The organism is Larkinella fluvii (assembly GCF_051857545.1).
Lineage (GTDB): Bacteria > Bacteroidota > Bacteroidia > Cytophagales > Spirosomataceae > Larkinella.
In genome coordinates, this window is sequence record NZ_JBPZHB010000002.1 from 747,565 (window position 1) to 805,235 (window position 57,671).

The 57,671-nt window shown below is 53.6% G+C and carries 37 protein-coding genes (2 of these 37 only partly in view); 25 read left to right on the forward strand and 12 right to left on the reverse strand.

The annotated features are described in order from the left end of the window. Positions 1 to 3,245, reverse strand: partial view of a hybrid sensor histidine kinase/response regulator transcription factor gene (locus ACS5NO_RS07050; protein ID WP_439414471.1) — the 5' portion only. 814 nt of this gene lie to the left of the window's left edge; the window shows 3,245 of its 4,059 coding nt (coding positions 1–3,245); it begins with the start codon at positions 3,243 to 3,245; the stop codon falls past the left edge of the window. A 188-nt stretch (positions 3,246 to 3,433) separates the two neighbouring features. Between ACS5NO_RS07050 and ACS5NO_RS07055 the strand changes: the two genes are divergently transcribed. From ACS5NO_RS07055 to ACS5NO_RS07065, 3 genes are all read left to right on the forward strand, one after another. Further along, complete coding sequence (locus ACS5NO_RS07055; RefSeq protein ID WP_439414472.1) at positions 3,434 to 5,215, forward strand: DUF885 domain-containing protein; 1,782 nt, start codon at positions 3,434 to 3,436, stop codon at positions 5,213 to 5,215. A gap of 24 nt (positions 5,216 to 5,239) precedes the next feature. Then, positions 5,240 to 6,070, forward strand: a complete 831-nt coding sequence (locus tag ACS5NO_RS07060) for a CvfB family protein (RefSeq protein ID WP_439414473.1) — start codon at positions 5,240 to 5,242, stop codon at positions 6,068 to 6,070. Positions 6,071 to 6,186: 116 nt separating this feature from the next. Beyond that, positions 6,187 to 6,657 carry a hypothetical protein gene (locus ACS5NO_RS07065; RefSeq protein ID WP_439414474.1) on the forward strand — a complete coding sequence of 157 codons (471 nt, stop codon included), beginning with the start codon at positions 6,187 to 6,189 and terminating at the stop codon, positions 6,655 to 6,657. Between the two features lie 62 nt (positions 6,658 to 6,719). On the opposite strand, the gene ACS5NO_RS07070 is transcribed toward ACS5NO_RS07065, so the two are convergent. Together ACS5NO_RS07070 and ACS5NO_RS07075 are read right to left on the reverse strand one after the other, a co-directional pair. Next, entirely contained in the window at positions 6,720 to 7,682 is a 963-nt protein-coding gene (locus ACS5NO_RS07070; RefSeq protein ID WP_439414475.1) for a hypothetical protein, read from the reverse strand. 119 nt (positions 7,683 to 7,801) lie between these two features. After that, complete coding sequence (locus ACS5NO_RS07075) at positions 7,802 to 9,922, reverse strand: M3 family metallopeptidase (protein ID WP_439414476.1); 2,121 nt, start codon at positions 9,920 to 9,922, stop codon at positions 7,802 to 7,804. Between the two features lie 252 nt (positions 9,923 to 10,174). On the opposite strand from ACS5NO_RS07075, the gene ACS5NO_RS07080 reads away from it, so the two are divergent. Continuing rightward, complete coding sequence (locus ACS5NO_RS07080) at positions 10,175 to 10,561, forward strand: DUF3244 domain-containing protein (RefSeq protein ID WP_439414477.1); 387 nt, start codon at positions 10,175 to 10,177, stop codon at positions 10,559 to 10,561. A gap of 57 nt (positions 10,562 to 10,618) precedes the next feature. Here the strand turns inward: ACS5NO_RS07080 and ACS5NO_RS07085 are convergent, their stop codons facing one another. Next, positions 10,619 to 11,779, reverse strand: coding sequence for a hypothetical protein (locus ACS5NO_RS07085; RefSeq protein WP_439414478.1), 1,161 nt, complete (start codon positions 11,777 to 11,779; stop codon positions 10,619 to 10,621). A 133-nt stretch (positions 11,780 to 11,912) separates the two neighbouring features. Here ACS5NO_RS07085 and ACS5NO_RS07090 point away from each other — a divergent pair, with 133 nt between their 5' ends. After that, the gene (locus ACS5NO_RS07090; protein WP_439414479.1) at positions 11,913 to 13,151 is read left to right on the forward strand and encodes a DEAD/DEAH box helicase; all 1,239 of its coding nucleotides are present in this window, start codon (positions 11,913 to 11,915) and stop codon (positions 13,149 to 13,151) included. Between the two features lie 17 nt (positions 13,152 to 13,168). On the opposite strand, the gene denD is transcribed toward ACS5NO_RS07090, so the two are convergent. Continuing rightward, positions 13,169 to 14,110 (reverse strand): D-erythronate dehydrogenase, encoded by a 942-nt coding sequence (denD, locus tag ACS5NO_RS07095; RefSeq protein ID WP_439414480.1) that lies wholly within the window; start codon positions 14,108 to 14,110, stop codon positions 13,169 to 13,171. 102 nt (positions 14,111 to 14,212) lie between these two features. Here denD and ACS5NO_RS07100 point away from each other — a divergent pair, with 102 nt between their 5' ends. Continuing rightward, complete coding sequence (locus ACS5NO_RS07100) at positions 14,213 to 14,959, forward strand: DUF5958 family protein (protein WP_439414481.1); 747 nt, start codon at positions 14,213 to 14,215, stop codon at positions 14,957 to 14,959. A 10-nt stretch (positions 14,960 to 14,969) separates the two neighbouring features. On the opposite strand, the gene ACS5NO_RS07105 is transcribed toward ACS5NO_RS07100, so the two are convergent. From ACS5NO_RS07105 to ACS5NO_RS07120, 4 genes are all read right to left on the reverse strand, one after another. Further along, positions 14,970 to 15,278 (reverse strand): hypothetical protein, encoded by a 309-nt coding sequence (locus tag ACS5NO_RS07105; RefSeq protein WP_439414482.1) that lies wholly within the window; start codon positions 15,276 to 15,278, stop codon positions 14,970 to 14,972. Between the two features lie 351 nt (positions 15,279 to 15,629). Next, positions 15,630 to 19,223 (reverse strand): glycoside hydrolase family 9 protein, encoded by a 3,594-nt coding sequence (locus ACS5NO_RS07110; protein WP_439414483.1) that lies wholly within the window; start codon positions 19,221 to 19,223, stop codon positions 15,630 to 15,632. Positions 19,224 to 19,500: 277 nt separating this feature from the next. Further along, positions 19,501 to 23,130: an ABC transporter permease/M1 family aminopeptidase gene (locus tag ACS5NO_RS07115; RefSeq protein WP_439414484.1), complete on the reverse strand. Its 3,630-nt coding sequence runs from the start codon at positions 23,128 to 23,130 to the stop codon at positions 19,501 to 19,503. Positions 23,131 to 23,255: 125 nt separating this feature from the next. Continuing rightward, entirely contained in the window at positions 23,256 to 24,158 is a 903-nt protein-coding gene (locus ACS5NO_RS07120) for an ABC transporter ATP-binding protein (RefSeq protein ID WP_150881129.1), read from the reverse strand. A gap of 404 nt (positions 24,159 to 24,562) precedes the next feature. Between ACS5NO_RS07120 and ACS5NO_RS07125 the strand changes: the two genes are divergently transcribed. The 3 genes from ACS5NO_RS07125 to ACS5NO_RS07135 all read left to right on the forward strand — a co-directional run bounded on the left by ACS5NO_RS07125 (position 24,563) and on the right by ACS5NO_RS07135 (position 28,598). Beyond that, a complete protein-coding gene (locus ACS5NO_RS07125) occupies positions 24,563 to 25,750 on the forward strand; it encodes a pyridoxal phosphate-dependent aminotransferase (protein WP_439414485.1) in 1,188 nt (395 codons plus the stop codon). A 125-nt stretch (positions 25,751 to 25,875) separates the two neighbouring features. Beyond that, positions 25,876 to 27,438: a flavin monoamine oxidase family protein gene (locus ACS5NO_RS07130; RefSeq protein ID WP_439414486.1), complete on the forward strand. Its 1,563-nt coding sequence runs from the start codon at positions 25,876 to 25,878 to the stop codon at positions 27,436 to 27,438. Positions 27,439 to 27,602: 164 nt separating this feature from the next. Then, on the forward strand, positions 27,603 to 28,598 hold the full coding sequence (locus ACS5NO_RS07135; protein WP_439414487.1) for a Hint domain-containing protein: 996 nt from the start codon (positions 27,603 to 27,605) through the stop codon (positions 28,596 to 28,598). Positions 28,599 to 28,635: 37 nt separating this feature from the next. On the opposite strand, the gene ACS5NO_RS07140 is transcribed toward ACS5NO_RS07135, so the two are convergent. The 3 genes from ACS5NO_RS07140 to ACS5NO_RS07150 all read right to left on the reverse strand — a co-directional run bounded on the left by ACS5NO_RS07140 (position 28,636) and on the right by ACS5NO_RS07150 (position 31,160). Then, the gene (locus ACS5NO_RS07140; RefSeq protein ID WP_439414488.1) at positions 28,636 to 29,637 is read right to left on the reverse strand and encodes an NADP-dependent oxidoreductase; all 1,002 of its coding nucleotides are present in this window, start codon (positions 29,635 to 29,637) and stop codon (positions 28,636 to 28,638) included. Positions 29,638 to 29,734: 97 nt separating this feature from the next. Next, the gene (locus ACS5NO_RS07145; protein WP_439414489.1) at positions 29,735 to 30,325 is read right to left on the reverse strand and encodes a TetR/AcrR family transcriptional regulator; all 591 of its coding nucleotides are present in this window, start codon (positions 30,323 to 30,325) and stop codon (positions 29,735 to 29,737) included. 67 nt (positions 30,326 to 30,392) lie between these two features. After that, the gene (locus tag ACS5NO_RS07150; protein WP_439414490.1) at positions 30,393 to 31,160 is read right to left on the reverse strand and encodes an SDR family oxidoreductase; all 768 of its coding nucleotides are present in this window, start codon (positions 31,158 to 31,160) and stop codon (positions 30,393 to 30,395) included. A gap of 222 nt (positions 31,161 to 31,382) precedes the next feature. Here ACS5NO_RS07150 and ACS5NO_RS07155 point away from each other — a divergent pair, with 222 nt between their 5' ends. The 16 genes from ACS5NO_RS07155 to ACS5NO_RS07230 all read left to right on the forward strand — a co-directional run. Then, the gene (locus tag ACS5NO_RS07155) at positions 31,383 to 33,032 is read left to right on the forward strand and encodes a sulfatase family protein (protein ID WP_439414491.1); all 1,650 of its coding nucleotides are present in this window, start codon (positions 31,383 to 31,385) and stop codon (positions 33,030 to 33,032) included. 293 nt (positions 33,033 to 33,325) lie between these two features. After that, positions 33,326 to 33,961 (forward strand): RNA polymerase sigma factor, encoded by a 636-nt coding sequence (locus ACS5NO_RS07160; protein ID WP_150881137.1) that lies wholly within the window; start codon positions 33,326 to 33,328, stop codon positions 33,959 to 33,961. A gap of 69 nt (positions 33,962 to 34,030) precedes the next feature. Beyond that, positions 34,031 to 35,149, forward strand: coding sequence for a FecR family protein (locus ACS5NO_RS07165; protein WP_439414492.1), 1,119 nt, complete (start codon positions 34,031 to 34,033; stop codon positions 35,147 to 35,149). 130 nt (positions 35,150 to 35,279) lie between these two features. Further along, a complete protein-coding gene (locus ACS5NO_RS07170; RefSeq protein WP_439414493.1) occupies positions 35,280 to 38,615 on the forward strand; it encodes a TonB-dependent receptor in 3,336 nt (1,111 codons plus the stop codon). 100 nt (positions 38,616 to 38,715) lie between these two features. After that, positions 38,716 to 40,158, forward strand: a complete 1,443-nt coding sequence (locus ACS5NO_RS07175) for a RagB/SusD family nutrient uptake outer membrane protein (protein WP_439414494.1) — start codon at positions 38,716 to 38,718, stop codon at positions 40,156 to 40,158. Positions 40,159 to 40,287: 129 nt separating this feature from the next. Next, complete coding sequence (locus ACS5NO_RS07180) at positions 40,288 to 41,754, forward strand: FAD-dependent oxidoreductase (RefSeq protein ID WP_439414495.1); 1,467 nt, start codon at positions 40,288 to 40,290, stop codon at positions 41,752 to 41,754. Further along, on the forward strand, positions 41,754 to 43,157 hold the full coding sequence (locus ACS5NO_RS07185; RefSeq protein ID WP_439414496.1) for a sialate O-acetylesterase: 1,404 nt from the start codon (positions 41,754 to 41,756) through the stop codon (positions 43,155 to 43,157). The genes ACS5NO_RS07180 and ACS5NO_RS07185 overlap by 1 nt, the downstream gene beginning before the upstream one ends. A gap of 225 nt (positions 43,158 to 43,382) precedes the next feature. After that, a complete protein-coding gene (locus ACS5NO_RS07190; RefSeq protein WP_439414497.1) occupies positions 43,383 to 44,075 on the forward strand; it encodes an RNA polymerase sigma-70 factor in 693 nt (230 codons plus the stop codon). A gap of 99 nt (positions 44,076 to 44,174) precedes the next feature. Further along, positions 44,175 to 45,182: a FecR family protein gene (locus tag ACS5NO_RS07195; protein WP_439414498.1), complete on the forward strand. Its 1,008-nt coding sequence runs from the start codon at positions 44,175 to 44,177 to the stop codon at positions 45,180 to 45,182. A gap of 24 nt (positions 45,183 to 45,206) precedes the next feature. Further along, positions 45,207 to 48,650: a SusC/RagA family TonB-linked outer membrane protein gene (locus ACS5NO_RS07200; RefSeq protein WP_439414499.1), complete on the forward strand. Its 3,444-nt coding sequence runs from the start codon at positions 45,207 to 45,209 to the stop codon at positions 48,648 to 48,650. A gap of 19 nt (positions 48,651 to 48,669) precedes the next feature. Then, positions 48,670 to 50,166: a RagB/SusD family nutrient uptake outer membrane protein gene (locus ACS5NO_RS07205; RefSeq protein WP_439414500.1), complete on the forward strand. Its 1,497-nt coding sequence runs from the start codon at positions 48,670 to 48,672 to the stop codon at positions 50,164 to 50,166. Next, on the forward strand, positions 50,163 to 51,488 hold the full coding sequence (locus ACS5NO_RS07210) for a hypothetical protein (protein WP_439414501.1): 1,326 nt from the start codon (positions 50,163 to 50,165) through the stop codon (positions 51,486 to 51,488). Before ACS5NO_RS07205 ends, ACS5NO_RS07210 begins: the two co-directional genes overlap by 4 nt. A gap of 10 nt (positions 51,489 to 51,498) precedes the next feature. Beyond that, positions 51,499 to 52,854 carry a hypothetical protein gene (locus ACS5NO_RS07215; protein ID WP_439414502.1) on the forward strand — a complete coding sequence of 452 codons (1,356 nt, stop codon included), beginning with the start codon at positions 51,499 to 51,501 and terminating at the stop codon, positions 52,852 to 52,854. 123 nt (positions 52,855 to 52,977) lie between these two features. Then, the gene (locus ACS5NO_RS07220) at positions 52,978 to 53,556 is read left to right on the forward strand and encodes an RNA polymerase sigma-70 factor (protein ID WP_439414503.1); all 579 of its coding nucleotides are present in this window, start codon (positions 52,978 to 52,980) and stop codon (positions 53,554 to 53,556) included. Between the two features lie 715 nt (positions 53,557 to 54,271). Further along, positions 54,272 to 55,300, forward strand: a complete 1,029-nt coding sequence (locus tag ACS5NO_RS07225) for a FecR family protein (protein WP_439414504.1) — start codon at positions 54,272 to 54,274, stop codon at positions 55,298 to 55,300. A 288-nt stretch (positions 55,301 to 55,588) separates the two neighbouring features. Beyond that, positions 55,589 to 57,671: the 5' portion of a TonB-dependent receptor gene (locus ACS5NO_RS07230; protein WP_439414505.1), read on the forward strand. Its footprint extends 1,223 nt past the window's final position; 2,083 of the gene's 3,306 nt are visible here — the first part of the coding sequence; it begins with the start codon at positions 55,589 to 55,591; its stop codon lies beyond the right edge, outside the window.

The window sequence follows — 57,671 nt, forward strand, 5'->3', positions numbered from 1 at the left end:
TCCTGCAACGCTGGCACGGGCTCATTCGTCGGTATTTTCCGGTATGGCAGCCAAACCGTAAACGCGGTGCCCTGACCCTCTGTGCTGTCCACCCGAATCCGCCCGTCCTGCCGTTCCACCAGTTCTTTCACCAGCGACAGGCCAATACCGGTTCCTTCCTGGTGCGGATTCAGTGGAATGCCGGTTTCTGATTGGGTTTCAATCTGGTAAAAGCGGTCGAAGATGCGGGGCAGATGGCTGGCCGAAATGCCAGGGCCGGTATCGTAAACTGTCAGGGTCACCCCCGGTTTTTCAGCGAACACATCGGGTTGCAGGTCAACAGTTATGGTTCCGTCTGCCGGGGTAAACTTCGTCGCATTGGCCACCAGATTATTCACCACCCGCTCCAATTTGTCGGCATCGAACCAGTAGTCGTGGTCAAGCTGACTGGTGAAAATTAATCGAATTCTTTTGGCTTTGATCTGATCTTCAAAGGGTTGAAGGACTTCCTGGACAAAAAACGTGAGATCGCCCCGCGTTTCGTGAATCGTCATTACGTTGGCTTCCAGTTTCGACAGATCCATGAGCTGGTTGATCAACCGGAGTAACTGGTTGGCGTTTTTCTCAATGGACGACAACCGGCGCTGGTTTTTCGGGTCCGGCAATTCCCGTTTCATTTGTTCGGTGGGCGACAGAATCAGGGTCAGCGGTGTTCGGAATTCGTGGGTAATGTTGGTGACAAACCGGGTCTTCATTTCGTCGACCTCCCGGAGTTGTTCGGCCTCCCGTTGTTGCAACAGGATCGACTGCCGCAGCCGCAGCCGGTTCAAATAAACCTGAATCAAGCCGAAGGCCATCCCAAAAACCGCCAGGGTATACAGCCCATAGGCCCACCAGGTGGCCCAAAACGGCGGACGAATCGTTAGGCCCAGCGAGCGGATGTGCGGACTCCAGACCCCGGACGTGTTGGCTGTGTTGAGTTCCAGGGTATACTGACCCGGTTGCAGGTCGGTGTAAATGGCTTCGGGACGAGCGGTTTCCACCCAGCCGGGGTCAATGCCAACGAGCCGGTAACGGTAGCGGTTTTTGCCCAGCCGGTTGAATTGCAGGGCGGCAAATTCGATGGTTAGAAAATTCCGGTCATGCGGAAGGGTGAGTTCCGTAACAGCTTGCGCCGGCAACGCGCCGGTGGGGGAGTCGGGCCCCGGTTGAACCGGCTGGTTATTGATTTGAAGACCGGTGATCTCAACCTTCGGTTTGAAAATATCCAGGCGCAGTTGGTCGGGATAAAAGCTCGTCATTCCTTCCAGGCCGCCCATCAGTATCCGCCCGTCGGCACCTTGCAGGAAGTGAAAGCGGTTGAATTCGTTGGACACTAAACCGTCGTCGCGGGTAAAGGTATACGTTTGGAACGTCCGGCGGTTCAGGCGACACAAGCCCTTGTTCGTTCCAATCCACAAATAACCGTGTCGATCCGGCATGGCCGAATAAATGGTGTTGTTGGGTAAACCGTCGGCCACCGTCAATCGGCGACTTTGGCCGGTTCGTTTGTCGAACATGCACAAACCGCTGCCGAAGGTACCGACCCACAGGCGGTCGGGATCGTCGGGGTCCTGAAAAAGACAGAATAACGAATTGCTGCTCAGCGAGGTCGAGTCGTTGGGCTGATGCCGGTAGTGCGTACTGCGCCCCGTTTCCCGGTCGAGCCGAACCAATCCCTGTAATTCGGTAGCCAGCCACAGTGCTTTTCGATCAACGACAACCTGCAATACCTGACCCGATACGGTAGATGGAATTTGCCAGGGGAAACGGTGCCACTGTTCGCGGTTTTTGTTATACCAGCCCGCGAGCGAGTCCTGTGTAAACCAGACGTTTCCATCGGGATCGCTGGCCAGCGGAATGGCAACGGCCTCGTCCCCGTTATCCGGATGCGGTTTTAAAACCGCCGTCAGCTTCTGGTTTTGGCGCTCGATCCGATAAAACGGCCAGCTTCCGGCATTGATCCAGAGGTCACCCTGGCCGTCGTACGTATATCGAAATTTATACGGATCAGGTTTGGCGAGAGTAGCGGGTACCTGAGCCACCGGTAGCTTTAAGCCTTCGGTTACTATATCCTGAACAAAGTTTGCCCGGTAGGGCTGCGCCCGGAATGGCAAGGCCCGGAGGTCATACTTGTGGACACTCGACCCGTTGGTACCCATCCACAACACATCGGAACGATCCATGAACAGGCTGATGCATTCCTGGTTGTGCGGAAAATGAGCGACTGCCCGGGGACCATCCTGTTCATTAAACCGGAACAGCACACTGAACTGATCGAAATACTGATTGCCCCGGCTGTCGGTGACGATCTGCATTTTTCGCCATTTGTTGCTGTTGGGCGATTGCCCCTGTTCGGGGAGCCGATACGAACGGAATTGACCCGTCGCCGGTGAAAAAACCGTTATATGCCAGAGCGAAGCCAGCAGCAGATCGCCGTTGGGTTGAGCAACCACATTGGCAATATACGGTTCGGGAATCGACTTTGCGTTCGGGCCGGGTTGTTCCAAATTTGGTCGATAGTGTCGAAACTGATTGGTTTTCAGGTCAAGCCTGCTGAGTCCGCTGGCCGTGGCAATCCAGATCATCCCTTGCCGATCCTCCGTTACGGCATTGACCCCGTTGCTTGGCAGGGAAGCCGAATCGGCCGGATTGTGTTTATAGCGGGTGATTTGCTTTTTCTTGAGGGAAACCCGGACTAGCCCGGAGTTTTCGTACCAGAGCCAGAAGTTATCCTGCCGGTCCCGAAAAAACTTTAGATACTCCAGCCGATGGAAGGTGTTATCGGGAAAATCCGAACTGTCCAGCACGGTTTGAAATGCAGGCTGGTTCGTAAAACTGGTGAATGCTTCTTTGAGTGGATCGAAGACATCAATGCCACCGCGAATGGTGCCGATCCAGATGCGGTTCTGGTGGTCGATGGTAAGGGCAGCCACTCCGTTGAAGGACAGGGAAGGACGCCCGCTGGTTTCGTGCTGGAAGATTTTGAACCGATTGCCATCGTAGCGGCAGAGACCGTCGCGGGTGGCCATCCAGATAAAGCCCTGGCGGTCCTGAACAATAGCCGAAACGAAGGCCTGCGGTAAGCCCTGGCGATCCGAAATGACCTCGGGTTGCGGAAATTCAATCGGCTGAGCTGCGGCTGCGATGAAAAAATAGAGACCAATTGCCAGTGTCCAGCATCCTGTTTGCAAAACACCTTTCCTGTTGGGCAAGAGCCTCCGCATTCAACTGTCGTTTGTAGGTGGTGAGAAAACAGCCAAATTAACAAGACTTTGTTCATGTTACCATTTGTGCGGGCAATTTTTACTAAAAGGAAAGTGGTTCCCGACGTCCGGTGGCCCGGTGCTGTCAGGGTTTTCGGCGGTTTATGGCTACCTTTCCGCACTGAACTTTTGCCGAATGCGATTCGATCATGAAACTACTCCTTGTATCCGCTCTGCTTATGGCTTCGATGATGGCCTGTAACTCCAAAACCGGGCAGGAAAACACGGCTGCCAATGCCGATTTCGCCCAAACCGTCGATACCTACTACGAAGAACGTCTGAAGCTGTTCCCGATTGAAGCGACGTATCAGGGCGATAACCGCTACAACGATTTGCTGCCCAACAGCATTTCGCAGGCATTTCTTGGCCAGACGCAGGCATTTTACACCGATTATCTCGAAAAGATAAAAGCCTTTGATCGCGAAAAACTGTCGGATCAGGACAAAATTTCGTATGATATTCTGAAACGCGAGCTGGAACTGCAGTTGGATCAATTTAAGTTTCACCTCGAATACGTGCCATTTTCGCAGTTCGAAGGACTGACGCTGTCGTTTGGCCAATTGGGCAGCGGGGCGGGGGCGCAGCCATTCAAAACCGTCAAGGATTACGACGACTGGCTGAAGCGGGTATCGGCCTTTCAGGTCTGGGGTGATACCGCCGTGGTCAATTTCCGGAAAGGCATGGCGACCGGCATGATCTGGCCGAAAAGCCTGGTGGTGAAGATGATTCCGCAGATGACCGATCTGGTGGTGACCGACCCGACCAAAAGTCTGTTTTACGGCCCGATTCAGAACCTGCCGAAAGGCTTTAGTGAAGCGGATAAAAACCGCCTGACAGCCGCGTATAAAAAAGCCATTCTGGAACAGATCGTGCCGACGTACAAAAAACTGGGCGATTTTCTACAGCAGGAATACCTGCCCAAAGCGCGTACGACCTCGGGCATTGATGTTGTTCCGCAAGGGCCGGAATTGTATAAAGAACTGGTCAAAACCTGGACGACCACCGACAAAACGCCGGAGGAAATCTACCAGACCGGCCTGAAAGAAGTGGCCCGGATTCGGGGTGAAATGGAAAAGGTGAAAACGCAGGTGGGTTTTCCCGGTTCGCTGAATGATTTTTTCACTCACCTCAAAACCGACCCGAAATTTTATCCCTACAAACAGCCGAAAGACGTGCTGGCGGCTTTCAACACGATTCTGGCGCGCATCGAACCGAACCTGGCGAAGATGTTCACCCAAACGCCGAAGTCGAAATTTGAAATCCGGCAAACGGAGAAGTTCCGCGAAGCCTCGGCGAGTGCGGAATACAACCCGGCGTCGGCGGATGGCAGTCGCCCCGGTATTTTCTACGTTCCGATTCCGGATGCGGCCCAATTCAACGTTACGTCCGGCATGGAGTCCTTATTTTTGCACGAAGCCATTCCGGGTCACCACTACCAGGTTTCGTTGCAACAGGAAAACACGGATTTGCCGAAATTCCGGCGGTTTGCGTGGTATGGTGCCTACGGTGAAGGCTGGGCGTTGTACTGCGAGTCGCTGGGCAAGGAACTGGGTATTTACACCGATCCGTACCAGTACATGGGCGCGCTGAGCGACGAAATTCACCGGGCGATCCGGCTGGTGGTCGATGTGGCGATTCATACCAAACAGATGACCCGCGAAGAAGCCATCAAGTATATGATGGACAACGAACCGATTGCGGAACAGGGCGCGGTGGCCGAAATTGAGCGGTACATGGCGATTCCGGCGCAGGCGTTGTCTTACAAGATCGGGGCATTGAAAATACGGGAATTGCGGGCCAAATACGAAAAACAACTGGGCGAGCAGTTCAATCTGGCGGCTTTCCACGACGAATTCCTGAAAGACGGTTGTATGCCGCTGGATGTGCTGGAACACAAGATGGATGCCTGGGCCGACCGGCAGAAGAAATAAGAAGGGCTTGAAAAACCGTTTCGAATGATACAAATTGGAAAAATAAATACCCTGATTGCCCTCCGCGAAACCAGCGTCGGGGTTTTTCTGGGCGACGATGAGGACAATGACATCCTGCTTCCCAACAAATACGTGCCGGAATCGCTGCGGGTCGATGATCCGATCGATGTGTTCGTTTATACCGACTCGGAAGACCGGATTATTGCCACCACGCTGACCCCTAAAATTCAGCGCAATCAGTTTGCGCGTTTGCAGGTGATCTCGGTCACGAGCGTGGGCGCTTTTCTGGACTGGGGGCTGGAAAAGGACCTGCTGGTGCCCTACCGCGAGCAAAGCCGCCCGATGGAAGTGGGCCGCTGGTACGTCGTGTATCTGTACCTCGATCACGAAACCGACCGGCTGGTGGCGTCGAGTCGGCTCAACCGGTTTCTGGATTCGGAAGTGCCGAACCTGACGGAAGGGCAGGAAGTGTCGCTGCTAGCCTGGGAACCGACCGATCTGGGCATCAACGTCATCATCAACAACCGCTACCGGGGCCTGGTCTACGCAAACGAGGTATTCCGCCAGGTGTATCCCGGCGACCGGCTGACGGGGTACATCAAGACCATTCGTGACGATAACCGGATCGATGTGAGTCTGCAAAAACCGGGGTATGAAAACGTGGAGCCGAATGCGCAGCGGATTTTAGCGACCTTGAAAGAGCAGAACGGTTTTCTACCCCTCAACGATTACAGCGAACCGGATGCCATTTACCAGACGCTGGAGATGAGCAAGAAGACTTTCAAGAAAGCCATCGGGGCGCTGTTTCGGGAACGGAAGATTGCCATTAAGGAAGACGGTATTTACCTGGTTTGAGTAAGCGTTTTCACGAAAAAATAGCTACTTTTTTTCTGTTAAAAGAGATGTTTTTGAAGGAAACAAAATTGAATCACAATCTGTTGGGTTGGTAAAATCGTAAACTTTGTACTACCATGGCACGACCAAATCCTGAACTGATCGATGCGCTGCGCCGGACCGCCCGGAAACTACAGGAAGGCGCTCCGTATGAATGGGGCCACATGGGCGGTTGCAACTGCGGCAACCTCGCTCAGGAATTGACCAAACTGACCAAAGCCCAGATTCACGCCTACGCCATGCAGCGCTACGGCGACTGGAATGAGCAGGTGGCCGACTATTGCCCCACGAGCTACATGCCGATCGATCTGGTAATCAGTGAAATGTTGCAGGCGGGTCTGGCGATCGAAGACCTGAAGAACCTCGAAAAACTGACCGACCGGCGGGTGCTGGCCCGTTTCCCCATCGAAAAGCGTTACCTCCGCCACAACCACCGCGACGACGTTGTAGCTTATCTGACCGAATGGGCGGCTTTGCTGGAAGACGAACTGCTGGCGAAAATCGAGCTACCGAAGTTCGACGACGCGGCATGGCAGCCCGTTAGCTAATCAGAAAGGCATCAGGATTACCTGATGCCTTTCTGCAGAATCGTGGCTGAATCGACTATTCCTTACTGCCCTGTTGTATAAAATTCGTACGAAATCTTCCACGTAAACGCCTGTCCCGGTGCCACATTGATCGCGATGAAGGGTTCGGGCGAGAGGTTTTTCGGATTGGACCAGAACGCCAGTTTCGACAGGGGCCGGTCGCTCCGAATCCGGACGCCCGCACCGGATTTGGTGTTTTCAACCCGGATGTCGTAATCGCTGGCACTGGCTCCGTAGCCTTCCACGAGCGTGTAAATGCTCTCCCGGTTCTGGAGTGGCCTCAAAAAGGTAAGCTCCTGATTTTTACTGGCCAGAATGTCTTTCAAATCGCCGGTTGGTTTGGCCGGAAACCCAAATTGAACCCGGAAATCCGGCCCCGACGGCTGCTGGTCGATCACCAGAAAATTGTGGTTGTAAACGGCGGTTTCGATGCGCTGTTTTCCGGTATTTTTCAGGCGGTGTTCCAGCACCAGTTCGGGCTTGCCTTTGGTGAGCTTCACGGTCTTTTCGTATTCGTAGGAATAACCGGCTGCATCCTTCAACACATGGGTAAACCGCACCTGATCGGTTTTTTTCTGAACCGACCACTTGCCGCCATCGATCAGTTTATAAGGAGCCACAAACTTGTATGGCTCCTCATCCAGTTTCCGCAGGCTTCCCACGCCAATCTTCACAAATAAGTCACCGATTTTGGCCTGATCGTAACCAATCGGGTCAAACGCTTCGACCGGGCCACTGATGGCGTCGTGCAGATACGGGTCGTATTTGTCAAACCACTTCCCAAAATAGCTGTGGCCTTTGTATTCCAGATTGGCAATAACGCCCGACCAGTCGAAGCGCGTGCCGCGGTAGTAGCCTGCGGATGCGTCTGGCAAATACAGCGTTGCCTTGATGGCGTCGTTGGTAATCACCGCCTGGGGAACTTCGTCGATCGTCCAGGAAATCAGGGAGAAAGCCAGCAGGAGAGCGGGTAGGTATTTTTTCATTTCTGGGTTTACGGTTTATCATTTACGGTTTACGGTTTTCAGTTTACGGTAGCTGACGCACGCTCAACGCGTCACATAGAATGCGTCAGCTACCGTAAACTGAAAACCGTAAACCAACTTTATAACACCTTCAGCAAGCCCCGGCGTCGGAGCAGCGGTTTGATGTCGGGTTCAGAACCCCGGAAATTTTTATAGAGCGTCATCGGCTCGTCGGTACCGCCCTTTTCGAGGACGTTTTTGCGGAACGACTGGGCGGATTTCTGATCGAATAATCCTTTTTGCTTGAACACTTCGAAAGCATCGGCATCCAAAACCGCCGACCAGATGTAGCTGTAATAACCCGCCGAATAACCGCCCGCGAAAATGTGCTGGAAATACGTGCTCCGGTAGCGCGGAGGAATCTGGTCGATCAAACCGATTTTATCCATCGACTGTTTTTCGAAAGCCAGCACATCCGTCGGCACCTCGCCGGGTTTCAGCGTATGGTAATCCATGTCGAGCAACGACGCGGCCAGGTATTCAGTCGTTTCAAAACCCTGGTTGAACAGACTGCTTTTGTTAATTTTCTCGATCAGCGCATCCGGAATCACCGCGCCGGTTTTGTAATGTTTGGCGTAGAGTTTCAGCATTTGCGCTTCCTCCGACCAGTTTTCCATGATTTGCGAGGGCAGTTCCACAAAGTCGCGCGGCACCGACGTTCCCGACAAACTGGCGTAGGTGACGTTGGAAAGCAAACCGTGCAGGGCGTGGCCGAATTCGTGGAAAAACGTCCGGGTTTCCTCCAGACTGAGCAAGGCCGGGGCGTCGCCCGACGGGCGCGAGAAGTTGCAGACGATGGAAATCACAGGCGTGATTTTCTGGCCTTTTTCCACTTCCTGCCGCCGAAAACTGGTCATCCAGGCACCCCCGCGTTTGCTGGCGCGCGGGTGAAAATCCATATACAGAATCCCGATGTGCCGTCCGTCGGCTTCTTTCACTTCGTAGCTCTGAACTTCCTCCTGATAGATTGGTAAATCCGTCCGCCGTTCGAAACGCAAACCGTAGAGCCGTCCGGTGAGCATGAAAATGCCTTCGCGGACGTTTTCGAGCGAGAAATACGGTTTGAGCTGTTCGCCATCGAGGGCGTATTTTTGCTTGCGGAGTTTTTCGGCATAATACCGCCAGTCCCAACTCGCCAGTTTTTCGTTCTTATTCTCCTTGTCCATCAGTGCCTGCAACTCGGCGGCTTCCTGTTTCGTCACGGGTACCGTTGCGGCCCAGAGTTGATTGAGCAGTTCGCTCACCTTGGCTGGCGTTGAAGCCATGCTTTCTTCCAGCACAAAAGCCGCGTGGTTTTCGTAGCCCAGCAACTGCGCTTTTTCGGCCCGAAGCGTTACCATCCTGGCCATCAGGGCTTTGTTGTCGCGCTCGTCGTTGTGATTGCCGCGTTCGAGATACGCCCGAAAAATCTGTTCGCGGAGCGCGCGGTTGTCGGCATACTGCAAAAACGGCATGATGCTCGGGTTTTGCAGGGTGAAAATCCACTTGCCGTTTTGATTCCGCTTTTTGGCTTCGTTGGCAGCCGCTTCAACGAGCGAAGCGGGCAAACCGCTGAGGTCTTCCTTTTTGTCGATTACCAGTGTGTAGGCGTTGTTTTCGGCCAGCAGGTTCTGCCCAAATTTCAGGGTCAGGACCGAAAGCTCTTCATTGATTTTCCGCAGCCGTTCCTGTTTGTCGGCGGTCAAAGCGGCTCCGCCCCGCACGAAATTCTTGTACGTTTTTTCGAGCAACCGTTGTTGTTCGCCGGTGAGTTTAAGCTGGTTTCGCTGGTCGTAGACGGTTTTTACCCGCTTGAACAGGGCCGGATTCAGCGCAATATCGTCGCCGTTTTTTGCCAGTTTGGGCGCGATGGTCTGAGCAATTTTCTGAAGAGCCTCGCTGGTGTTGGCGTTGTTGAGGTTGAAAAATACCGTGCTCACCCGACTGAGCAGATCACCACCCGCTTCCAGGGCTTCGATGGTGTTGGCAAAGGTGGGCGCCTGGGTCTGGCTGGTGATTTTCGCAATGTCAGCCGCCTGCTGTTTGATGCCTTCCTCAAAAGCCGGTTCGTAGTGTTCCGGTTTGATTTTGTCGAAGGCCGGTACGCCAAAAGGCGTGGTGTAGGCGGTGAAAAAAGGATTTTCCGTAGTGGATTGGCCGTTCACCGGCGCGAGATCCGTCAGAAGCATGGTCGTTATCAGAAGTGTAAGCGTTGATTTCATCGAAGAACGCATTGGTTGGGGTCACTCAAAACTACAGAATCGCCGTGCGAAAGCCAAACGGACATCTTTGTCCGGCAGCGAACAGCACCTGTCCGGCTTCGTACAGTTTGATTTCTGAAAAATATTTTTTGTTTATTGATTATCAACTCATTATGATATTGGCACGGCGTTTGGAATACAGTAACCGAACACGTAAGCAACAACTTTTGAATCATACCCAACAACAACAAATACATAAACGTAAACAACACCATGTTCAATCTCCTGAGTAATCTGATCTGTACCGCGCTGTTGAGCGCCCCGGTTTTGAGTGACCCCGCTACGCCCAGCGCACTGCCCTTTGGCGCCAGCGCCTATGTGACTTCCGAAAACAAGATTCGGGTATCCGTCGTAAAATCAGCCGCGGAGCCGGTGACGGTTCTGCTGCGCAACGACAAAAAAGAAATCATTTTTCAGGAAACGATTTCGAAAAAAGAATTGAAATACGCGGCCAAGCTGGACATGAAAAATCTGGCCGATGGTGCTTACGAACTGGAATTTAAGTCGGCTCAGGGTGCCATTCGCAAACAGGTGAACGTGGCCACTCCGCCGGTTTCCACACCCGCCCGGTCGGTGGTTTTGAACACCCCCGCCGAGTAATACAGTAGAATTAGACAAACTGGAAAACCACCGCTGCTGTGTAGCGGTGGTTTTTTGTTACTGTTTTACCGAAACGGCAATCATTCGGTTGAGCGTCAGAAAGCTGCCATCACCGGTTTCCATTTCGGTGCGCTGGTTGCCGATCCAGAAACAGGCGTGGTATTTTCCGCCCAGTTCATACGTCCCGCTGTAATAGGGCGTATCCTTGCTTAAAGCCAGGTTTTGACAAAAAGCCCGCGTCGCTCCGTTGGGAACGGGCAGCAGGGTTTCGGTCACGTCGCCGGTTGGACTCACCCGCCAGGCGACGGGCAAAAACCGGCGGTAATCGAGAATATTGAGGTGGAGGTGGCCTTGGCGGTCGGTTTGCATTTCGTGCAGCCGCTGTGATGCCGGGTCGACGGGCTGGCTCAGTTGAAACCGGGTGCCGTTTTTCCAGATGGTCGGGATGGGTGCCGAGCGATCCCGGACGTCGTTCCGTTCACCGGCTATAAAAACACCCTGATCCGACGGCAGAATGAAAAATGAGAGTGATTTGACCGGTCGGTTGTCAATTTCCTGAAACCGGACCGAATCACGCCGATCGATCGTCCAGTAGCCCGGATGAACGACAAACGCGCCATTCTGTTCCAGCACCTGAACCCCGCCAACAAAGAGCTGGTCATTGTGCAGAGCGAGGTTTCCCGTTCCGAGTTCTCCGCCTTCAACAGCTGTAGGAAATCCTTTGAGAACGATCATCTCAGGTGTCGAATTGCCTTTTATTTTCCAGATAACCGGCTGTAAATCAATGCTTCCCAGTAGATACAGTGCGCCCTGAAAAAACTGGAGATCACGAAGCCCGGCTTTGTCAAAGACCAGATGGGCGGGGAGAGGCAGGTCGATTTTGCGGCCGTTCTTCCAGTAGCACGGTTTTACCCGCTCGTCCGCCGGATCGACGTAATACCCGGCAATATACAGGTCATTGCCCTGCTTTTGCAGGCCGTAGCAGCCGGTTTCCCGCGCCGATCCGAGTTCCAGGCGGTGCATGTTGCTCTGTTCCCAATAAACCGCTACGTAGCGACGGGCCTGCAGGTCGAGCAGTTGGCCGGTGGTGTAAAGAACGACTGAATCTTTTTCGGTAAGGGGCGTGACGCGGTCGGTGGTCTGGCAACTGGCCATCAACAGGCCCGCCAGCCAGACCACCGTTCCAGCCAGGATTCCGTAGTGAGGAAACTTATTCATCCAGTATCTGTTGTTTTTGGAAGATGACTCGCGGATAGTCAAAAGGGTTGGAACGGTTTTTCAGGAATATTCTCTTTACTTCGCACTCGCATTGGACGTGACCAACCACCACCGGAGTCCAGCGTACACCACCATGAAATTCGACGATTATTATATTGCCCCCGAAATCAAGCGGAATCTGGAAGGGTTGGGTTTCAAAAAACCGACCGACATTCAGTTTAAATCGATACCGCCGATTCTGAAGGGCGAAGATGTGCTGGCGATTGCCCAAACCGGCACCGGAAAAACGGCAGCTTTCGCCATTCCGGTCGTCAGTATGTTGCATGAACGGAAAAAGCAGAAACGGGCGGAGGGTATCAAGTGTCTGGTGATGGTGCCAACCCGCGAGCTGGCGTTGCAGATCGCCGGGGTGTTCGAGCAGATTTCCCGGCACATGAACCTGAAAGTGTTTTGTGTTTTTGGTGGGGTGGAGCAGGGCCCGCAGATTGCGCAACTGGAAGCGGGCATCGACATTCTGATTGCGACACCGGGCCGGATGTTCGATCTGGTGAGTCAGGGCTACATCCGCTTGCAGCGGGTCGAAATCCTGATTCTGGACGAAGCCGATCACATGCTCGATCTGGGCTTTATCAAAGACATCCAGGATCTGATGAAATTCCTGCCCCGCAAGCGGCAAACGCTGTTTTTTTCGGCGACGATCAACGAGAAAATCAAGAAGTTAGCGTATTCGCTGGTGCACAATGCCATCCGGATCCAGATTTCGCCCAAAGATCCGGTGGCCAAAAACATCGACCATTCCGTGGCTTTTGTCGGGATGGACGACAAGCGGTTTTTTCTGGAACGACTGATTCAGGAGCATCCTGATAGCAAAATCCTGGTATTTGTCCGGACCAAAGTGCGCGCCGAGCGGGTGTTGAAAGCCCTGGAACGCGTTGGAATCAAGAGCGAAACCATTCACGGTGACAAGGAACAGAAAGACCGCCTGCAGGTGATGAATCAGTTCCGGAGTGGAGTGGTTAAGGTGCTGATTGCCACTGACATCAGCGCGCGCGGTATCGACATCGCCAACGTGGATTACGTCGTCAATTACGATTTGCCCGAGCAGCCCGAAAACTACGTTCACCGCGTGGGCCGGACGGGTCGGGGAACCCAGAAAGGCCAGGCGTTCTCGTTTTGCAGCCCCGAAGAAAAACCGATTCTCGACGAAATCGAAACGTTTCTGGACAAACCCATCCGCGTCGCCCAGATCGACCAGATCGACTACCAGGAAACCGTCGATGCCAGCAAAGGCGCGCAGTTTGACCTGAAAGCCTTAATGAAGGAAGCGGAGGAACTGCAGTTGGGTCGGAAGAAACGGAAAAAGAAGAAATAGGGAAGGGGGCCACTTCTTTATTTGTCCGCCAGAAACTGCCGGATAAACCCGTCAAAATCCTGATCTACGGAAAAGCCAAGCTGAAGCGCCCGGCGGTTGTCGACGGCGGTTGGCCAACTGCTGACAATGGCGTGAATGGCGGAATCGGGCCGGAACTCGACCCGGTTTACGGTTTCCCGATCCGTGTGCCGCTCCAGGGAGTTGAGCATTTCCCCAATGGTAACCGAAATACCGGGCAGGTTGACCGTCCGCCAGTCGCCGAAGGCCGTGCTTTCCAAAGTAGCCGCATGCAGCATGTTGCGAATGCTGGTGTCCGGGCTGGACACCAGCACAGTCAGATCCGGCGAAACCGGGCAAATGGCGGTTTCGCCGTGAATGGGTTCCCGAATGATGCTGCTGACAAACGAAGAAGCCGCCTGATTGGGTCGGCCGGGCCGGACACAAATGGTGGGCAACCGCAGAACCCTTCCATCGACAAAATTTTTCCGGCTGTAGTCATTGACCAGCAACTCCACGATGGCTTTCTGAATGCCGTACGAGGAACGGGGTGTAATGACGGTCCGTTCATCGACCACCGCCGGGAGTTCTCCACCGTAGACGGCAAAACCGCTGGCAAACACAAACCGGATGCCCGGATGCTGGTGACGGCAAGCTTCCAGCAGGTGCCGGGAACTGTCGAGATTCACGCTCCAGCCCAGATCAAACTCCTTTTCGGCCTGACTGCTCACCACCGCTGCGAGGTGAAACAGAAGCCCGGTTCTGGACGACACGATGCTTTTGGCCGCGCCTTCTGCCGACAGATCAATCTGCTGGCAACGAACCCGATCGTCGTTTCCCGGATTCGTTGGTAGAATCAGATCGACCAGAAGCAATTCCTCAAAAGCCAGCGAACTGTTCAGGAGTGCTTTGGCCAGCCGCTGACCCAGAAAACCGGCACCGCCGGTAATGATGATTTGCATGGGTTGAAAAAATTGGACAGGCGTAAATAAGCAAACAAGTTCGCATAAAAAAACTATATTTATCCTTGAAGAAAACATAAAAGAGTATAAAGATTCGTCACCATGACATTGGAAGAGGAGATAGCGCTTGTCCGGTTCGGGCAGGGAGTTCTTTCGCATGACGAACTGCTGGCGCATTTCAGTCAACTGGAGCAGGGCCTGAAAATGAAGCGGATCTTTGAGCTTTATCATCTGATTGACCCAACAAAACTGGTTGATGCTGATATTGAGCAAGCCCTCGTTGCCAGTGCTTTGGGGGCAGACTACCAATCTTGCGTTGTGTTGCGTGGCAATCGGTTATCACGTGTGCGATTAAATATCCCCGGAAGTGCTATCGAAAAAGACTATATTTTACTCTTAAACCTATTCAAAATAGTGTATCAACGTCGCCTGGTGTCGATGAAGGAGGGAAAATCAAAGGAGTGGCGGTATCGGGATTTATCAGATGATGAGACCGTAATGGCTCTGTTGTCGGGACATCGTAAGCTCGTAGATGAGGTCTATAACAACTCCAGCTTTCGGAGTGAATTTGCCAGCCTTGCCAAATTGTGGAAAGCCCATAACGCCGTCAGTAAAGCCCGAGACCAGGAGTCCGCGCCAGCAAGAAAAAGCCAGATGGGTTTTCTAAGTTATGATGAGGTAATGACAGAAAGCGTAGAATCTATAAAGTTTTTGGAAGAAATGAACAAATATTCGCGCATAATGGCCATTCTGAATCACGCTCTGAAAAAAGCACTTTCGATTCAGTATGGTTTAGGTTCTTCCCAAGCCGATCGGTTAATCAAAGACGTCATGGAACGGCATTCGTAAAACCGCCTTTTCAAAACCGTTTTCCGTCGCTGTGTAGTTTGTTGCGGACAATCAGCGGTAGTTCGGTAATGGATTCGATCTCTTCAAGCGGAATGTGGCGGCTGTAATGCGTGACCGCTCCCGTGAAATCATACGGGATAATCGAGAAAAAGCGTCGTTTGCCTTCTAAATAGCTGTAAAAAAGGATCGGACGGGCCTCCGTAGGCAGTGGATCATAGAGTTTGGCGGGCTTAACAGGTGGCTGATCGCCTTTAAGCTGAATGGCAACGTAATGGCTGGAGGAATCCAGATGAAGCGCCCGAAATTCGTCAAGTGTCATGGTTGGATGGAGAATTTAAACTCAAAATAGTAAAATGAATATTAAATGTAAAATGATGAATGCTGAATGTAAAAGTGCGGGCACTGCATAGTTTTACAGTCAGCATTCATCATTTAATATTCAAGAGAAATTAATTCCCCTCCGTCAGCCGGTTATACTTTTTCAAAACCGCTTTCAACCGGTCGTGGGGCAGGCCGTAGTTCCGGTGCCAGTTCTATTCAGGTCTTCATTTTATGGAAACCATTAAAACCGTTCTGTCGGTCAGGAATCATCTCTTGTACGGAATGTGTTGGCGCAAAAAGCGGGAGCAAACCGTCGCTTGCTCCCGTTCCGCAGGCAGTAGTCCGGTTCTTACTCGACCACAACCTTTTTGGTGATTAGCGTCGTTTCGCCCTGCACCGAAATCAGGTAGTTGCCCGGCGCCAGTTGCCCCACCGGGAACGCATACGCCGTCGTCGAAACCGTCACCGGTCGTTGCCGAAGGATGCGCCCCTGCAAATCGGTCAGCTTCAACTCGACAGCCTCATTCGTCCGAAAACCGCTCAACGACACCATCAGGGTTGTTTGTTGCCGGTCGACCGGATTTGGATACACCTGCACCACCGGTTTGCCATCGGGTTCCGCCGTGGCCAGCCGGGCCGACGAAGCCGCTGAAAGCTGAAGATTGTCCACGTAGAAAACCGAGTTGGTCGCTCCACCCGTGTCCTGAAAATAGAGGTCTTTCAGGGTGGCCGGACTGCCCAGATTCGTGAGGGGAATGGTCACCAGCGTCCAGGCGTTGGCCGTTGGCCGAACCGTGTAGCCCTGCGAACTGCTATTGAGCGTCACCTTGAACTGCTGCCCGCCCGTGGGGCCGCCGTGTACCCAGAACTGAAGCTGGGCATACGAAGCCAGCGGAACGGCGGGTTCGGGATGGAGGTATAAACCGCCCCAGCCCCCCGTATACTGCAACGCCAGCGATTTGCTGCCAGCTTTTACCGGGGTGCCGTTGGCGTAATTCCGCGAAATGCTCCACGACCAGTCGAGCCAGCCGGTTTTCAGGGCGTCGTCATAAATCAGCAAACCGCCCGGTGCGGGGTCCGGCGGTGGGGGCGTCGTGTTGCCGGACGAAACCAGGTGCAACTGATCGATGTAAACCGCAGCCTGAGCGGAATTCGTAACGTCCTGAATGAAAATATCCCGCAAAGTCGCCGGGTTTCCGAAGGCAGAGAAAGGCACCGTGACCAGGGTCCATTGGTTTGCTTTGGGCGTAAATTCATACGATCCGCTGCTGTTGATCACCACTTGCATCCGCTGCCCGGCATTGGGGCCACCGTGTACCCAAAACTTTAGACTCGGGTACGTACTCAACGAAACTGCGGTTTCGGCATGGAGATACAAGGCTCCCCAGCCCGCCGTGTTCTGGAGAGAAAGCGATTTGGTTCCGCTGTAAACCGGCGAGGCCGCGTTGTAATTCCGGGTCATGCTCCAAGACCAGTCGACCCAGCCGGTTTTGAGCGCATCGTCATAAATCAGGAGTGAAGCCGGTTCCGGACCCGGATTGGTTCCCGTTACAGACACCACGGTCGTCGTCGTTGCCTGGCAGCCATTGCTTCCAACGGTCAGTGTATACGTTCCAGCGGCTGTGGTCGTGACGTTTGCGATGGACGGGTTTTGAAGGGTGCTGACAAACGCATTCGGCCCTTTCCAGCTATAACTCGCTCCGTTACCTGCCCCGGCGGCTGTCAGATTCAGTGTCTGACCAGCCACAACGGGGGTGTTGCTCGAAGCCGTCGCCGGGGGGAGGGCGTTGATTGTGACGGTGGTTGTCACCGTTTGCGCCGTTCCACCGGAAGGCGTTACGGTCAGCGAGTACGTCCCGGAAGCGGCTGTACCGGCATTGGGGAGGGTCGGATTTGCCACCGTCGCGGTAAAACCGTTCGGGCCGTTCCAGAGGAAAGTGGCTCCCGTCGGGGCGTTGGCCACGGCCAGACTGAGGGTTTGGCCGCTGCAAACCGGGCTGTTGCTCGACGCTGAAATCACCGGTGGGGGCGTTGTTCCGCCCGGATTGGTAAAATACGCCACCAGAAATGTGTACCCCGCCTGGTTGTATATGGCTGGTTCCGTGATTTCCCACGAGGGTTCCGGGTAGCTGGTGTTCCAGTTGCGGTATGCCTTCATGGCCGGTTGGTTTTTCGGAGGAGCCGACGAACCGCCGTAGTACACGTTGGGGCCACCCACCAGAAAACCGGGTGCCGGTCCGAATTGCGACGACGCCCCGTCGTAGCGCGCCGAACCATCTCGGAACCAACTGTGGTAAAACTCATCGACGCTGTTTTCAGCCCCGGCATTCGCGCCCCGGCTGCCCATGTTGCTGAGATAGGTCCAGGAGAGCGGGTTGCGTCCGTGGAAATAATGCAGATACTCTTCTGCAATTTCCTGGTAGAGCGCATTTTTAGCCGGATTAACGTTCAGATCGACCGCCAGTAGGGGAAGAATCGCCCACAGCGCCTTTTGCAAATTGGAGCCCCAGGAATAGTGGCCGGTCCACATGAAACCCAGGTAGGGGTCGCTTTTCTGCGTGTGGTACGATTCAAGGGGCCAGTCCATCGTACTTTTGAACTTGTCCCTGATCGCCGTGACAACGGCGGGCGTCGCGCCGGAAGCCTTGGCGTAGACGTAGTAGGCCCGGTTGAGTTCCCAGCACAGCGACGCATCCAGATTGCCGTTCGAGAACGGATGAAAACCGTTTTCACTCGTGCCGTTTACGTCGTTGTAATGGGCATCGAAATACGATTTGTATTTGGCGGTTCCGGTGGTGGCAAACAACTCGGCCGCTGCCGCAACCCGCCGGCGTTTGTCGTCGTTGGCGTTGGAACCCGCATCGGCAGCCGCCGTTGAAGCGCCGTCGGTTCCCGAAGCGGGCAGCATCGTCGGGTTGGCTTCCAGGTAGGTCCAGGCTTTTTCCGAAGCCGCGCGCAGGGTGTTGACATAGCCCGGATACTGACCGCCGTAATTCCCGTACAGCCGGGCGGCATGGGCGGTGATGGCGGCAAAAGTGGCTGTCGACCAGGTGGTTATGGCCGTGTAATACCGGGGTTGAACGTCCGTCGCCGGATCGTCAGAACCGTTGTCGTAGCTTGTCACCGTCACCCGGCTGTGAACCCCGCCGTTGTCGGCCTGCATCCGCAGCATCCAGTCCAGCTCCCACTTCAGCTCGTCCAGCAGGTCCGGAACGCCGTTGCCCGACTCCGGAATGTTGGTGTTGTCGGGAAAAGCCGCAGGCCGGAGTTCATAACCGACCATGAGGTTCCACATCGTGCTGCTCAGAAACGGGATGTACTTGTTGTAGTCCCCGGCATCATACCAGCCACCGGTCACGTTCCGCTGCGTTCCGGCCTGGGCCGAGGTGGTGTACAAGAGAGCGTTGGCATCCTGCGTGTGGGCCGGGCCGTGGGTCCAGTTGCCGCCGTGCTGTGCCGGGATGGCCGTGCCGGATCGCTGGTAGTAAAACGTCCGGGTCGATGCCTTCAGAGCGGCCGCGTAGATGTCATCGCGCACCTCAAATTCGTACGAACGCAGGTTGTTCGCCGGGTCGTAAACGTAATACCGACCGGGCGTGGTCAGGCTCGAAAAATCGCCGTGCCACGCTTTGTCGCCCGAGTCGGTGTGGAGATTGCCGTTGTTCCAGATGGTTAAGTTTCCTGTCAAAACCGTCGAATTGTCAGACGAGCGACGAATCTGGAACTGACTGCCCGGCGTGTAGGGCGAGCCGTTGTTCTGGCCATTGACTGGGTTGGCAAACACGACGATTTTCTTCGCCGACGGTCGCCATCCGAATTGGTCGACGATGATCTGTTTGCTGATGGACTGGGCTCCGGCCACCGAAATGGCCAGCCATCCGGCAAAAAACCAGTGCAGTGAATACAGGAATCCGGTTCGAAAACGCTGATTTAGTTTCCTCATGCTTTTGTTGTTTGGTGAATAAAAAGATTGAATCTGTAAAGTAGATTCCAAAACAACCATCACTCTAGAGGAAGCACGCTGAAGTGCACAATTCAGGCTTTCAATTGTCTATTTTACCGGCTCAGATCACGGGCGTGATTTTCTGATTGCCGGACAGGAATAGTGTATTGAAGAGAGTTCTATCGCAGAGTTAAGCGGAGTAAATCAGAGTTCAGCAGAGTTTTTTTTCTCTGATAAACTCTGATTTACTCCGCTTAACTCTGCGATAGAATTTCTCTTAATCCACCGGCTTCACATTATCGTCCGACACCCGGTCGATCAGCTTGTTGTACGGATCGATACCGGCTTTGGCGGGTTTGCCTTTCACCACGAATTCCAGTTTATGAACCCCCGGCGCTAACCACTGCTTTTTCAGATAGAGCGGCACTTTTTCCGTCATGCCCTTCTTGTTTTTCGCATCAGCCGCAAAAATTCCGATCTCGATCAGGTCTTTGGCCTTGCCTACCCCGGTTTCCTTTCCCGCCTTGTCGTAGTACAGCTTTTTGGTCTGCACGGTCATCGTCACTTTGTACTGATCGTTTTTCAGCGGCTCGGCTTTGGCTTCCGTGATGCGGTTTTCGTAAAGAGAGATTTTTTCGAAATTGTCGGTCAGGAAGTAGTGCAGGGAGTCGGGCGTGGCGGCTTTGATGTAGCTATACCAGTCGCGGCTGGTGGTGAAAGGCGCTTTTTGCTGGAAGGCATCTTTCTCCACATAGTCCCGGAAGGCGCGGTTGAGCCGTTCTTCGCCGATGTAATCCTGCAAGGCAAACAGCACCACCGAGCCTTTGTCGTACCAGACGTAGGCGCGCGTATCGTTGTCGAGCAGCGTTTCTTCAAACTTGTCTTCCGATGACCGCCCGCGCAAATACCGGTCGAGGCTGTATTTCAGACGCGACTGCATGATGTTGTCGCCGTAGGTCTTTTTCAGCACCATCAACGAGGCATATTCCGCCATCGACTCCGAAATCTGGTTGGCGCCCCGCGTGTTGCTCGGCATCACCTGATGTCCCCACCACTGGTGCGCCACTTCGTGCGCGGTCACGTAATAGGCATAGTCGGTTTTGTCGGGATCGCGGAAGTCGCCCACCCAGCCGAAACTCTCGGCATAGGGTACGGTATTCGGAAACGACTGCGCAAAACTGGCGTAGCGCGGAAACTCCATAATCCGCATTTGCCGGAACTGGTACGGGCTGAAATACTGGTTGTAATAATCCATCGATGCCTTCACCGAATTCACATACCGGTCGATGTTGCGGCCATGCGCCGGGTGGTGATACACTTCGATGTTGACGGTTTTTCCATCCGGCCCTTTCCAGACATCGCGTTTGACGGCGTAACGGGCCGAACTGACGTTCATGAAATAGGCCATGGGCGCATCCATTTTGTACTGGTAATACTTGCGTCCGTTGGCCGACCATTCTTTTTGCAGATACCCCGGCATGATCGCAATCTGGTCGGGCGCGGTGCTAACGGTGCCTTCAAACGTAATCCAGTCGCCGTCCTGCGTAAACAGAAAATTGCTGCGGCCCCAGGTGTCGGTGTAGGGCGGCTGCTGGTATTGCTTGATGGGCAAACCGAATTTTTTGCGGTATTTGTCGCTGGTCAGCTCTCCGTTGGGGGTATAGCCAAAAGTTGGAAAAATGCCCGTATCGAAAAACGTGCCGTTGTAGACCAGTTCCCGGTTTAAACCGCTGTTGGTGAATCCTTTGGGTTGGGCCGTGATTGTGATCTCCATGCGGGCTGTATCGCCGGGCTGGAGCGTTCGGGGCAGTTGATAGATGTAATACCGGAAAACCGTGTCTTTCAGCAGGATTTTCGGGTCTTTGCCGTCGATCAACAGCGTTTTGGTTTTCGGATGATTGTATTCCGGTGAACTGAACAGCAGGTGCAGCGAATCGAGCGGGCGGACGGTTTTGTTGACGATCGTGAAAATACCGTTGGCCGTTACGCGTCGTTCTTCCGGCACGAGGTCGATTTTTACTTTTAAATCCGTGATTTTCGGGTGCGCGACCCGTTCGTAGCGGCTGTATTTTTTCTCGTATTCGGCCTGCAATTCCCGGGTTTCGTCGGCGGTCTGGTACTTGTTCAGAACACTGACGTTGTAGTAAATCCAGATGCCCGAACCCACAAAAATGAGCAGACTAACGACCAGGGCCGTCAGCGGCAAGCGGGTGAATCGCAGTTTGGCCAATCGCCAGCGGGTTTTCAGGTCGCCTTCCGAACCCCGGTTCCAGAACAAATTGCCGACGATCAACAGCGCAAAACCAAACGCCAGCCAATAGAGATTAAACCAGAGCAGCGGTTTCAGAAAATGCCCGAAACCGTTCATGTCCGAAATCCGGTAGCCGGGCGTGTAACTGTAGAAAAACAGGTTGTAGTCCAGTTCCGCAAAATTCCGCAGCGCGATCAGCACCACCCAGATTCCGATCGTGATGATGTGGCCCGTAAACTTGCTGTTGACCATAATGTGGACGAAAAAAGCCAGCATCAGCAGTTGCAGGTATTCGGGAAACTCGATCAGGTAGAGATCGGTAAAGTACTGGTTGAAGTCATACTGGAAATACCCTTTGACGGTTTGGTTCAATACACCACTGACAATCACCAGATTGACCAGCAGAAAACAGATGCCGGCCAGGGCCAGAAACTTCGATCCGTAGGTCACCCAGTTCGGGACGGGCAGCGCGTCGGCAATGTTGTCGAACCGAACGGCTTTGTCGCGGTGAACGCTCTCGCCGGTGTAGAAAATAATGAGAATAAAGACAAACAGAATGTAATCGAAGTCCTTTACCTCAATCATGTAATAGGTCGTTGGCAGCGAGCGCGTTCCCATAATCTGGTCGGCAAACCAGCCATCCAGAAACAGAAACAACACGCCCCCCATCAGAATGACCAGAAAATAAACGTCTTTGATGATGTTGCCGAATTCCAATTTCGTCAACCGGAACAGGTGGGTGAGATACGCCTTGGTGGAATAGATTTTCTCGGCCACGGGCAGCGTAGCGAGCGGTTTTACTTTTTCCGTAATCCCGTCGGCTTTCGATTTCTTACCCAGTTTGATGGCCAGAAACCGCTGAAAATCAAACCGAAAAACCGTATACAGCAGCGTCACCAAACCAATTCCGCCCCACAACAACCGGTTCAGCAGCACATTGCCTTCCAGCCCGGCGTGGAGTTCGTTCTGCTCGGCGGGTGTCCAGTATTTGGTCGCGTTCGTGAACGTATTAAGCGCAAACGGATCGAGCAGATCGACGATGTCCTTGTTTTCCAGATCCGACGCCAGCGTAATGCCCAGCAAATACCCGATGAACAGCAGCAGACTCCCGGCATAGGTCACAAATACGTTGCGAGTCAGCGCCACCAGACTAAAAAACAGACTTCCCGTGAAAAAGACCGTCGGAATTACGAAAACCAGCATCGGCTGCACGTAATCCCACAGCCGGATCGGGCCGTAGCGTTCCACGTTGTCGGCCAGGTTAAATACCGGCCCCAGCAATGATCCCAGCACAATACCGATGCAGGCACAGCTCATGATGGCAATCAGGATGAGAAACGAACCCAGATACCGCCCCAGCAGGTAGCCGCGTTCGCTGATGGGGTAGGAGAAGAAGTAGGAGCGGGTGTTGTGTTCGATGTCGCGGTAAACCGGCACGCCCATCACCGCCGAACTCATCATGGTGGCGAAAACACTCATGAGAATCAGCAGGTACGAAATGGCGTAAGGCGAGTTGACGTTCGCTTTTTCGGAAGCCGGGCCGTTGCCGTAAATCAGGATCAGGAAGGCGTATAAAAACAGGAGCAGGCCGTATAAATACGTGGCCGGACGCTTCAGCCGATAAGTTAGTTCAAAAGTAAAGATGTTCCAAAACATAAAGAGTTAGGAATTAAGAGTTAAGAATTAAGAGTTAGGAGTGAAGAGTTATGAGTTAAGACGGGGCTGCTTTTGCGTTGGCTAACGCGTTGTACTTTAATTTTTTAACTCTTAACTCATCACTCTTAACTCATCACTCCCAACTCCTGGTGGCTGGTGATTTTGGAGAAGTAGACGTCTTCCAGGTCGGCTTCGACGGGTTCAAAACCGAGTTGCGGACTGTCGCTGTAAATGTGAATCTGGGTTCTTCCGCCCTTGAGTTGCGTCGAAATGACCTGGTGATTGGCCTTGTAATTGTCCAGTTCGGGTTTTTCGATGATTTTGCGCCAGATTTTTCCCTGAATGGCGGCCACGAGGTCAGCGGGGTGCCCCTGGGCGATGACGTTGCCGAGGCTGATGATGGCCATGTCGGAGCAGAGGTTGGTGACGTCTTCCACGATGTGGGTGGAGAGAATGACGACGGTATTTTCACCGATTTCCGACAGCAGGTTGTGGAAACGGTTGCGCTCGGCGGGGTCCAGACCGGCGGTGGGTTCATCGACAATAATCAGGCTGGGGTTGCCAATCAGGGCCTGGGCAATGCCAAACCGCTGTTTCATCCCGCCCGAAAACGTGCCTAAATTTTTCTTTTTGACGTGCGCCAGATTCACTTTTTCGAGCAGCGCATCGACGATCAGTTTGCGTTCCCGGCTGTTGCTGATGCCCTTCAGGCTGGCAATGTGGTCGAGCATGGTTTCGGCCGACACTTTCGGATACACGCCAAATTCCTGCGGCAGATACCCCAGCACCCGCCGGATGCTGTCTTTCTGGCGAATCACATCGATGGTACCCAGGGGGGTGTCTTCCAGCAGAATCTGGCCGCTGTCGGCTTCCTGCAAAGTGGCGATGGTGCGCATCAGCGAAGACTTGCCCGCGCCATTCGGCCCCAACAGCCCAAACATGCCCTGCGGGATGGTCAAGGTGACATCGTGCAGGGCTTTGACCCCATTTGAATAGGTCTTATTCAAATCCTGAATCGTAAGTTTCATTCCGGAAAAATTTTAGGTTATGTCGTTGAAAACCGGGTCGGTGGATAGGCTTTTCGAGTAGGCAGTAAGTATATCAAATATTCGGCATTTTTCTGCCTGGGGTACCAAATCTTTCTACGCACTTTTTTGGTGAAATTACGTGTTTTGAGGCTTCAATAACCGAAATGATAGAAGTTTAAAAATGAACCAATTTATGATGATTTTATAATTATTCTGACAAAATAGGTTTGATTTTTAAGTAACAAGTAGGAATAATTATAAAAAGAATATAAATCTACTTTCATTCGGAAATCATTTTGGAAATTTTGATTATTTTTGAAATAACGAAATTGGATTTGGCTTTATTCGGAAATAATAAAATCTCATCGTAGTTTAGTACAAAAACTTACCAACTCTACGAAATCATGGATCACCCCATCACCCGCAGGAATTTGTTACGCACCGGTGCGCTGCTTACCGCCGGATTATCCCTGAGCCGGACCGCACTGGGTCGGGAGGTATGGAACCCGGTTGCTGCCAATGCCCTGCATGAACAAACCCTCATCAATGAGTTTGCTCAACTGGGCCGGGAAATGCCGAAACTGAAGGCCCGCATTGCGTTCAACGAAAACCCGCACGGGATTTCCTCAATAGCCAAAGAAGCCATTCTGAAGGCCGTCGAAACCAGCAACCGGTATGCCATGTTCGAAGGTCAGGAATTGAAACAACTGATTGCCGCACGCGAAGGGGTTAAACCCGAAAATATCATGCTCTCGGCCGGGTCGTCGGAATTGTTGACGGCAATGGCGGTTTATTTTACCGGCAGCGCGGCCAAAGGCGCGGGCGGAACCATCCTGACCAGCCAGTTTACCTATGACGATTTTCTGGGATGCGCCAAGAAGTTCGGTGCCAAAATCGAAGCCGTTCCGCTGACAAAAGAATACCGCTACGACCTGGCGACTATGAAGGCTAAAATCACGCCGGATACGAAGCTGGTCTACATTTGCAATCCCAACAATCCGACCGGCACGGTGGTTCCGGCGGCCGAACTGGTGGCTTTCTGCAAGGAGGTTTCGCCGAAACTTCCGGTCTTCATCGACGAAGCCTACATCGACTTTCTGAAACCCGAAGACCGCCCGGCCCTGCCGAAGCTCGTAGCCGAGGGGCACAACGTATTCCTGACCCGGACGTTCTCCAAAATCCACGGTTTTGCCGGTTTGCGGTTGGGCTACGCCATCGGTCCCGAAAAATTCCTGACCGAACTTCAGAACTATTCCCGGGGCGAATGGAACCCGAGCGTTACTACCCTGAAAGCCGGCATTGCCAGCTACCAGGACCTGGAATGGCAGAACTTCTGCCGCACTGAAAATGACAAAGCCCGCGAATTGCTCTATAAAGGCCTGAAAGAGAAGGGCTACGAGTACGTTCCCTCGTACGCCAACTTCGTGTTGTTCCCGATTCGGATGAAAACCAAAACCTTCGAAAAGGAGATGTTTGGCAACGGCATTCTGACCTCAACCCGCGAACACAACGCCCAGCCCTACTGCCGCGTCAGCATCGGCACGGTCGACGAAATGGGGATGTTTATGGATGTCTTTAAGAAAATTGCCTGATAGAGTTAAGAGTTAAAAGTTAAAAATTAAAAGTAGGCCGCCCTGCGCGGTTGGCTGACGCGTTTGACTGCCGGTCAGTTTTTTTAACTCTTAACTTTTAATTCTTAACTTTTAACTGATTCAGAATGACCCGACGTAATTTTATTGAATCAACCGGAGCTACGTATGCCACCTTGCTGGCCTGGGGACTGCTGAAACCGGCCCCCGCCGAAGCGTTTGATTTACCGGCCAATGGCCTGAAAGACGGAAAAGCCCGCAAAGTGGTAATTCTGGGCGCGGGTTTGGCCGGTATGACCGCAGCCTACGAACTCGGCAAACTGGGCTACGACTGCACGGTGCTCGAAGCCCGCAGCCGCTCCGGTGGCCGGGTCTGGACGGTGCGCGGAGGAACGAAGGAAACAGAAATTGGCGGAGCTGAACAGGTTTGCAAGTTCGTTGACGGTCAGTACTTTAACGGCGGAGCAGCCCGGATTCCCCACAATCATCAACTGACGTTGCAGTATTGCCGTGAACTGGGTGTGCCGCTTGAGATTTTCAATGGCTCCAACGAGTCGGCCTGGCTCTACAACGAGGGCGGAACGGGCGCGCTGGCCAACAAACGGATGCGCATCCGGGAATACCACAGTGACCTGCGGGGCTACACGAGTGAGTTGCTGGCGAAAGCCCTGGATCAATCGTCGCTCGACCAGCAGTTGACCAAAGAAGACGTTGAAAAGCTGATCGACTTTCTGAAAAATGAAGGGGATTTGAATACCGGCAAGCTCTACAAAGGCACCAATCGCCGGGGCTACAAAACGATGCCCGGTGCGGGGTCTATGCCCGGTGATCTCGAAGACCCGTATGGCCTGACGGAATACCTGCGTTCGGGCTACATGCAACCGGTTTTTTACAACAACGGCGACTACACGTTCGAACAGCATTCGACGCTGTTGCAACCCGTGGGCGGTATGGATGCCATTCCGAAGGCATTGGAAAAAAAGCTGGCCGGAAAAATCCAGTTCAACGCGCCGGTGAAAGAGTTGCGAAAAACGGAAAATGGCGTTCGGGTGGTTTATCAGAAAGATGGCAAACCCACCGAGTTAACGGCGGAATTCTGCGTCTGTACGCTGCCGCTGCCCATTCTGAAAAAGATTGAGTCCGATCTGTCACCGATGGTCAAACGGTCGGCGGATTTTATTCCCTACATGAAAACCGGCAAAATCGGCCTGCAATTCAAACGGCGGTTTTGGGAGGAAGACGATGCGATCTACGGCGGAATTTCCCGTACCAACATGGATATCAACCAGATCTGGTATCCATCGTTCGGTCTGATGGGCAAGAAAGGCGTCTTGATCGGGTATTATAATTTCTATACCCGGGCGGGTGCCGTGGGGGATATGCCGCTGGCCGCCCGCGAAAAAATGGCGCTGGAGCAGGGTTATAAACTTCATCCGCAATACCCGCAGGAGTTTGAAAACTCGTTTTCCCTGGCGTGGCAGAAAATCCCGTACAACGAAGGTGGCTGGGCGTTGTATGACGATGCTGTCCGGCAAAAATACTATCCGTCGCTGCTCGAACCGGATGGAAACATCTACTTTGCCGGAGAACACACCACGTATCTGACGGCCTGGATGGCGGGAGCGTTCACCTCCGCCCGACGCGTGGTCGATTCGCTGCACGCCCGCGTTGGTGAGTACACGAAGAAATAATTTGATGCCCCTAAATCCCCTGAAGGACGGTCGGCCGCTGCATCCGAAGAATTCCGCGTCCAAGTCTCCTTCAGGGAATTTAGGGGCATGGATGTAAGACCGGGTTACCTGAGAAAATAAGAAATATCGAATATTAAATCTCGACTATTGAATAACGATCTACCATGAAAACTAACCTACTCCGTACAGGTCTGCTTGTCTGTTGTGTGATTATCGCGCAACTGGTTTCTTCTCACGTTTGGGCGCAAACTGCTTCCATGTCGCTGGATCAACTGAAAGCCGTTAAAGCCATTAAAATTGGTAATCTGGAAAAAGATACCTATTTCAAATCCGGTGATTTCATTCTGGATCGCTACGAAGAACGCCCCGCCTACGTCTTCAATTACAGCGACGGGATTCCCCGGAAAATCTATCTGTACAAAGTTTTCACGGCTGCGGATACCAAGGAACTCGGTTTGCTGGCGATCTATGAAAATGGAAAAACCAAAGAAACCAAGCCGTTCGTGATTCCCGGTGCCAGCGCCGACCGCAAGGCCTGGGATGCCTACATCGACGATCTGAAGTATGTGGGCGAAAAAGAAGCCGGACTGATGTCGGCACTCGGTTTTGTGCTTTCCCGCGAAATGGCCCTGCTGATGGGTGGTGGCGGTGCGAAGGAAGAAGGCGGTGACAAGAAAAAGGAAGAATACAATTTCTGCTTCCCCGCCGACGCCGTGGTGACCCTGGCCGACCGCCAGACAAAAGTTATTCAGGACGTGAAAGCCGGTGATGAAGTGCTGGCTTACGACGCCAAAACCCGCCTGCTGGTTCCGTCAAGGGTGCAGGAAGTGACCATCCACGCAAAACCCAATCTGTCCATCGCCGGGGTTTGGATGACGCCGGTTCAGGATCTTTCGGCCAGCAACACGGCTGCATTGACCAAGCCGGTTTTGCTGGAAGCCACTGCCAACCACCCTGTTCAAACTGCAACCGGTACGAAAAAACTGGGTGACCTGCGCAACGGCGATGTGCTGTACCGCTTCGATGGTGCTACCCAAACCGTGTCGGCCTGGAAAGTGGCCGCCGTTCAGCATACGGTTCGCACGGTTGACAAAGTCTACAACCTGACGACGGACAAAGGAAGCTACCTCATCAATGACGTCGTGGTTCTGGATAAATAAAGGTCAGGGTCGTTTGGCCAGAAAGCGCGAAAGCTGACTACGCTACTTCGATGACAACCTTGCCCCTGGCCCGTCCGCTTTCCACGTAATCCAGGGCTTCATTGGCCTCATTAAACGGAAATACCTTGTCCATCACCGGGCGTATGATCTGATCATCGATCAGCCTGGTGATTTTGGCGAGCTGGTTTCCATCGGCTCGCATAAACAGGAATGAATAGGTCACGCCGAGGGCTTTTGCTTTGCGTTTGGTGGTGTAACTCAGAAAGAACATCACCATGTTCAGTAGCCAGTTCAGGCCGATTTCTCTGGCAAATTCAGGATCGGGCGGGCCGGCGATGGAAATGAGTTTGCCGCCGGGCCGCAGCACCCGCAGTGATTTCTCCAGTGTGGCGGCATCCTGGCTGTTGAGCACCAAATCATACTGGCTGAGGATGCTTTCGAAATCCTGGGTTTTGTAGTCGATTATTACATCGGCCCCCAGGCTCTTTACGAGTTCAAGGTTGGCTGCGCTGGTGGTGGTGGCTACGGTTGCGCCCAGGTGTTTGGCCAGTTGGATCGCAAAAGTGCCCACTCCGCCCGAACCGGCCTGAATGAACACCTTTTGACCTTTTTTGAGGTTGCCTTTTTCAACCAGGGCCTGCCAGGCCGTCAAGCCCACCAGCGGAATCGACGCAGCCTCTTCCATCGACAGTGAGGTGGGCATAATGGCGACGTCGGCTTCGTCAATGGCGATGAATTCGGCAAACGTACCAATGCGGTAATCGGCGGGGCGGGCGTAGATTTTGTCACCAACCTTGATTTTTTTCACCTTCACACCCACTTCGACAACCACACCTGCCACGTCATGGCCCATGATGAGTGGTAATTTGTAGGGGAGCATGGCTTTGAACTCACCCGCTTTGATTTTGGAATCCAGCAAATTGACGCCGGCGGCATGGATTTTAACCAGTACGTCATTTTCCCGCAGTTTCGGCTCCGGCATCTCACCGAAACGCATGGGTTCTTTTTTGTTATATCGATCAATGAAAAAAGCTTTCATGCTGTAGTAGGTTTTAGTTTTGAAATGAGACGGTTTCTGGTTTACAGTTAGTTCTGATTCGTTTTAGACTTTTTGGTCTATTTCGTGGCAAATTTTTTTAGGAAGCATACCGCTCCAGTTCTGCTTTCAACCTTTTGATAAGACCGATCATCGGCTGAGCGGTATTCATTGCCCTGCACATGACAACCCCGCCTTCGACAGCGGCAACCATATGGAAAGCATAACCAACCGGATCAAGTTTAGTCGAAAATTCCCCATTCTCAATACCCTGTTTCAGGACAGCAACCGCCAACTCCTGCCCCCTGGTGATAACATTTGCAACCTTGTTTTTAATAATCGGGTGCGTATCATCCGATTCTACGGCCATGTTGAAAATGGGGCAACCCCCACGGATGTACGTATTGAGGGGATCGCTGTACAAGTCAAGAAAAGCGAAGATTTTGGCCTTGGCGGTATCAGCCTGCCCAATCGTAGCCAAAATTTTTTCCGTCATTTTTGAGAGCAGCAGGTCAATGACCTGAACTGAAAGGTCTTCCTTGTTCTCAAAATGGCCATACAAACACCCTTTGGCTACTTTGGTGGCTGCAAGCACGTCGTCAATGTGAACACCGGCGACCCCTCGTTCATTGAACAGTGGCGCTGCGGTTTCCAGAATAAATTGCTTGGTTCGTTCCGCTTTCGTAAGCATGATGCAAAAATAGACTTTTTGGTCTATTTTTGCATCATGCTGGTGTTGATTGATTTATTTACCATCATTACATCCCCCAAACCGTCATTCCGCCATCTACCGCAATCGTCTGGCCGGTGATGTAACCCGCTGCGGGCAGGCACAGAAAGGCGACGGTGGCGGCTACTTCTTCTACTTTTCCGATGCGCCCCATCGGCGTCCGTTTCAGAATGCCTGCCAGTTTTTCGGGATTGTCCAGCACCGGTGCCGCCAGGGGCGTGTAGATGTACCAAGGCGCGACCACATTGGTTCGAATGCCGTCCGTGGCCCACTCGACGGCCAGGTTTTTCGCCAGTTGGTGCAGTGCCGCTTTGGTCATGCCGTAAATGGAACCACTGCTGGTGTGCGTTAGTCCCGATACCGACGAAACAAACACAATGCTGCCTTTTCCCGACGACTTCAACAGCGGATAAACTGCCTTACAGAGTTCGTAGCCCGCCCGCAGGTTGGTGTTCAATAGAAGATCGAATTCGTCTGTTGAATACTCTGTAGTGGGTTTTCGAATGTTCGTGCCGGCATTGTTGATCAAAATATCCAGACGGCCCCAGCGGTTTTGGACGGTTTCGGCCACGTGCTGCACCGCCCCCGGCTGGCTGATGTCGGCGGCCATGCCATCGACTGAAAAACCGCTTTGCCGGTATTCAGCCAGTTTTTGCTGCAATACATCATTGTCGCGGGCCACGATAAACACCTCCGCGCCCAGTTCCAGCAGTTGATTTACAATCGCTTCACCAATGCCTTTGGTGCCACCGGTCACCAGGGCGCGGGAGCCGGTAAGTTTCCAGAAAGAATTCATATTGCGTGTTTGATTACAGGTTGGTAGTCGTCCCTCTCCGTTTGCAAGAAAAGGAACCTTCGCCGGTTTTCCAGAGATGGGAAGATTTCTTTTCCAGGGTTTATTGGAATGGATTGAGAATCATCAATGCAAAATGATAAACGCTAAATGTAAAAGTGACTGATTGCGGAATACATTTGCATTTGGCGTTTATCATTTTGCATTTATGATTGATTCCCTTCCATGAAAAACTACTCGACCCTTGCTCTGTTTGTCCTCGTCAGCCTTTCCGGTTTGGGCCTGGTGTTGCGCCCGGCCCATCAGACGCCCGAATCGCCCAATATACTCTGGATCACCTGCGAGGATATGTCGCCCCACCTCGGCGCGTTCGGCGAACGGGTGGTGAAAACGCCCAATCTCGATCGGTTGGCGGCCGAAGGAGTCCGGTATTCGCGCGTCTATTCCACCGCCGGGGTGTGTGCGCCCAGCCGGTCGGCTCTCATCACGGGCATGTACCAGACCTCGATCGGAACACAGCACATGCGAACGCTCCAGGCCGATCCATTTCCCCACAAATCGTCGCCGGTCAAATCGTATTCCGCCGTGCTGCCCGAGGAGGTGCGTTGCTTCCCCGAGTATTTGCGGAAAGCGGGGTATTATACCACAAACAATGAAAAGCTGGATTACCAGTTTGTGCCGCCCGTGACGGTTTGGGATGAGAGCAGCCGGAAAGCCCACTGGCGAAACCGCCCGGTCGATAAACCTTTCTTTTCAATTTTCAATCTGGTGATCACGCACGAGTCGCAGATCTGGGCGCGGGACAAGGAAACGCTGCTGGTTCGGCCGGAAGACGTAACCGTACCGGTCTATTATCCCGATACCAAAACCGTTCGGCACGACATCGCCCGGCATTTGTCCAACGTCATGCGCATGGATTCCATCGTGGGAACGATCCTGCAGCAGCTTAAGGAGGACGGACTCTACGATAACACCATCATCTTCTTTTATTCCGACCACGGCGACGGTCTGCCTTTCGTGAAACGGGAGGTGTATGACCGGGGACTGCGCGTGCCGATGATTGTCCGGATTCCGGAAAAATTTCGCGTAAAGGGTTCCAAACCGGCCGGAAGCACCGATGACCAGCTCATTAGCTTTGTCGATCTGGCACCAACGGTTCTTTCCCTGGCGAATATTTCTCTACCGGACTACTTGCAGGGACAGGCGTTTTTAGGACCGAAAAAAGCCGCAACACCCCGGAAATACATTTTTGCGGGTCGCGATCGCATGGATACCGAACTCGACCGGGTGCGGGCCGTGGGCGATGGCCGGTACAAGTACTACCGCAACTTCATGCCCGAAAAACCGCATTACCAGAACATCAACTACCGGCTGGGCATTCCGATGATGAAGGAATTGCTGCAGTTGCAGGAGGAAGGGAAACTGAATGCGACGCAGCAACTGTGGTTTCGGAAAACGAAACCGGAGGAAGAATTGTGCGATACCCGGACTGATCCGAACGAGTTTACCAATCTGGCCGCCCAGCCCGCCCACCAGGCCAAACTGCGGGAGTTGCGTGCACAGATGGATGCCTGGCAGAAAAAGGTGGGCGACAAAGGGGCCATGTCTGAAGCGGAAATGCTGAAACAAATGTGGAACGGAAATTCTGAACCGTCCAAAACCGCTGATCCTGAGCTGGTGAAGTCGGGAAATACCGTCGCCTTTCACTGCGCCACGCCGGGGGCTTCAATCGGGTATGTGCTGAAACGGGGTGCTGACCAGCCCAACGTCTGGCAGGTTTATGCCGGAAAACCGATCCCTGTTCAACCGGGCGACTCGCTGCGGGTGGTGGCCCACCGGATTGGCTATTTGCCGAGCCGGGAAGTGAAATTATAAACGGGCGGTCTATTCCGACGTGATTTTAATCACGGATCGAGTGTTGCGATTTTCATGAAGTGACCGGTTTTTTTTATGCCCCGTCAGGGGCCCAACAGCGCGGTTCATTGATGAAAACCCGATTGGATTTTTCCCGTGGGCCATCGCTGAAACCGGGGCAAAACGATTTGAAAATATATTTTGCACAATCTTGAGTATTAGTTGAATTTTATCACCTATTAACCACCAGTCGTATCCTTCGACCGCGTACGTGCTCTGACTGCCTATTCTGAATCCGGTAAATCGTAAGGACCATGCTGAAACCCGATATCCATGACAAACGTCAAAATGCCTGGGAGAAAACCGACGAAACGCTGCTGTGGCAGCAATTCCGGGAAGGGCCGCAGGAGGCTTTTCAGGCGTTGGTGCAGCATTTTTACCGGGAACTCCACTTTTACGGTGGCCGGTTTACCCGTGACTCCGACTTGCTGAAAGACTGTATGCAGGATCTGTTTCTGGATTTGTGGACCTACCGGGCCAAAATCGTGCAAACGCAATACATCCGGCCGTATCTCTACAAATCGCTCCGGCGTAAAATCCACCGGGAAATGATGCGCCATGCGTCGGTCACCGGCGATGACGGTTTTGTGTTCGACGACCTCAGTTCGGAAGAAATTACGGCGGAACAGGCTTTGATCCGGACGGAATTGTCGGACTACCAGACGGCCCGGCTGAACGCCTTGCTGGAACAACTTTCGGATCGCCAGCGGGAAGCGATTCACCTGAAATTTTACGGCGAGCTGTCGAACGAGGAGATTGCCGATATTCTGGCCGTGAACAAGCAGTCGGTTGCGAACCTACTTCACCGGGGTTTGCGCCGACTGCGGGAAAGCTGGCCCTCGCTGCTGTCGTTGATCGGATATTGGTTGCTGGAGTCTGGACATAAATAAACCGGACGCCCTGAGTATGACGCGCCAAAGCCTTCCTATTAACGACCGAAGCCCTTCCACAACACCACGATGAAAGCGTATCAACACTATACCGTCGAAGATTTCCTGCTGGATGCCCGGTTTCTGGCCTGGGTAAAACACGGCCAGCCCGAAGCCCGGCGGTTCTGGGAACAGTGGCAACGGGACAACCCGCAGCAGCGCGCGACGCTGCTGCTGGCGAAAGACATGGCCGAAGCGCTGAAAAACCGCCCGCATACCCTGGCTCCCGAACAGGAACAGCTGGAGGTGGAGCGCATCGTCAAGCTAGCCCGTTATTCCCCGGAACAGTCGCGCTGGCAGACGGTTCAACGGTCATTGAGCACCCGGTTTTGGCAGACAGCGGCTGCGGTCGTCCTGCTGGTGGGGATAGGTTGGGGGGTGTTTCAGTGGCAGGACAAGATAACGCCCGAGTCAGAAACCGTAGCCTTTACCGATTTGGAAAAACCGTCGGATGCGCAGTGGATCAACCAGGTCAATGGCACGTCGCAACCCGTCCGACTGACGCTGCCTGATGGCAGCCGGATGACCTTGATGCCCAACAGCGAAGCGCGGTACCCCCGCACGTTCGACGCCGGTCAGCGCGAAATCCAACTGAAAGGGGAGGCCACGTTTGCCGTGGTTCACGAAGGAAAACGACCGTTTCTGGTCTACAGCGGCCCGCTGGTAACCCGCGTACTGGGAACCCGGTTTCGGGTACAGGCCCGAACGGGTGACAAACAGATGAAAGTGTCGGTGCTGTCGGGCAAGGTGTCGGTGATGGACCGGCGCGACTGGATGGCGTCCCGGCGACCGGACAAACGAGAAGTGCCGGGTGTTGTATTGACTGCCAATCAACAGGTTACGTACGATGCCAGCCAGAATCATTACCAGAAAGAACTCGTCACACAACCTGCCTTAATAGCTCCTGCGGAAAACCGGGAAAGTTTTAGTTTTGAGGATACTCACGCATCCGAAGTGTTTGAGCGACTGAAAAAAGCCTACGGTGTCGAAATTATCTATGATCCTACGGTTCTTCGGAACTGCACCCTGACGGCGTCGATGGCGGGCGTACCGCTCCACGATCAACTCCGGCTGCTGTGTGCTTCCATCGGTGCCTCCTACGAGGTGGTCGATGCCCGGATCATTGTTTCCAGCCGGGGCTGTCCGTAAATCTTCCAAAAAAAAGCCCGCTATGGTGCGAACATAGCGGGTGGAATTGACCGATCCGGCGGCACTTTCGGGCCACCGCGGACCGGTGTAGCTACTCCTTTGCCCGGAATAACTAAACCACCTCCAATTTATGTACAAGTTTACAAACCACGAAACGATTCGGATGCTTATGCGACTTTCGTTCCTCCAGGTAGTACTGACGGCGTTGCTGATCAACGGCGCGCTGGCCGCCCGGGCGCAGGAATTGCTCGACCAGCGGGTGAGCGTTCGGCTGGACAATTACACCGTCCGGCAGGCCTTGCTGACGCTCGAAAAAACGGCGCACGTCAAGTTCGTCTACAGCCGTCAGGTAGTTCAGATCGACCGGAAAATCTCGCTGGCCGCAACCGACGAACGGCTGGTGGACGTTCTCGACCGATTGCTGAAACCGCTGCAACTGAGCTATGTCGTCACCGGAAGCCAGATCGCGCTCGTCCGTTCCACGATTCCAGACGGCATGGGGCGTGTTCAGCCCACGCCCAAATTCGAAGAAACGGCCCAAACCGCCGACCGGTCGGTGAGTGGAAAAGTGACCGACGAAAAAGGGGAGGGGTTGCCGGGCGTGAGTGTGGTGGTGAAGAATACGACGCGCGGCACCACCACCGACGGAAACGGCGCGTTTCGGCTGAGTGTTCCCGACGAAACCGCCGTACTGATTTTTTCCTTTGTGGGCTATGTCAATCAGGAAGTTAGCGTCGGGAGCCGGACGGTTTTCGACATCCGGCTTGCTCCCGATCAGAAGGCGCTGGACGAGGTGGTGGTGGTGGGGTACGGGACTGTCAAAAAGAGTGATTTAACGGGTTCACTGTCACAGGTCAAATCCAAAGACATCAACTCGTACCCGGCCACCAACGTGTTGCAGGCCTTGTCGGGCCGGGCGGCTGGGGTGCAGGTGTTGCAGAATACCGGAGCACCGGGTGGCAGCGTCAGTGTTCGAATTCGGGGCACCAACTCCATTCAGGGGAGCAACGAGCCGCTGTATGTGGTGGACGGTTTTCCGATGTCGGGCAGCAACCCGACGGTGTTGAACAACGCCGATATTGAAAACATCGAGATTTTGAAAGACGCATCGGCCACGGCGATTTACGGGTCGCGGGGGGCGAATGGCGTGGTGTTGATTACGACCAAACGCGGGAAAGCCGGTAAAACCAGCGTCGACGTGGAGACCAGTTATAGCAGCCAGACGCTGCGGAAAAAACTTGATCTGATGAATGCGAAGGAATACGCAACGTTTTACAACGAACAGGCAACCAACGACGGACTGAAACCGTATTTCACGCAGGCCCAGATCGACGCGTTCGGGAACGGGTCTGACTGGCAGGATCTGGTGTTTCAGAAAGCGCCCATGAAAACGGTTGCGCTGAACATCAGTGGCGGCAACGAAAAAACGCAGTTTTCGCTGTCGGGCAGCACGTTTAATCAGGACGGCATCATCCGGGGCAGCGACTACAACCGGTATTCGCTGCGGGCCAACATCAACCACGCCATCAGCCAAAAGCTCAGCGTCAATGTGGCCAGCACCCTCACCCGGATCAAATCCAGTGCCCAGAACAGCCAGGGGAGCAACCGGGGCGGTTCGCTGATTGCGGGGGCGGTTTCGGCCCCGCCGGTTCTGGGTCCCTACAAGGCCGATGGAACCTACGAAATGTTTGGAACCACCTACGCGTTCATCAATACGCAACTGCGTAACCCAATCAACACCCTCAACGAACAAAGTAACGCCACCCGGGGCAACCGGGTCATGACGAATGCCGCCTTTGTGTACAACCCCATACCGGAACTGACGATCAAAATTTCGGGCGGTATTGAAAATTCCGACGATCGAACGGATTCCTATACCACCAACAACTTTTTTGGCTCACAGGGCGGGGCCAGTGTCAGCACCAGCCAGTTTACCAGTTTGTTGAACGAGAACACGATCAGTTACGCCAAAACCATCCGGGAAAAGCACAGCGTTTCGGCGGTGGCCGGATTTACCTACCAGGATTTTGTCAGCACGTCGTTGAGCGGCAGTGGTCAGGGCTACATCAGCAACACCAGCCAAACCTACGATCTGGCTGCGGCCAGTACGCCGGGCATCCCCAACTCAGGCTACTCCAAATCGTCACTTTTGTCCTATCTGGGACGCATCAATTACGCCTTTGACAGCAAATACCTGGCGACGTTCAGCTTTCGGGCGGACGGTTCTTCCAAATACAGCGAAGGCGATAAATGGGGGTATTTCCCGTCCGGGGCGCTAGCCTGGCGGATTTCCAATGAAGATTTTCTGAAAAACAGCCGACTGGTTTCCGACCTGAAACTGCGGGTAAGCTGGGGACTGACGGGTAGCCAGGCGATTGGCGCCTACGCGACCCTGAATCAGCTTGTTTCGGCGAAAACCATCTTTGGGGATGCCCTCTATACGGCCTATGCGCCCGGCACCAACCTGCCCGGAAACCTGAAATGGGAAACCACCGAGCAAAAGGACATCGGGATCGATTTCGGCGTTTTGGGAAACCGGATTCTGGTGACGGCCGATTATTACATCAAAAACACCCGCGATTTGCTCAATACGGTCCAACTGCCGTCCTCGCTGGGCTTCGTAACCACTATTCAGAACATCGGGGAAGTGCAGAACAAAGGACTTGAACTGGGAATCAACGCCAATGTGCTGACCGGTGCTTTCAAATGGAACGTCAACACCAACGTGGCTTTCAACCGCAACAAGGTCATCAAACTACACGGTGGACAGGATATTCTGGGCGGTTTTGTCGATCTGTCGGCGATTACCGACACGCGGAACATCCTGCGGGAAGGGCAGCCGATGGGTCGTTTCTGGGGCTACCTCGAAGACGGTTACGACGAAAAAGGAAAGATCAAATACCGGGATCTGGACGGCGATAAAGCCATCACGGTACGGGATAAAACCTACATTGGAGACCCGAATCCGAACTTTATCTACGGTTTGAATTCCAACATGTCGTACCGGAATTTCGACCTGACGATCTTTTTGCAGGGCACCCAGGGTAACGACATCTTCAACAGCAGCGCCATCAACAACACGGTCGATTATGGCTACGGCCTGAACATGCCCCGCGAGGTGCTGCGGGATCACTGGACGCCCACCAACACGACGGCCAAATACCCGGTCATCAGCAGCACCACGCGGACCAATGTCTCCGACCGGTTTGTGGAAGACGGTTCATACCTGCGGTTGAAAAACATTGTGCTGGCCTATAACCTGCCGGTTCAGAAGTGGGGTGTCAACTGGATTCGCTCGGCGCAGTTCTACGCCAGCGGCCAGAACCTGCTGACTTTCACCAACTATTCCTGGTGGGACCCGGAAGTGAACTCCAACGGGGGTGCCAACTCCACCGCCCAGGGTTTTGACCAGTACAGTTACCCAACCGCCAAATCGATCACCGTGGGCCTGCGGGCGGGATTTTAATTTTGAATGAGTAAATGATAGAATGAGTGAATAAATAAATCCACAAACTTCTTTTCCCATTCTATCATTCACTCATTCTATCATTCAAAATTAGAAAAACATGAAAAAGATATTCCTTCTCCCCATGCTCTTCCTGATGTCCTGTGAGGATGTTTTGAAGGAGGAGCCGAAAACGCTGGCGGTTGAAACCTTCTACAACACGAAAGTAGAGGTAGAAGCGGCCACCAACGCCATTTACACCCCTTTGCGCAGCAGTTCGACCAACGGTATGGGCGTCTACATCGCCGTACTGGAAGGCCATATCGATTACGCGTATGGCCGGGGCAGTTACGCCGTTCTGAATAATTTCCAGGGGCTCGATAACGTGAACATCAGCCGGGTTTCCGGTGCCTGGGAAGCTTATTACCTCAGTATTCGGAATGCCAATCTGGTGATTAAAAATGCACCCAACGGCAATGCGATCAGCAAAGCCGATGTCACCGGTTTTGTGGCCGAAGCCAAATTCCTGCGGGCGTTCAGCTATTTCCACCTTGTGCGCAATTGGGGCGGTGTTCCGATCCGGACGGAAGCCAACATGACCGAAATCGATGCCAAACGGAATACCGTCGATGAGGTTTATGCCCTGATTCTGGCCGATCTGAAAGAAGCCGAAACCAACCTGCCCGACCAGGTGACGCAACCAGGCCGACCGACCCGGTGGGCCGCGAAAACCATGCTGGCGGATGTCTATTTGCAATTGGCAAAATTTGCCGAAGCCCGTGACAAGGCCGATGAGGTGATCAAGTCGGGGAAATTTTCGCTGATTCCGGTGACCACGTCCGACGACTTTCAGAAGGTATTTGGCCCGGATCTAATTTCCACGCCCGAAGAAATTTTCTACCTGAAATTCTCCCGCCAGCCCGCACAGGGCAACCTCTTTCCAACCTTGACCAATCACCCCGGGACCAAATTTCTGGGCGGTGGCGGTGGCGTTTTTGGTCTGCACGGCGATAACACCAACCCGGTGTACAGAAACTGGGACAACGCGGATTTGCGCAAGGGAATCTGGTATTCCTGGAACATCGGCATCGGTGCTACCTCCTTGCTGAGCAAAAAATTCATCGATCCGAATTCGCTCGAATTTGCCGGTGCCGGGAATGATGTGCCCTGGTATCGGTATGCCGACCTACTCCTGATTTATGCCGAAGCTGCGGGCCGGGCCGGGAGTGCGCCAACGGCGGCCGCAATGGAAGCTCTCAATCAGGTCCACCGCCGGGCGTATGGCAAAAACCCAACCGCAGCTTCTCCGGTCGATTTCAAACTGGAAGACTATCCCACGACGGCGGCTTTCGTGAATCTGGTCGTCAAAGAGCGCGGCTACGAATTTCAGTACGAAGGCAAGCGGTGGCTGGAGTTGAAACGGACCGGAAAAGCGCAGGAGATTATTCTGGCGGCTAAAGGAAAAACCATCGCCGACAAACATTTCCTGTGGCCGATCCCGGTTTCCGAACTGAACTACAACAAGGCAATCGATCCGGTGAAAGACCAGAATCCAGGGTATTGATTTTTAACGACTTAATAGCAAAAGTAATTTGCCCCCAACCCCCTAAAGGGGGCTAAACACTTCCGGATTTAGAAGCCCCCTTTAGGGGGTTGGGGGCAAATTAAATAAATTCTTAACAGCGAAATCCTTATGGAATCCAACGATAATAAACCCGAACTCTCCTCTCTATTTAACCTGAACCGCCGGAAATTCCTGCGGTCTGCGGCTCTGGGCACCACGGCTCTTTCTGGTCTTGGCTTAACAAATGGGGAAGCTGCTGAAGCAAAAGACGCAACCAAATTTTCGGAACCTTCCCGCGATCTGCCCATCAAAGGTGACGTCGATGTGATCGTTTGCGGGGGAGGGCCAGCAGGGATTGCAGCCGCCATCACAGCCGCCCGCGCCGGTGCCCGAACGCAGTTGCTCGAAATCCACGGCTGTCTGGGGGGCGTCTGGACGGCGGGTTTATTGACTTATATCTTCGATTTCAACAAACCGGGTCTGACGAAAGAGATCATCCAAAAACTCGACGAACGCGACGCCCGGCGCAACAAGGTTCCGGATCAGTTTGTCTATGCGCCGGATGATATGAAGGTGCTGCTCGAAGAAATGTGCGCCGAAGCGGGCGTAAAATTCCTGCTGCACACCCGGGTGGCGGCCGCTTACAAAGACAAAAACCAGGTGACGACCGTCATCACCGAATCGAAATCGGGGCGGCAGGCCTGGAAGGCGAAAGTGTTTATCGATGCCACCGGCGACGGTGATCTGGGCGCTCAGGCCGGCAACAGCTGGGAAATCGGCAAGGGCGGTGATACCTGTCCGTGCCAGCCGTTGACCCTCAATACGTTGGCGGTTGTGAAAGATGCCGCTGCGCTGAAACCGTACATTTCGTTTTACCAGGACGACAACGGCAAAGCCAACATGGACTGGCACGTGAAAGCGACGAAGGAATTTATGAAAGAGATCAACCGCGCCGGTATTACGCCTTCCTACGGGATGCCTACGCTGTTCCTCATTCGCGATAATCTGGTGATGGTGATGGTTAATCACGAATACAACATCAAGGCGTTCGATGCCGATGAAATTACCGAAGCCACCGTGCGGGCGCGGGCGGAGGTGTACAGCATTGTCCACGGTCTGAACAAACTCGGTGGGCCGTGGGAAGGGATTCAGATTGTGGCAACCCCCGAGCAGATCGGCATTCGGGATGGTCGCCGGATTCACGGTCGGTATACGGTTACCAAAGAGGATCTTGCGATGGGTGCCCGGCACCAGGATGCTGTCGTTCGGCCCACGTTCGGCGTCGATATTCACGCTTCCGACCGCAAAACCAACGAAACGGAAACCATTTCGCGGGGCGGTATTAAAATGATCCCGTATGACATTCCGTTGCGGGCGCTGATTGCCAAAGATGTCGACGGGTTGATGATGGCCGGTCGATGCATCAGCGGTGATTTTACAGCCCACGCCAGCTACCGCGTCACCGGCAATGCCGTGGCAATGGGCGAAGCCGCCGGGGTGGTGGCCGCCCTGGCTGCCAAAAGCAAGCGATTGCCCCATGAGGTGCAATGGAGTGAGGCCGTGGCGGTTTTGACCAAACTCGGGATGCGCGGCTGATGAAAACCGCCCTGCTGTTGTGGTTTTTGCTCCTTTCCAGGGCTTATGCCGACGTTGTTTTGCCCTCGATTCTGGCGTCGGACATGGTGTTACAACAGGAAACCAATGTGGCCCTCTGGGGTTGGGCGAATCCGACCGAAAAAATAACCGTTACTGCTAGTTGGGATAACCGGTCGGTGAGCGTCACCGGTGCTGCCGATGCGACCTGGAAAATTCGCCTGCGAACGCCCAAAAGCGGTGGGCCATATTCCATTACGATTCAGGGGAACAATACGGTTTTGCTGACCAATATTCTGATCGGTGAAGTCTGGCTGTGTTCGGGGCAGTCGAACATGGCGTTGACTGCCGCCGGAGGGGTGAAGGACGCCTGGGCTGAATTGCCGAAGGCCCACAACCCCAACATGCGGTTTTTTAAGATGAACCGTCGGGCGGCCGTTTCGCCCCAGAACGACGTGGGCGGAAACTGGTCGATTTGTGATTCGGTCAGTTTGAAACGATTCAGTGCCGTCGGATACTTTTTCGGGAAGAAACTGCAAGCCGAACTTGGCATTCCGATTGGCCTGATTGATATGTCGTGGGGCGGTTCCAAGATGGATACCTGGCTGCCTGAATCGCTCGTCAATCTGTATCCCGAAACCCGCCATTCGGGCCGGACGATGGTCAAAACGCCCTGGGCACCGAACGTTCCGGGCGTTTTGTTCAACGGCATGGTCGCGCCCATTACGTCGTTCGCCATTGCCGGGGTGATCTGGTACCAGGGCGAGTCGAACCGGCATTATGCGCCGGCCTATTACCAATTGACGCGTCTGCTCGTGGAAAGTTGGCGCGGACGCTGGCAGACCGATTTCCCGTTTTACTTCGTCCAACTGGCTCCGTATCGCTACGGCGGAACGTTTGAAACCGCGTTGATTCGGGAAAAACAGACGAGGGCGATGGCTATTCCGAAAACCGGCATGGTGGTGACGACCGATCTGGTCGATAATCTGGATGATATTCATCCGGCGTATAAAAAAGAAGTCGGGAATCGGCTGGCCAACTGGGCGTTGGCCGACACCTATCATCAAAAGATCGATTCGTACAAAAGTCCGCAATACCGCTCCCTGCGCATCCACGGAAACCGCATCCGGCTGACCTTCGACCACGCGCCCAACGGCCTGATTGCCAGAACCGGGGTGCTGACGGAATTTGAAATCGCCGGGGCCGATCAAGTTTTCAGGAAAGCACGGGCCCGGATTAAACACAACACCGTTGAAGTTTGGGCCGATAGCGTCGAGAATCCCGTCGCCGTCCGGTTTGCGTTTCGGGATGCGCCCGAACCCACGTTATTCAGCGCAGAAGGCTTGCCGGTTATTCCGTTTCGGACGGATGATTGGGATCTGGGGCTGGTTAAAAAGGAATGGTGAATTATAAATGATGAACGCCAAATGTAAAAGTGTCCCCAGCTTGCACTTGCACTTTTACATTTGGCGTTCATCATTTTACATTTTTCATTCCCTTTTCTTTTCTTCCTTTTTTCGCAAAACTTTTTCTAAAAAAATCCCAACCGCCACTACGTATATTCGGCTTTGAATTTGTCTTTATTCCAAAGGGACTAAAAACCCGGGAATCAGAAGTTTAAATCGTCGTGTATGCGGGCTGCTTTTACGCAAGAATCTTCGGAAAACACCGGTCGGAAAGACGGCGGTGAATCGATGGCACACCGGCCCGACGGGTCGGATGGGGCCGAATCGGTGACCACGCTGGATTCCGAATTGTTCATTCGCCGGACGTTCGGAACCGATCCGAAAAAAGGCTGCGAATTGCTTTTTCGGCTGTATTACAAGCCGATGTGTACGCACGCCACCCGGTTTGTGTATTCCCGCGAAATTGCGGAAGATCTGGTGGCCGACATTTTCTACAACTTCTGGAACACGCAGGCATTCAGTCAGGTACAGCATTCGTACCGGGCTTATCTGTTCCGTTCGGTTCGCAATCGCGCCTACAATTACCTGATGAACGAGCTGAAAAAGAGCGATCCGCTGGAGTCGGCCCTGCAGCAGGAATCGGCTTCCTCCGATGCACCCGAACGCATGATGCAATTTGAGGAATTGTACCGGAAGGTGGACGAACTGGTGGGAACCTTGCCTCCGCAATGCCAGAAAGTGTTCATCATGAACCGGTTTGAGGGGAAGAAAAACCGGGAAATCGCCGACGAACTCCACCTATCGATTCGTACCGTGGAAACCCACATCGGAAAAGCCCTGGCAACTTTGCGAACCGGTCTGAAAGACAGTTGGATGTGGATGGCTTTGCTGGCAGGTATGACCGACTGGCCAGCCTGAAATTCCTCTTTTTCGAGCCTCCGACTACGTGTAGATCCCGTCCTTTTTGTCTAGCTAGAAACGGCGTCAAAACAACAACCGCTTCCGACGAGCCAAACCATGAATCCGATGATTACGAAAGAACTGGTGTTCGCGCATTTTGCCGGTAAGACCACCCCCCTGCAGAAGCGGCAGATCGAACAGTGGCTGCACGACGAAATCAACCAGGAATCGTTCTACCGGTGGCTGGTGGAATGGGAACGCCAGGCGCCCCCGTATGTGCCGGAACTGGACCAGGCTCTGGAGCGGTATGTGCAACACATGCAGACTCATCCGTCGGTGGCAACCGTCAGCAGTGTGGAAACGTTGCGGGAAACCGGTCGAAGCTTCCGATTTCCGATCCGCTGGCTGGCTGCCGCAGCGGTGTTGATCGGGCTGGTTTTTGCTGGCTGGCTGGGTCGGAACCGAATTTATTACCAGACTTACCGGACGGATTTTGGGCAAACCCGCTCGCTGACGCTGTCGGATGGCAGCAAGGTGACGCTGAACGCCAATTCGGAATTGCAGGTTCCCCGGTTTGGGTTCGGAGCCGAAACCCGCGAGGTTGTGCTGTTCGGGGAAGCCTTCTTTTCGGTTACGCACCAGGCTGGACATCAGAAGTTTCTGGTGAAAACCCAGGGCGATTTCAACGTAACCGTTCTCGGAACCGAGTTCACCGTTTATTCCCGGACGCGGGGTGGCAAGGTGATGCTTCGCCGGGGAAAAGTGGAACTGAGCTACACCGAAAACCGCCAACGCCGGCAGGTGACGCTGAAACCGGGCGATCTGGCGACATTTAGCCGACAAAATCAACTGCAACTTCAGAGCCAGGTGGAACCCGAAAAATATACGGCTTTTACGGAAAAACGCTTCGTTTTTGAAGACATGTCCCTGCGTGAGTTTGGCGATATGCTCACGGAAAATTACGGCTTGCAGGTCGAAATCAGCAGCGACCAACTAGCCCGGCGCACGCTGGTAGGATCGTTCCGCGCCGACAATGTAGACGATTTGCTCAATACCGTTTCCGAAGTCTTTGGCATCCGGGTTGTCCGGCACGACGACACCGTCCGGTTTGTCGAAGACCACTAACCATTCCTAAACCCTTTTGTTGCCATGAAAAGACCCTTACGAAAAACGCTCTGGGGCGGCTGTCTATTTGCCTTGCTTTCCCTGATGAGCTTCCCAAACCGGGCCCAGACGTTGGCCCGCGCCCAGCAACCCACCGCCCGGCAGGAAAATACCCCGGAAGTCCGCAAACTGCGGGATGTGCTGAAGGATTTGAAAAATCACTACGGCGTGGATATTCTGTTCGAAGGCGGTTTGCTGGAAGGCGTTACCGTTCCGGCGGGGCGGCTGAATTACAACCGGAAGCTGGAGTTTAATCTGGACAAACTGTTGAATGCGACCGGTTTGTATTACAAAAAAGCGCAGAACGGCGCTTACCTGATTCTCGACAAAAAACAGGGTCGCCGGAACGCCGACTCGCCGGAAGTGCTGCAACGCGTGAATGAAACCACGCCCGGTTTTTCCGCACCTTTGACGGCCAGGATTCCGCCGGTTCAGGAGTTGGTGGTGTCCAGCCAGGCGAAAAATGCGAGCGATCAGACGATTGGCGGAACCGTCACCAGCGAAACCGGCGAAGGGCTGCCGGGCGTCAGCATCGTCATCAAAAATACCACGCGGGGAACCACCACCGATGCCGATGGAAAATTTAAACTCAGCATTTCAGACGGTCAGGTGACGCTGATTTTTTCCTTCGTCGGGTATCTGAACCAGGAAGTTGCGGTCGGAAACCGTACGATCATTGACGTCCGGCTGGCTCCCGATACCAAAGCGTTGGGCGAAGTCGTTGTTGTCGGCTACGGTACCCGAACCAAAAGCTCCCTGACCGGGGCCATTGCCTCTGTCAAAGCCGAGGAATTGAAAGCGACGCCGGTGGCTAACCTAGCGCAGGGTCTTCAGGGGCGCGTGAGCGGGCTGGACATGCGGCAAAATTCGGGAACACCCGGCGGCAACATCAGCGTGCGCATCCGGGGGACGAACTCCATCAACGGAACGTCGGAACCGCTGTATGTGATCGACGGGATTCAGATTTCGGCGTCGTCGGGCGTCAATGCGGCCAATCCGCTTTCCCAGATCAATCCGTCGGACATCGAGTCGGTGGAGGTGTTGAAAGATGCAGCAGCCACGGCGATTTACGGGGCCAGAGCGGCCAACGGCGTGGTGTTGATCACGACCAAACGCGGCAAAGACGGCGTGACGAACGTTTCGTACGACGGCTACATCGGTCAGCAGGAAACCACCCGGAAGCTGGGCATCCTGAATGCGACGCAGTTTGCCCAGTTGGAAAACGCCACCTACAGCCCCACCGTCGTGTATCCCAATCCGGATGCGGTGGGGGCAGGAACCAATTACCTGGATTTGATTTTTCGCCAGGCGATGATTCAGAACCACCAGCTCTCGGTGAACACCGGCACGAACAAAACCCAGATTGCGCTCGGCGCAAATTATTTTAGTCAGGAAGGGATCATCAAAAAGACAGATTACGAGCGGTATGCGCTCCGGGCCAACATCGACCACCGGATCAGTGAGCGGGTGAAGGTCGGCACCAGTCTGTATTACACCGCAACGGGCGAAAACCGGGTGAATGCGGGCGGAACGGGGGTGAACGTCACGAGTGCGCGCGAAGGCATTCTGGGCCGGGCCGTGGCGGCTCCGCCAACCTTGCGACCCTACCGGGCCGATGGCAGCGTGTATTCCTTTGCCGATCAGTTCAACGGACGCTACCGGGAAACCGTCAATCCAATGGGCGAGCTGGCGAAGAAGAATTACACCAGCGGCAACCGGTTTCTGGGTAATTTGTACCTTGAAGTGACGCTCCTCAAAGGGCTGACGTACCGCGCCAGCCTCAACGCTGATCTGTCCTCCAGTTTACAGGAACAGTATTCGCCCCGCTCCATTGTCGACTCGATTTCGCTGAACAATCCCAACGCCGTGAACGGATCGGCCATCAACAACAGCAGCTACGCCCGAACCTTGCTGCACGAAAGCATCCTGACCTACAAAACCCAGTTTGGTCAATACCATACGCTCAATGCGACCGTGGTGTACGCGACGCAGTCGGATATTTTGCAGACCAATAACCAGACGGCTTCCGGTTTTGGCAACGACTTCACCGAAAACTGGTCCACCGCGAATGCCACGGTGTATGCGCTGTCGAGCTTCCGGAATAAAAGCAGCCTGAGCTCGTGGCTGGGGCGGGTGGGATATGGTTTTAAAGACCGGTATTTTCTGGATCTGACGGGTCGGGTGGATGGCTCCAGCAAGTTTGGTGCGAACAACAAATACGGTTTTTTTCCGGCGGTGTCGGCGGCCTGGCGGATCATCGAGGAGGAATTTATGAAACCCGTCAAATTCGTCAGTGACCTGAAACTGCGGGCGAGCTACGGCGTGACCGGAAATGCGGGGGCCATCGGGCCATACCAGTCGCTGGCGACGGTGAGCGGACAGGGCTACAACTACAATTTCAACAACATAACCCAAACCGGCATCAACCCGAGCGGGATTGCGAACCCGGATTTGAAATGGGAACAGGCGACGCAACTCGACATTGGTCTGGATGCGTCTTTTCTGAATAACCGGCTGACTGTCGTCGCCGATTATTACCACAAACGAACCGATAACCTGCTCTTCACCAAAGCCTTGCCGATGTCATCGGGTTACACAACCATCACGGGGAATTACGGTTCGATCCAGAACAAGGGGCTGGAATTGGGACTGAGTGGCAAGATTTTGACGGGCGCGGTCAAGTGGGAAGCGTCGGGAAACATCACCTTCAACAAAAACAAGGTGCTGGCGCTGGACGGTATTCAGAACGAAATTGCCCTGTCGAGCTATTCCATTTTGAAAGTCGGGCAACCACTGGGGATCTACCGGACGTATATGTTGGACGGCATTAACCAGACCGGTGAAACCTTCCTCCCCGGCTATGACGCCCGGACGGGCGGTTTTAAAATCAAGGATGTCAATGGCGACGGCAAAATCAGCACCGATGATCAGGTGATTGTCGGGAATGCGCAGCCCAAGTACTTTTTCGGGTTTTCGACGCTGGTGAAATACAAGAATTTTGAACTGAGCGGTTTTCTGCAGGGCGTGCAGGGGAGTCGGCTGTTCAACGGTTTCCGGTTTACGTTCGAAACACCATCCGGGCAGGTCAATTTGCTCGAAGGAACGGCCAACCGCTGGTCGGCGACCAACCCCAACAACGAGTATGTCAAACCGGCGCAGGGCACGAACCTGCCGGTGGGCGATCGCTGGGTGGAAGACAATTCGTACATCCGGGTCAAGAACTTAACGCTGGCCTACAACCTTCCCCGCGTCAAATTCACCAAAGGTATTCGGGCGTATGTGGCTGGAAACAACCTTTTTACGCTGACTAAATACCAGGGCTGGGACCCCGAATCCAATAATTACGGGAGTGCCAATGCGCTGTTTTACGACAACGGTACGTACCCGGCGGCCAAATCGTACGTAGTGGGCCTTCAGTGTACGTTCTGATCCTTAACCACTGACTTTCATGAAACGATCTTTTTCAACATCCATTCTGGTAGCGGTTCTGGCGGCCTTCGGGTTTAGTGCCTGCCAGGAATTAGACGAAACCGTGTATTCGTCGGTCATCACGACCAATTTTTACAAAAGTGCGCAGGACGCCGAAGCGGCTTTGACGGCGGCTTACGGGTCGATCAACGACCTGTTCGACCAGGCTCCCATTGTCTTTGCCGGTGATTTTGCCGGGGATCAGCTCTGGGTAAAACCGGTGGTGGGCCGCAACGTCTTTGCCGTCTACAGCTACGATACCGACTATTCGGGGCCGAAAAGCTTTGGCCGGACGGCCGAAAGCCCCTACGGTTTATGGCAGTTTTGCTACAAGGGCATCGAGAACGCCAATTGGGTAATCGACCGGGTGCCAGCCATCGGGATGGAAACCAACCGCCGGAATGCCATTGTGGGCGAAGCCCTGTTCCTGCGGGCGTTCTATCATTTTACGCTGGCGAAAAACTTCGGGGATGTGGTCATCCGGACCTCACCCAGCCAGAGTGAATCGGACGCGCTGGTAGCGAAAAGTCCGAAAGCTGAGGTCTATAAACAGATTTTCAAGGACCTGGAGGATGCCATTGCCAGACTGCCGTCGTATGCGGCTTCCACGATCAAAGGGCGGGCTTCCAAAGAAGTCGCCATCGGGCTGTATGCCAAAGCGGCTTTGTACGCCGAAGACTGGACAACCGCCAAAACGAAGTCGCTGGAAGTCATTAATTCCGGAAAATATACCTTGATGCCGAATGTCATGGATGTATTTGACGTCGAAAAAGAGGATGCGGCCCGGCAGGAAAATATGTTTGCCTTTGAAGGTGATAACGCCACCCGGGCGCGCGGCACGACGTTGATGGGATTCTGCGGCCCCGCCAACAGCGCCAGCCGGGATTACGGAAACACGACGTTCGGCTCCATTTTTGCCTTTCAGGCGTTTTTCGATTCGTTTAGCCCCACCGACAAACGGCGGCAATTATTGGACACGAGCTTCGTCAGCGTCGCGGGGAAAGTGGTTCCGCAGAAGGAAATTACGCCCTATACCGTGAAAGGCGTGCTGATCAAAAAATACATGGATCGAAACTCGGTTGGCGCAAAAGGACGGAACAACGTACCGATGCTGCGGCTGGCGGATTTGTACCTGATTGCGTCGGAAGCAGAAGCCCGGCAGAACGGCCCGACGGCAACGGCCTACCAATACATCAACGCGATTCGAAACCGGGCAGGGCTGGCCAATCTCCCGACTGGTCTGAGCAAAGACGATTTTATCAAGGCGGTTTTGCAGGAACGGAGCTGGGAGTTTTTCGCCGAAGGCGACCGCTGGTACGACCTGACCCGCACCAATACGTTTCTGACGGTGATTCCGAAAGCGGTTAACGAAGTGTATCCGACCCGCGCCCCCCAGCCGAAACACCGGTATTATCCGATACCGCTGGATGAAATCCGGGCCAACCCCAAACTGGAACAAAACCCGGACTGGAAATGAGGCAATTTCGGCAAAAAACGGTTTTAAGCTTTACGGGATTGATCCTGCTGGTATTCAGTTCGTTTCAGCTAAAAACTGGTACGTTTTCCGAAGTAGAAAACCGACAATTGGAAGCGAACGACAGCTTGAATGTTGAAAAAGCGCACCAGGAAATCTGGCGACGGTTTATCGACGAACATGCCATCCTGATCGATTTTTCGGATTTCAACGGCCACTTTGATCGTCCGACGGCGGCCGAATTTCGGGAGAACAAACCCAACGCGCTGGGCTGGTGGACGCCGACTGAAAACGGTTCGATGTTTAATGGCTTGTATCTGGACGGCATTTGCCAGCGTTGGATGCACCGTCGAAACGAAGCCGACCGGCAAAAGGCGAAGCGACTGGTGCAGGGTCTTTTGTTTCTGGCTTCGGTGGGCGACACCCCCGGTTTTATCGGGCGTGGTGTGGCGACGGACGGCAAAACGCCCCCGGCGATGGGCTCGAACGACCAGACGTCGCCCTGGTTTTACGGCCTCTGGCGCTACCTCGACACCGGACTGCCCGACCCGCCCGAACGGCGGCAGATCATTGCCAAAATGACGGAAGTTGCCAACGCATTACTGGCTAATACCTGGCGGTTGCCGACGATGACGTATTCGCCAGCCCGGTATCGCAACTCGTTTGCCAGCTTCAACTGGGAGGGCGCACCCCGCTTGTTGTTCATTCTGAAAGCGATGCATCAGTTGACCGGTGACGCCAAATGGGACCAACTCTATCAGAAAGCGGCCCGCGAGGTGGGCGGGGAAGCCCAGCGCAGCCGACTCCAGATTTGTGCGGAAGGGATGAAATTCGACGTTCCCAAGCAATTTCGCTGGACGGGCGTATCGAGCACCGTGGATGTGCGGGCGCTGTGGGAAATGGAAAAAGACCCGGAAATGCGAAAGGCATATGAAGACGGTTTGAATGCCAGTGCGCGCAGTGCCGCCAGCGGGATCAGTCTATGGCATCAATTCGATCACAACGATCAGAAAGCCTTTCTGCACGACTGGCGGACGCTGAACCAGTGGTGGAAACCGCAACGCAGCGAACAGGACGCGCTGGACGTTTCCCAAACGGAGTTGAATGAGCTGGTGAAGTTGTCTCCCCGCCGGAATCAGGAGCTGGGCTTCGTCCGCGAACCGCTCTGGATGGCGTGGATTGTGACGATGGCCCCCGACCGGAAGCTGGTGGAGCAGCATCGTTCCGAAATCCGGGGTGCATTGTCTCATTTCCGGCCTGACCGACTCTATTATTCCCAGTTTTTTCCCGCCGAAGCCGTCTGGTTTCGTCTTCAGCATCCGTAAACGGTTTATGATGAAAAAGTGCATCCAGTCTTTTCAAGTGGGTTTTACAACGGTTTTGCCAGTTATCGGCATCTTGCTTTTTCTCCCCGCCTGTGCCCAAAACCGCCCGGTTTCGCCGTCTGATGATTCACTCCGGTACCAGATCGAACGGGCGAGTCAGGAAATTAAAAAGCGGTTTATGAGTTCGCAAACCGGGATTTTGTACGACTACGCGGGTCGGGATGGAAACAATTTTATTCCAACCCCGGAAGAGTGTCAATCGGATCAGCCGAATGGGCTGTCGTGGTGGTCGCCCATCGAAAACGGGGCGTTTTTCAACGGCATTTACCTCGACGGACTGTGCAATCGCTGGAAATTGAGCCGGAAAAAAGAGGATGCTTTGGCAGCTCGTAAAGTGGCCGATGGCCTGGTTTTGCTGGCCACCGTCGGAAACGTTCCCGGTTTCATTGCCCGGGGCATTTCGACCGACGGAAAAAGTCACCACGTCGCTGGTTCCGACGACCAGACCGGGCCGTGGTTCTACGGCATCTGGCGGTATGTCAAAAGCGGTATTCCCGACGCGACCGAACAGAAACGCCTGATCAATCGGATGGAATCGGTGGGAAAGGCCCTGGAAAAAACGAACTGGCAACTACCGTGTGACCGGGCTGGCTACGGTTTTCGCGGAAACCTGACCGACAAAGGCTGCCGGATTTCGGTGCGGCTGGTGTTTATTTACCGGGCGTTGTACGATGTGACGAAAAATAAACACTGGCTGGACGGCTACCACCAGCGGTTGAACGAGATTCCCGAAGGCGATTCGATGAACCGGCTGGAAGTGTGTGCCTTAGGCATTCCGTATGAAACCGTCAACCCGGAAAAAGGCAACAAAACCGAAAACGAATTCTGGATCACCGGGATTTCACAGGCCATGCTGAAGGCGTTGGTCGAACTGGAGGATAACCCGGAACGGCGTGAAAAATTCCGGAAAGGCTTGCTGGCGGGAGCTGAACGGGCGGCTCTGCATGTATCGCGCTACAAAAACTTCGACAACGCCCACGACCTGGCCTTTACCGAAAACTGGCGGGTTTTGAATACGCTGTGGAAACCGCAACCCGACATTGCCACCACGCTCGACGTCGCACTCAGACAAGTTCGGGAGTGGGATAAATTGTCGCCCGCCCGCGGCTATGAAGACAAACACATGCGCGAACCGTTGTTTGCCTGTTGGGTGGTGCTTTTGTCCGGCAATAAGGCGTTAATCGAGCGTTATAAACCGCAATTGAAAAGTGCACTGATGCATTACGATTGGCAACGGCTGTATACGTCCCGGTTTTTTGTGGTCCTCCCGGCGTATTACGAAGCGAAATTGAATCGGCTTTTTTAGGACTTGTGAAATTGATTCGTTGCTTTTTATGAAGAATCGAACCGATTTTGAAAAATTAAAAACTGGTCACGTTTTGAAATATTTGGAGATTTGTTACAATTTTGGTAATAAATCTCCAGCTCGATGTCCTGCCAAGCCCTGACCGATACCGAATTGCTAGACCTGCTCCGCAACGGTGACGAGCAGGCTTTCAGGGAATTGTATGAGCGGTATTGGTATAAAATGTACGTCGTGGCCCACCGCAAACTCCGGCGAAAAGAAGTAGCCGAAGAACTGGCGCAGGAGCTATTTGTGATGCTCTGGCAGAAGCGGGATTCGCTCAAAATTCTGAATTTGCCGGCTTTTCTGGGCATTACGCTCAAAAACCTGATGGTGGATTACATCCGCCGGAACATCCTGGAAGAACATTACCTCGATCAACTCCGGTTGTTTTTCCCAGTCGAAACGTTTACGACCACCGAAACCGTCCAACTGAACGAACTAACGGAAGCCATTCAGAATACGCTGGCGCAACTTCCCGAGAAAACCCGCGAGGTCTTCATCCTTCGGCGGTTTGAACAGCTATCAATCCGCGAAATTGCCCAGCGGCTGGAACTGTCCGAAAAAGCCATCGAGTACCACCTTTCGCGTTCCACGTCCTTCCTCCGGCAGAACCTGCGCGATTTCGTCGCGGTTTGGGTGTTGTTTTTTCTTTACCCCTAAATCCCGAAACGTTGGCCTTGCTACAAAATGGGTCATCCCTACGGGATTGTTTTTGGTTTTTACGGGTGCCGGTTTCTACAAAACGGGTCATCCCTACGGGATTATTGATTTTCTGCGGATGTGGTTGCGCCATCCGTCCCTACAGGATTGTTTTTGGTTTTTTACGGGTGCCGGTTTCTACAAAACGGGTCATCCCTACGGGATGGGGGATGGTTTTTACGGGTGCCGGTTTCTACAAAACGGGTCATCCCTACGGGATTATTGATTTTCTGCGGATGTGGTTGCGCCATCCGTCCCTACGGGATTGTTTTTGGTTTTTTGCGGGTGCCGGTTTCTACAAAACGGGTCATCCCTACGGGATTGTTTTTGGTTTTTACGGGTGCCGGTTTCTACAAAACAGGTCATCCATCCCTACGGGATTATTGATTTTCTGCGGATGCATTTGCTACAAAATGAATCATCCCTACAGGATTTTTCGATTTTGTGTGGATGTGGTTGCGCCATCCGTCCCGTAGGGATGGTTCATTTTGTAGAAACCACCTCTGCATTATAGGGAAATGAGTCCCGTAGGGATGAATCATTTTGTAGGGGTTTTATGGCTACCCCAATCGCTTTTTAAGGGTGTCACAATAAAAAATCTCAAAAAAATCGCTTTTAGCCTTAGGGGTTTTTCGGTGGTATTCGTCTATGCCTTTTGAACGAACCACTCAGCCCGATGGATAGCGCAAAATACCAGGAATTGCTGGCTAAATACCTGAACGGCGACTGCTCCGACGAAGAGCGGGCGCTGATCGACCAGTGGTATGCGTCGCTGGATGCGGAGGTGGACTTGCCGGTCACGGTGGATGAGAAGAAACAACTGCTGGCCCGAAACTGGCAGGATCTGAGCCAGCGGACGCTGAAATCCAAACCGGTCCGTCCACTTCATTTCCGGCCTTACTGGGCAGCCGCTGCAGTTTTGGCGGTATTGATGGGACTCGGCTGGTATTTTCAGATTTGGAAAACGACTAGCGTACCGACACAACCGTTCGAAATTTCGGATGCAAAACCGGCTTTTCTTGAGAAGACCAACACCTCGGCCCTTCCCGAGCGGATTACCCTGAGTGACAAGAGCATAGTAACCCTGGAACCCGGCAGCAAAATCCGATATCCGGCCACGTTCACCGGCCAGAACCGGGAAGTTACTCTGACAGGCGAGGCATTTTTTGAGGTGCAGAAAAACCCGCACCAACCGTTCCTGGTGTATTCAAATGATTTGATTACCAAAGTGTTAGGGACCAGCTTTCGCATCAAAGCCAATGCGGCCAACCGAAACATCACGGTGTCGGTGCGGACGGGGCGCGTGTCGGTGTATTCTCCCACGCTGGCGACGGTGGCCAAAACCAAATCCGACCCCGAAACCATTGGTGTGGTTCTGACGCCGAACCAGCAGGTGACCTACTTGGATCTGGAACACCGGTTGGTGAAAACGCTGGTGGAAAAACCGGTCGTGCTGGTTCAGAAAGCCGAACTCCCCACCTTCACGTTTCAGAACACGCCGATTTCGGTGCTGATGACGGCCATTGAAAAAACGTACGGCGTCGATGTGGTGTACGACGAGGAGGTGATGAGTAACTGCTTCATTACGACTTCCCTGGAACAGGAAGACCTGTACGACAAACTGAACATCATTTGTAAACTGCTGGGAGCCAGCTACAAGGTGATCGACGCCCAGATCGTCATTTCCGGGCCGGGTTGCCAGTAGTGAAAACGTTCAGGGGCAACAGCGAAAGTCAGTGAAAATAACCACAATCGAATAGGCTTAACGATCAATTCTAAACCATAAACTGCTAAACCGTAAACTAGAAACCAAAAAAGAAGGTCGGCGATGGGTCCAAGCATCACCGACCGGATCAAGCCCCAGCCGCCGGATCGTGTTCCGACGCATCTTTTCAGATGTGCAGGGCTTCTTTGTCTTTGCCTAAATCCTCAAACAAAAACATCCAAAGGTATGAAATTACCTCGAATCTCTCACGCATTCGTCCTTACCCTTATGCGTATCACGTTTACCCAACTGATTTGTACGTTTCTGGTCGTGGGGGTGACCTACGCCAAAACCGTCAGCGCGCAGGCGCTGCTGGAACAACCCGTTACGCTGTCGATTGAGAACAAGGAAATTAGCGTCGTTTTATCCCGAATCGAAAAGGTGGCGAAGGTGACGTTTTCGTACATCCCGCAGCAGATTCAGGCCGACCGCCGGGTGTCGCTCAACGTCACCAACCAGCCTTTGTCCACCGTCCTGGATCAGCTTTTCCGAAACGCAGCCGTTAGTTACGAAGTCGTAGGCCGGAAGCAGATTCTGCTCAGCAAACCGCCGGTTTCGCCCGCTATCAGCCCCGGGATTTCACCGAAAAGTACCCAACTCGAAACCGAAAAACCGCTCGACCGGGCGATTACCGGAAAAGTGACCGACGAAAAAGGCGAAGGCCTGCCGGGCGTGAGTGTGGTGGTCAAAAACACGACGCGCGGCACCAGCACCGATGCCGACGGGCGGTTTAAATTGAATGTGCCGGACAATGCAACGACACTGGTTTTCTCGTTCGTAGGCTATTTGAGTCAAGAAGCTGAGATTGGAAACCGCACGGATCTGGCGGTTGATCTGAAAGTCGATACCAAAAGCCTGGAGGAAGTGGTGGTGGTGGGCTACGGAACCGTTAAAAAAAGCGACCTGACCGGTTCGTTATCGCAGGTCAAATCCAAGGAACTGAACGCTTTTCCAAACAGCAATGTGTTGCAGGCATTATCGGGCCGGGCGGCTGGCGTGCAGGTTTTACAGAATACCGGGGCGCCCGGAGCCGGTGTCAGCGTTCGGATCCGGGGCACCAACTCCATTCAGGGCAGCAACGAGCCGTTGTATGTGGTGGATGGTTTTCCAATTTCGGGCAGCAATCCGACGGCCCTCAACAACTCGGATATTGAAAGCATCGAGATTCTGAAAGATGCCTCAGCCACGGCCATTTACGGTTCGCGGGGCGCCAACGGCGTCGTGATCATCACCACCAAACGCGGAAAAACCGGCAAAACCAACGTCGATTTCGAGACCAGTTACACCAACCAGAAGCTGATCAAAAAACTGGATCTGATGAACGCGAAAGAATACGCAACGTTTTACAACGAACAGGCCGTCAACGATAAATTATCCCCTTACTTCACGCAGGCGCAGATCGACGGTTTTGGCGAGGGGTTCGACTGGCAGGATCTGGTTTTCCAGAAAGCACCCATGACCACCTCGGCGCTGAACATCAGCGGGGGCAATGAGAAAACCCAGTTTTCGGTGTCGGGGAGTGTGTTCAATCAGGCCGGTATTGTCAAAGGCAGTGATTACAAACGGTATTCGCTGCGGGCCAATGTGAATCACGAAATCAGTAAGAAGTTCAGTGTCAACCTCTCCAGCACGCTGACCCGCCTGAACACGGGGCGCAAAGACAGTGGGGGAGGGAGCCGGGGGAACTCGATGATTTCGGGGGCGATTTCGGCCCCGCCGACGCTGACACCCTACAAAGATGATGGCACGTATCGCGTGTTGGCCACTTCGTATCCCTTTGTCGCAACGGATTTGATCAATCCGCTGAATTTTATCAACGAACAATCCGACCAGATCAGGGCGAATCTGGCGCTGGTGAATGCGGCTTTGATTTTTCGCCCCATTCCCGATCTGACCATCAAGATTGCGGGCGGTATCGAAAACCGCGATGACCGCACGGATTCGTACCGTACCCGCAATTTTGTGAACTCGGCGGGCGTCGCCAATGTCAGTACAAATCAGATTACCAGCCTGTTGAGCGAAAATACAATCAGCTATACCAAAAGTTTTCAAAAGCACTCGGTGTCGGCCGTTGCCGGGTTTACCTACCAGGATTTTGTCAGTACGTCCCTGTCGGCGGGCGGGAACGGTTTTCTAAGCGACATTTTCGGCACCTATGACCTGAGTGCCTCCATCACGCCGGGCATTCCCAATTCCGGGTATTCCAAGTCGGTTTTGCTCTCGTATTTGGCGCGCGTCAATTACGGTTTCGATGGGAAGTATTTACTGACGGCCAGCTTTCGGCGCGATGGTTCGTCCAAATACAGCGAAG

What these genes read in the sequence shown, in the direction of transcription:
- ACS5NO_RS07055 (WP_439414472.1), top strand. Translation starts at nt 3,434, where the DNA reads ATGAAACTACTCCTTGTATCCGCTCTGCTTATGGCTTCGATGATGGCC.
- ACS5NO_RS07060 (WP_439414473.1), top strand. Translation starts at nt 5,240, where the DNA reads ATGATACAAATTGGAAAAATAAATACCCTGATTGCCCTCCGCGAAACC.
- ACS5NO_RS07065 (WP_439414474.1), top strand. Translation starts at nt 6,187, where the DNA reads ATGGCACGACCAAATCCTGAACTGATCGATGCGCTGCGCCGGACCGCC.
- ACS5NO_RS07070 (WP_439414475.1), bottom strand. Translation starts at nt 7,682, where the DNA reads ATGAAAAAATACCTACCCGCTCTCCTGCTGGCTTTCTCCCTGATTTCC.
- ACS5NO_RS07075 (WP_439414476.1), bottom strand. Translation starts at nt 9,922, where the DNA reads ATGAAATCAACGCTTACACTTCTGATAACGACCATGCTTCTGACGGAT.
- ACS5NO_RS07080 (WP_439414477.1), top strand. Translation starts at nt 10,175, where the DNA reads ATGTTCAATCTCCTGAGTAATCTGATCTGTACCGCGCTGTTGAGCGCC.
- ACS5NO_RS07085 (WP_439414478.1), bottom strand. Translation starts at nt 11,779, where the DNA reads ATGAATAAGTTTCCTCACTACGGAATCCTGGCTGGAACGGTGGTCTGG.
- ACS5NO_RS07090 (WP_439414479.1), top strand. Translation starts at nt 11,913, where the DNA reads ATGAAATTCGACGATTATTATATTGCCCCCGAAATCAAGCGGAATCTG.
- denD (WP_439414480.1), bottom strand. Translation starts at nt 14,110, where the DNA reads ATGCAAATCATCATTACCGGCGGTGCCGGTTTTCTGGGTCAGCGGCTG.
- ACS5NO_RS07100 (WP_439414481.1), top strand. Translation starts at nt 14,213, where the DNA reads ATGACATTGGAAGAGGAGATAGCGCTTGTCCGGTTCGGGCAGGGAGTT.
- ACS5NO_RS07105 (WP_439414482.1), bottom strand. Translation starts at nt 15,278, where the DNA reads ATGACACTTGACGAATTTCGGGCGCTTCATCTGGATTCCTCCAGCCAT.
- ACS5NO_RS07110 (WP_439414483.1), bottom strand. Translation starts at nt 19,223, where the DNA reads ATGAGGAAACTAAATCAGCGTTTTCGAACCGGATTCCTGTATTCACTG.
- ACS5NO_RS07115 (WP_439414484.1), bottom strand. Translation starts at nt 23,130, where the DNA reads ATGTTTTGGAACATCTTTACTTTTGAACTAACTTATCGGCTGAAGCGT.
- ACS5NO_RS07120 (WP_150881129.1), bottom strand. Translation starts at nt 24,158, where the DNA reads ATGAAACTTACGATTCAGGATTTGAATAAGACCTATTCAAATGGGGTC.
- ACS5NO_RS07125 (WP_439414485.1), top strand. Translation starts at nt 24,563, where the DNA reads ATGGATCACCCCATCACCCGCAGGAATTTGTTACGCACCGGTGCGCTG.
- ACS5NO_RS07130 (WP_439414486.1), top strand. Translation starts at nt 25,876, where the DNA reads ATGACCCGACGTAATTTTATTGAATCAACCGGAGCTACGTATGCCACC.
- ACS5NO_RS07135 (WP_439414487.1), top strand. Translation starts at nt 27,603, where the DNA reads ATGAAAACTAACCTACTCCGTACAGGTCTGCTTGTCTGTTGTGTGATT.
- ACS5NO_RS07140 (WP_439414488.1), bottom strand. Translation starts at nt 29,637, where the DNA reads ATGAAAGCTTTTTTCATTGATCGATATAACAAAAAAGAACCCATGCGT.
- ACS5NO_RS07145 (WP_439414489.1), bottom strand. Translation starts at nt 30,325, where the DNA reads ATGCTTACGAAAGCGGAACGAACCAAGCAATTTATTCTGGAAACCGCA.
- ACS5NO_RS07150 (WP_439414490.1), bottom strand. Translation starts at nt 31,160, where the DNA reads ATGAATTCTTTCTGGAAACTTACCGGCTCCCGCGCCCTGGTGACCGGT.
- ACS5NO_RS07155 (WP_439414491.1), top strand. Translation starts at nt 31,383, where the DNA reads ATGAAAAACTACTCGACCCTTGCTCTGTTTGTCCTCGTCAGCCTTTCC.
- ACS5NO_RS07160 (WP_150881137.1), top strand. Translation starts at nt 33,326, where the DNA reads ATGCTGAAACCCGATATCCATGACAAACGTCAAAATGCCTGGGAGAAA.
- ACS5NO_RS07165 (WP_439414492.1), top strand. Translation starts at nt 34,031, where the DNA reads ATGAAAGCGTATCAACACTATACCGTCGAAGATTTCCTGCTGGATGCC.
- ACS5NO_RS07170 (WP_439414493.1), top strand. Translation starts at nt 35,280, where the DNA reads ATGTACAAGTTTACAAACCACGAAACGATTCGGATGCTTATGCGACTT.
- ACS5NO_RS07175 (WP_439414494.1), top strand. Translation starts at nt 38,716, where the DNA reads ATGAAAAAGATATTCCTTCTCCCCATGCTCTTCCTGATGTCCTGTGAG.
- ACS5NO_RS07180 (WP_439414495.1), top strand. Translation starts at nt 40,288, where the DNA reads ATGGAATCCAACGATAATAAACCCGAACTCTCCTCTCTATTTAACCTG.
- ACS5NO_RS07185 (WP_439414496.1), top strand. Translation starts at nt 41,754, where the DNA reads ATGAAAACCGCCCTGCTGTTGTGGTTTTTGCTCCTTTCCAGGGCTTAT.
- ACS5NO_RS07190 (WP_439414497.1), top strand. Translation starts at nt 43,383, where the DNA reads ATGCGGGCTGCTTTTACGCAAGAATCTTCGGAAAACACCGGTCGGAAA.
- ACS5NO_RS07195 (WP_439414498.1), top strand. Translation starts at nt 44,175, where the DNA reads ATGAATCCGATGATTACGAAAGAACTGGTGTTCGCGCATTTTGCCGGT.
- ACS5NO_RS07200 (WP_439414499.1), top strand. Translation starts at nt 45,207, where the DNA reads ATGAAAAGACCCTTACGAAAAACGCTCTGGGGCGGCTGTCTATTTGCC.
- ACS5NO_RS07205 (WP_439414500.1), top strand. Translation starts at nt 48,670, where the DNA reads ATGAAACGATCTTTTTCAACATCCATTCTGGTAGCGGTTCTGGCGGCC.
- ACS5NO_RS07210 (WP_439414501.1), top strand. Translation starts at nt 50,163, where the DNA reads ATGAGGCAATTTCGGCAAAAAACGGTTTTAAGCTTTACGGGATTGATC.
- ACS5NO_RS07215 (WP_439414502.1), top strand. Translation starts at nt 51,499, where the DNA reads ATGAAAAAGTGCATCCAGTCTTTTCAAGTGGGTTTTACAACGGTTTTG.
- ACS5NO_RS07220 (WP_439414503.1), top strand. Translation starts at nt 52,978, where the DNA reads ATGTCCTGCCAAGCCCTGACCGATACCGAATTGCTAGACCTGCTCCGC.
- ACS5NO_RS07225 (WP_439414504.1), top strand. Translation starts at nt 54,272, where the DNA reads ATGGATAGCGCAAAATACCAGGAATTGCTGGCTAAATACCTGAACGGC.